This window comes from Porphyromonas sp. oral taxon 275, from assembly GCF_018127745.1.
Taxonomy (GTDB): Bacteria; Bacteroidota; Bacteroidia; order Bacteroidales; family Porphyromonadaceae; genus Porphyromonas.
On the sequence record NZ_CP072333.1, the window covers coordinates 1,210,638 to 1,266,614 of the forward strand.

Annotated in this window: 59 protein-coding genes, 1 tRNA gene and 4 pseudogenes (1 of these 64 cut by a window edge); 9 read left to right on the plus strand and 55 right to left on the minus strand. The window is 51.9% G+C overall.

Annotation, left to right across the window (positions count from 1 at the left end; all coding sequences use genetic code 11):
- Positions 1-367 precede the first annotated feature (367 nt).
- The 3 genes and pseudogenes from J4862_RS04820 to J4862_RS04825 form a co-directional block, all read left to right on the plus strand.
- Positions 368-452 (plus strand) — tRNA-Ser (locus J4862_RS04820).
- Between the two features lie 311 nt (positions 453-763).
- On the plus strand, positions 764-886 hold the full coding sequence (locus tag J4862_RS08870) for a hypothetical protein (protein WP_256438130.1): 123 nt from the start codon (positions 764-766) through the stop codon (positions 884-886).
- Positions 887-1,399, plus strand: a pseudogene (locus tag J4862_RS04825) (phage integrase SAM-like domain-containing protein); the annotation flags it as partial. It abuts the gene before it with no gap.
- A gap of 230 nt (positions 1,400-1,629) precedes the next feature.
- Here J4862_RS04825 and J4862_RS04830 read toward each other — a convergent pair.
- From J4862_RS04830 to J4862_RS04920, 21 genes and pseudogenes are all read right to left on the minus strand, one after another.
- A complete protein-coding gene (locus J4862_RS04830) occupies positions 1,630-2,157 on the minus strand; it encodes a DNA-binding protein (protein ID WP_211788004.1) in 528 nt (175 codons plus the stop codon).
- 355 nt (positions 2,158-2,512) lie between these two features.
- On the minus strand, positions 2,513-3,430 hold the full coding sequence (locus tag J4862_RS04835) for a hypothetical protein (protein WP_211788005.1): 918 nt from the start codon (positions 3,428-3,430) through the stop codon (positions 2,513-2,515).
- 435 nt (positions 3,431-3,865) lie between these two features.
- Positions 3,866-4,447, minus strand: coding sequence for an SMI1/KNR4 family protein (locus J4862_RS04840; RefSeq protein WP_211788006.1), 582 nt, complete (start codon positions 4,445-4,447; stop codon positions 3,866-3,868).
- Complete coding sequence (locus J4862_RS04845; RefSeq protein ID WP_211788007.1) at positions 4,444-4,809, minus strand: hypothetical protein; 366 nt, start codon at positions 4,807-4,809, stop codon at positions 4,444-4,446. The genes J4862_RS04840 and J4862_RS04845 overlap by 4 nt, the downstream gene beginning before the upstream one ends.
- Positions 4,810-4,854: 45 nt before the next feature.
- Entirely contained in the window at positions 4,855-5,355 is a 501-nt protein-coding gene (locus tag J4862_RS04850; RefSeq protein ID WP_211788008.1) for an Imm26 family immunity protein, read from the minus strand.
- Positions 5,356-5,493: 138 nt separating this feature from the next.
- Positions 5,494-6,087, minus strand: coding sequence for an imm11 family protein (locus J4862_RS04855; protein ID WP_249107394.1), 594 nt, complete (start codon positions 6,085-6,087; stop codon positions 5,494-5,496).
- A gap of 118 nt (positions 6,088-6,205) precedes the next feature.
- On the minus strand, positions 6,206-6,691 hold the full coding sequence (locus J4862_RS04860) for a hypothetical protein (RefSeq protein WP_211788009.1): 486 nt from the start codon (positions 6,689-6,691) through the stop codon (positions 6,206-6,208).
- Between the two features lie 31 nt (positions 6,692-6,722).
- Positions 6,723-7,211: a hypothetical protein gene (locus J4862_RS04865; protein ID WP_211788010.1), complete on the minus strand. Its 489-nt coding sequence runs from the start codon at positions 7,209-7,211 to the stop codon at positions 6,723-6,725.
- A 69-nt stretch (positions 7,212-7,280) separates the two neighbouring features.
- Positions 7,281-7,712, minus strand: a complete 432-nt coding sequence (locus J4862_RS04870; protein WP_211788011.1) for an NTF2 fold immunity protein — start codon at positions 7,710-7,712, stop codon at positions 7,281-7,283.
- Positions 7,713-8,527: 815 nt separating this feature from the next.
- Positions 8,528-9,061: an imm11 family protein gene (locus J4862_RS04875; protein ID WP_211788012.1), complete on the minus strand. Its 534-nt coding sequence runs from the start codon at positions 9,059-9,061 to the stop codon at positions 8,528-8,530.
- A gap of 38 nt (positions 9,062-9,099) precedes the next feature.
- Complete coding sequence (locus J4862_RS04880; protein ID WP_211788013.1) at positions 9,100-9,324, minus strand: hypothetical protein; 225 nt, start codon at positions 9,322-9,324, stop codon at positions 9,100-9,102.
- Positions 9,325-9,349: 25 nt separating this feature from the next.
- On the minus strand, positions 9,350-9,838 hold the full coding sequence (locus J4862_RS04885; RefSeq protein ID WP_211788014.1) for a hypothetical protein: 489 nt from the start codon (positions 9,836-9,838) through the stop codon (positions 9,350-9,352).
- Positions 9,839-9,849: 11 nt separating this feature from the next.
- Positions 9,850-10,251 (minus strand): hypothetical protein, encoded by a 402-nt coding sequence (locus tag J4862_RS04890; RefSeq protein ID WP_249107395.1) that lies wholly within the window; start codon positions 10,249-10,251, stop codon positions 9,850-9,852.
- A gap of 30 nt (positions 10,252-10,281) precedes the next feature.
- Positions 10,282-10,362, minus strand: a pseudogene (locus J4862_RS08910) (rhs family protein); the annotation flags it as partial.
- 43 nt (positions 10,363-10,405) lie between these two features.
- Positions 10,406-10,774, minus strand: coding sequence for an SMI1/KNR4 family protein (locus tag J4862_RS04895; protein WP_211788015.1), 369 nt, complete (start codon positions 10,772-10,774; stop codon positions 10,406-10,408).
- 309 nt (positions 10,775-11,083) lie between these two features.
- On the minus strand, positions 11,084-11,935 hold the full coding sequence (locus J4862_RS04900; RefSeq protein WP_211788016.1) for a hypothetical protein: 852 nt from the start codon (positions 11,933-11,935) through the stop codon (positions 11,084-11,086).
- A gap of 3 nt (positions 11,936-11,938) precedes the next feature.
- Positions 11,939-12,256, minus strand: a complete 318-nt coding sequence (locus tag J4862_RS08820; RefSeq protein WP_249107396.1) for a hypothetical protein — start codon at positions 12,254-12,256, stop codon at positions 11,939-11,941.
- 135 nt (positions 12,257-12,391) lie between these two features.
- Positions 12,392-12,571: pseudogene (locus J4862_RS08825) on the minus strand (RHS repeat-associated core domain-containing protein); the annotation flags it as partial.
- Positions 12,572-12,578: 7 nt separating this feature from the next.
- Positions 12,579-12,851 (minus strand): hypothetical protein, encoded by a 273-nt coding sequence (locus J4862_RS04910; protein ID WP_211788017.1) that lies wholly within the window; start codon positions 12,849-12,851, stop codon positions 12,579-12,581.
- 282 nt (positions 12,852-13,133) lie between these two features.
- Positions 13,134-13,460, minus strand: coding sequence for a hypothetical protein (locus J4862_RS04915; RefSeq protein WP_211788018.1), 327 nt, complete (start codon positions 13,458-13,460; stop codon positions 13,134-13,136).
- Positions 13,461-13,633: 173 nt separating this feature from the next.
- Positions 13,634-13,990, minus strand: a complete 357-nt coding sequence (locus tag J4862_RS04920) for a cyclopropane-fatty-acyl-phospholipid synthase (RefSeq protein WP_211788019.1) — start codon at positions 13,988-13,990, stop codon at positions 13,634-13,636.
- A 555-nt stretch (positions 13,991-14,545) separates the two neighbouring features.
- On the opposite strand from J4862_RS04920, the gene J4862_RS04925 reads away from it, so the two are divergent.
- Complete coding sequence (locus J4862_RS04925; protein WP_211788020.1) at positions 14,546-15,022, plus strand: histidinol phosphate phosphatase; 477 nt, start codon at positions 14,546-14,548, stop codon at positions 15,020-15,022.
- A gap of 190 nt (positions 15,023-15,212) precedes the next feature.
- On the opposite strand, the gene J4862_RS04930 is transcribed toward J4862_RS04925, so the two are convergent.
- The 20 genes and pseudogenes from J4862_RS04930 to J4862_RS05020 all read right to left on the minus strand — a co-directional run bounded on the left by J4862_RS04930 (position 15,213) and on the right by J4862_RS05020 (position 26,740).
- Complete coding sequence (locus J4862_RS04930) at positions 15,213-15,638, minus strand: hypothetical protein (RefSeq protein WP_211788021.1); 426 nt, start codon at positions 15,636-15,638, stop codon at positions 15,213-15,215.
- Between the two features lie 372 nt (positions 15,639-16,010).
- Positions 16,011-16,895 (minus strand): NADAR family protein, encoded by an 885-nt coding sequence (locus J4862_RS04935; RefSeq protein ID WP_211788022.1) that lies wholly within the window; start codon positions 16,893-16,895, stop codon positions 16,011-16,013.
- An 8-nt stretch (positions 16,896-16,903) separates the two neighbouring features.
- Positions 16,904-17,209, minus strand: a complete 306-nt coding sequence (locus J4862_RS08915; RefSeq protein ID WP_211789559.1) for an enterotoxin A family protein — start codon at positions 17,207-17,209, stop codon at positions 16,904-16,906.
- A gap of 83 nt (positions 17,210-17,292) precedes the next feature.
- Positions 17,293-18,081, minus strand: a complete 789-nt coding sequence (locus J4862_RS04945) for a hypothetical protein (protein ID WP_211788023.1) — start codon at positions 18,079-18,081, stop codon at positions 17,293-17,295.
- 355 nt (positions 18,082-18,436) lie between these two features.
- Positions 18,437-19,033: a hypothetical protein gene (locus J4862_RS04950; RefSeq protein WP_211788024.1), complete on the minus strand. Its 597-nt coding sequence runs from the start codon at positions 19,031-19,033 to the stop codon at positions 18,437-18,439.
- An 11-nt stretch (positions 19,034-19,044) separates the two neighbouring features.
- Positions 19,045-19,425: a hypothetical protein gene (locus J4862_RS04955; protein WP_211788025.1), complete on the minus strand. Its 381-nt coding sequence runs from the start codon at positions 19,423-19,425 to the stop codon at positions 19,045-19,047.
- Positions 19,426-19,547: 122 nt separating this feature from the next.
- Positions 19,548-20,561 (minus strand): hypothetical protein, encoded by a 1,014-nt coding sequence (locus J4862_RS04960; protein WP_211788026.1) that lies wholly within the window; start codon positions 20,559-20,561, stop codon positions 19,548-19,550.
- A gap of 32 nt (positions 20,562-20,593) precedes the next feature.
- A complete protein-coding gene (locus tag J4862_RS04965; protein WP_211788027.1) occupies positions 20,594-20,803 on the minus strand; it encodes a hypothetical protein in 210 nt (69 codons plus the stop codon).
- A 144-nt stretch (positions 20,804-20,947) separates the two neighbouring features.
- Complete coding sequence (locus J4862_RS08830) at positions 20,948-21,157, minus strand: hypothetical protein (RefSeq protein ID WP_249107397.1); 210 nt, start codon at positions 21,155-21,157, stop codon at positions 20,948-20,950.
- 21 nt (positions 21,158-21,178) lie between these two features.
- A pseudogene (locus tag J4862_RS08920) lies at positions 21,179-21,304 on the minus strand (RHS repeat-associated core domain-containing protein); the annotation flags it as partial.
- A gap of 96 nt (positions 21,305-21,400) precedes the next feature.
- Positions 21,401-21,679: a hypothetical protein gene (locus J4862_RS04975; protein ID WP_211788028.1), complete on the minus strand. Its 279-nt coding sequence runs from the start codon at positions 21,677-21,679 to the stop codon at positions 21,401-21,403.
- A 75-nt stretch (positions 21,680-21,754) separates the two neighbouring features.
- Positions 21,755-22,267 (minus strand): SMI1/KNR4 family protein, encoded by a 513-nt coding sequence (locus tag J4862_RS04980; RefSeq protein WP_211788029.1) that lies wholly within the window; start codon positions 22,265-22,267, stop codon positions 21,755-21,757.
- A 215-nt stretch (positions 22,268-22,482) separates the two neighbouring features.
- Positions 22,483-22,782: a hypothetical protein gene (locus tag J4862_RS04985; RefSeq protein ID WP_211788030.1), complete on the minus strand. Its 300-nt coding sequence runs from the start codon at positions 22,780-22,782 to the stop codon at positions 22,483-22,485.
- Positions 22,783-23,157: 375 nt separating this feature from the next.
- Complete coding sequence (locus J4862_RS04990) at positions 23,158-23,421, minus strand: hypothetical protein (RefSeq protein WP_211788031.1); 264 nt, start codon at positions 23,419-23,421, stop codon at positions 23,158-23,160.
- 275 nt (positions 23,422-23,696) lie between these two features.
- Entirely contained in the window at positions 23,697-23,840 is a 144-nt protein-coding gene (locus tag J4862_RS04995; RefSeq protein ID WP_211788032.1) for a hypothetical protein, read from the minus strand.
- A 254-nt stretch (positions 23,841-24,094) separates the two neighbouring features.
- Positions 24,095-24,463, minus strand: a complete 369-nt coding sequence (locus tag J4862_RS05000) for a hypothetical protein (protein ID WP_211788033.1) — start codon at positions 24,461-24,463, stop codon at positions 24,095-24,097.
- A 159-nt stretch (positions 24,464-24,622) separates the two neighbouring features.
- Positions 24,623-25,165, minus strand: a complete 543-nt coding sequence (locus tag J4862_RS05005) for a hypothetical protein (RefSeq protein WP_211788034.1) — start codon at positions 25,163-25,165, stop codon at positions 24,623-24,625.
- 23 nt (positions 25,166-25,188) lie between these two features.
- Positions 25,189-25,620, minus strand: coding sequence for a hypothetical protein (locus J4862_RS05010; protein WP_211788035.1), 432 nt, complete (start codon positions 25,618-25,620; stop codon positions 25,189-25,191).
- A 224-nt stretch (positions 25,621-25,844) separates the two neighbouring features.
- Positions 25,845-26,219: a hypothetical protein gene (locus J4862_RS05015; protein ID WP_249107398.1), complete on the minus strand. Its 375-nt coding sequence runs from the start codon at positions 26,217-26,219 to the stop codon at positions 25,845-25,847.
- A 56-nt stretch (positions 26,220-26,275) separates the two neighbouring features.
- Entirely contained in the window at positions 26,276-26,740 is a 465-nt protein-coding gene (locus J4862_RS05020; protein WP_211788036.1) for an immunity protein YezG family protein, read from the minus strand.
- A gap of 609 nt (positions 26,741-27,349) precedes the next feature.
- Here J4862_RS05020 and J4862_RS05025 point away from each other — a divergent pair.
- The 3 genes from J4862_RS05025 to J4862_RS05035 are packed head-to-tail and all read left to right on the plus strand — an operon-like array spanning position 27,350 to position 32,662.
- The gene (locus J4862_RS05025; protein WP_211788037.1) at positions 27,350-29,602 is read left to right on the plus strand and encodes a cation:proton antiporter; all 2,253 of its coding nucleotides are present in this window, start codon (positions 27,350-27,352) and stop codon (positions 29,600-29,602) included.
- A 49-nt stretch (positions 29,603-29,651) separates the two neighbouring features.
- Positions 29,652-31,670, plus strand: coding sequence for an alpha amylase C-terminal domain-containing protein (locus J4862_RS05030; protein WP_211788038.1), 2,019 nt, complete (start codon positions 29,652-29,654; stop codon positions 31,668-31,670).
- Between the two features lie 47 nt (positions 31,671-31,717).
- A complete protein-coding gene (locus J4862_RS05035; RefSeq protein WP_211788039.1) occupies positions 31,718-32,662 on the plus strand; it encodes a ribose-phosphate pyrophosphokinase in 945 nt (314 codons plus the stop codon).
- A gap of 132 nt (positions 32,663-32,794) precedes the next feature.
- Here the strand turns inward: J4862_RS05035 and J4862_RS05040 are convergent, their stop codons facing one another.
- From J4862_RS05040 to gyrA, 3 genes are all read right to left on the minus strand, one after another.
- The gene (locus J4862_RS05040; RefSeq protein WP_211788040.1) at positions 32,795-33,253 is read right to left on the minus strand and encodes a hypothetical protein; all 459 of its coding nucleotides are present in this window, start codon (positions 33,251-33,253) and stop codon (positions 32,795-32,797) included.
- A gap of 364 nt (positions 33,254-33,617) precedes the next feature.
- Complete coding sequence (locus tag J4862_RS05045) at positions 33,618-34,958, minus strand: lipopolysaccharide assembly protein LapB (protein ID WP_211788041.1); 1,341 nt, start codon at positions 34,956-34,958, stop codon at positions 33,618-33,620.
- 30 nt (positions 34,959-34,988) lie between these two features.
- A complete protein-coding gene (gyrA, locus tag J4862_RS05050) occupies positions 34,989-37,604 on the minus strand; it encodes a DNA gyrase subunit A (protein ID WP_211788042.1) in 2,616 nt (871 codons plus the stop codon).
- Between the two features lie 407 nt (positions 37,605-38,011).
- Between gyrA and uvrC the strand changes: the two genes are divergently transcribed.
- Complete coding sequence (uvrC, locus tag J4862_RS05055; RefSeq protein WP_211788043.1) at positions 38,012-39,844, plus strand: excinuclease ABC subunit UvrC; 1,833 nt, start codon at positions 38,012-38,014, stop codon at positions 39,842-39,844.
- Between the two features lie 132 nt (positions 39,845-39,976).
- On the opposite strand, the gene J4862_RS05060 is transcribed toward uvrC, so the two are convergent.
- From J4862_RS05060 to J4862_RS05090, 7 genes are all read right to left on the minus strand, one after another.
- Positions 39,977-41,464, minus strand: coding sequence for a transglycosylase SLT domain-containing protein (locus J4862_RS05060; protein WP_211788044.1), 1,488 nt, complete (start codon positions 41,462-41,464; stop codon positions 39,977-39,979).
- A gap of 85 nt (positions 41,465-41,549) precedes the next feature.
- Positions 41,550-42,992, minus strand: a complete 1,443-nt coding sequence (gene rlmD / locus J4862_RS05065; protein ID WP_211788045.1) for a 23S rRNA (uracil(1939)-C(5))-methyltransferase RlmD — start codon at positions 42,990-42,992, stop codon at positions 41,550-41,552.
- 99 nt (positions 42,993-43,091) lie between these two features.
- Positions 43,092-44,486 (minus strand): phosphoglucosamine mutase, encoded by a 1,395-nt coding sequence (glmM, locus tag J4862_RS05070; RefSeq protein WP_211788046.1) that lies wholly within the window; start codon positions 44,484-44,486, stop codon positions 43,092-43,094.
- A gap of 40 nt (positions 44,487-44,526) precedes the next feature.
- A complete protein-coding gene (locus tag J4862_RS05075; protein ID WP_211788047.1) occupies positions 44,527-45,159 on the minus strand; it encodes a DUF4827 family protein in 633 nt (210 codons plus the stop codon).
- A 35-nt stretch (positions 45,160-45,194) separates the two neighbouring features.
- Positions 45,195-46,250, minus strand: coding sequence for a bifunctional oligoribonuclease/PAP phosphatase NrnA (locus tag J4862_RS05080; protein ID WP_211788048.1), 1,056 nt, complete (start codon positions 46,248-46,250; stop codon positions 45,195-45,197).
- 48 nt (positions 46,251-46,298) lie between these two features.
- Positions 46,299-48,185 carry an ABC-F family ATP-binding cassette domain-containing protein gene (locus J4862_RS05085; protein ID WP_211788049.1) on the minus strand — a complete coding sequence of 629 codons (1,887 nt, stop codon included), beginning with the start codon at positions 48,183-48,185 and terminating at the stop codon, positions 46,299-46,301.
- Positions 48,185-48,961: a C40 family peptidase gene (locus J4862_RS05090; RefSeq protein ID WP_211788050.1), complete on the minus strand. Its 777-nt coding sequence runs from the start codon at positions 48,959-48,961 to the stop codon at positions 48,185-48,187. Before J4862_RS05090 ends, J4862_RS05085 begins: the two co-directional genes overlap by 1 nt.
- Before the next feature lie 904 nt (positions 48,962-49,865).
- Here J4862_RS05090 and J4862_RS05095 point away from each other — a divergent pair.
- On the plus strand, positions 49,866-51,416 hold the full coding sequence (locus tag J4862_RS05095; RefSeq protein WP_211788051.1) for a FadL protein: 1,551 nt from the start codon (positions 49,866-49,868) through the stop codon (positions 51,414-51,416).
- 227 nt (positions 51,417-51,643) lie between these two features.
- Here J4862_RS05095 and J4862_RS05100 read toward each other — a convergent pair whose 3' ends face one another.
- From J4862_RS05100 to J4862_RS05115, 4 genes are all read right to left on the minus strand, one after another.
- Entirely contained in the window at positions 51,644-52,057 is a 414-nt protein-coding gene (locus J4862_RS05100; RefSeq protein WP_211788052.1) for a MarR family winged helix-turn-helix transcriptional regulator, read from the minus strand.
- A gap of 23 nt (positions 52,058-52,080) precedes the next feature.
- Positions 52,081-54,558 carry an FAD-dependent oxidoreductase gene (locus J4862_RS05105; RefSeq protein WP_371742378.1) on the minus strand — a complete coding sequence of 826 codons (2,478 nt, stop codon included), beginning with the start codon at positions 54,556-54,558 and terminating at the stop codon, positions 52,081-52,083.
- A gap of 140 nt (positions 54,559-54,698) precedes the next feature.
- Positions 54,699-55,949, minus strand: coding sequence for a hemolysin family protein (locus J4862_RS05110; protein WP_211788053.1), 1,251 nt, complete (start codon positions 55,947-55,949; stop codon positions 54,699-54,701).
- Between the two features lie 18 nt (positions 55,950-55,967).
- Positions 55,968-55,977, minus strand: partial view of an LPS export ABC transporter periplasmic protein LptC gene (locus J4862_RS05115; protein ID WP_211788054.1) — the 3' portion only. It continues 806 nt past the right edge of the window; only the last 10 of its 816 coding nucleotides appear in the window; the start codon falls outside the window, past its right edge — the gene reads right to left on this strand; it ends in the stop codon at positions 55,968-55,970.

A 55,977-nucleotide genomic window follows, 5' to 3' on the forward strand; every position in this document is an offset into this window, starting at 1 on the left:
TTCATGGTATTAGATTTAAGGTTAACGAAGAGTGCGGTTTGTCGGGAGACAAGCCGCACTCACTTTATAGGGACTACCCGCCGCGCTACTCGCGCCTCAGGATCTAGGCGCCCCGAGCATTGGGAGGCAACAGCTACAGGAGCACCCCCTAGCTCCGAGGGCAGCTGCGCGAAGCCAAGACTTAGGCTGCAAGCGGAAGTAAATTGGCAGGACTGCATTATACGTCAGTCCTGCCAATTTACTTACAGTTACACTTATGGGGCGATGTTTAAATTATATGTCAGCTCCGCTGGGTTTGTGTAATTGCCCCAGCTGACGTATCTTTGCAGCACAGAGGACACGACCGCCCGTGTGGTCGTGCTCCATCGGAGAGATGGCAGAGTGGTCGATTGCGGCGGTCTTGAAAACCGTTGAGGTGAGAGCCTCCGGGGGTTCGAATCCCTCTCTCTCCGCAAAGAGGCATCAAAGTGACTGCAAAATGGTCGTCAGAGAAGCCTTAAAAACAAGAGTAAATCGTTGTAGGACATGGTCTTACAACGATTTTTCTTTGCACGCAGTCCATAGACCTGATGGCTTACCCCTAGGGTCTAATCGTCATCAATCGGTCAAATTCTGCTACAGAAACTGCTACACAAATCGAAGCGTAGCAATTAGTGTAGCAGTGACGGCTAAATGAAGGGCTAATTGAAGGCAGCAACGTACTCTCATTCAATGTGTAAGTAAGTAACTTTGTAGCACCCGCTACACTAAAGAATGATGCATTATGAGACAATCGTTCAAGGTGTCCTTCTACCTACGCTCCAACTACGAGAATAAAGAAGGGAAGTCGCCCGTCATGCTACGGATCTTCCTCGGAGGAGCGATGAGCAATCTTGGCTCCACGTAGATCTTCGTGGACAAGGCACAGTGGAATAGCAGAACCAGCCGGCAGAAGGGACGCTCCTCCGAAGCCCTCGCTGTCAATGCTAACCTAGATGCCATCTCTGCTAGCCCCCATTCCCTCTACCAGAAATATCAAGACGACCAAACGATCTCGGTGGACAAGCTTCGATCCGCCTACCTCGGGCAGATCCAGGAGTTCAGCACCTTTCTCCCTATCTTTGACAAGTTCATCGATGACATCCGTCAGCGCGTGGGGCACACCATCAGCAAGGAGAGCTTGCAGAAGTACAGCGTCTTGCGTAGACACTTCTTCGAGTTCCTAGTGCATCGGTATAAGCGTAAGGACATTGGGCTGATGGAATTCACGCCTGCCATCATCCAGGACTTCGAGCTGTACCTCACGACAGTGGCCTCATGTGCCTACAACACCGCGGTCAAGAAGATGAAAACCTTGAAGACCGTCACCATCTATGCCCTCAAGCGAGGCTATCTCCTCCAAGATCCTTTTCGTGATCACCTACCCATGCTTGATAAGGCTGAAACGTAAGCCCGAAAGCGAGTTCTCATCAGGGGATACTTGAGCATCAAGAGCCAAGATATCTGCTCCACTGCATACATCAGGGGCAAAGCCTCTCCTTACAAGCGGGCAAAGGAGAAAAGAGCCCAGGCGCAGAAAGGCAAGTCCCCCCGACCGATGCGGCTGGCATTCGGTCGGGGGGCATTCTTACTTAGGGCTGGGGGCGGAGCTTAGAGGCCAGAGTTGCTGCCTCCGCCGCTCGCACCGGGGCTAGAAGGGCTATCGCCAGGGCTAGCCGAAGCACCGCCTTCGCCCTTCGGCTTCTTGGCCTTATCCTTCGCTGTGGGCTTGGCCAGCATACGCTCGTAGCTGACTTCGTCGGGGCGCAGACGGAAGTAGGTAGAATTGGGACGGAGGTTCACGCGCGGCTCGGTGATGTGCACATTGGCGTTAAACTCGGTTCCTGTCGGCACGACCTTGCTCTTGAACGAAGGCGAAAGCGTCCCGAGACGCCCGAAGTCCACGATGTCACCGTTGGCCACCACCTCGCGCGCCATATCTGCAGCGAGATTGAGCACGCTCTGCACTTCCATGTAGTTGAGGGTCGTGTCTCGGGCTACCATCTCGCAGAAGCGCTCGAAGCTCACGCGATGACGTCCCGACGGCGTGGCTTGGATGACCACCTTGCCTTTGTTGGGGCCGACGCCCACCTTACGTTCGCCAAGGGTGTAGCCGATGGGTTTGTTTTTCTTGCTCATAATCTTTAAGGCGTCTCCAGCGGGTTGTCCTTGCGCCCGTCGGAGACTTTATACGGGGGCAAGGTAAGCTGTGTTTTTCTTCTTCCGAAAGCCTCTCCGCGTGAGAGGTAAAGCCTCCAGCCCCAAAACGTATACGTTTTGTGCCCAAGACGTATACGTTTCACGCCCGAAACGTATACGTTTTCACCGCCAAACGTATACGTCTTGCTCGCAATACGTATACATCTCACCTAGGAAGGCTATACGTCTAGCCCCTTCACCCTCAAAGGTAGCCTTTTCCAACGAACTATGTAGCACCTAACCAAGAATTACTTTGATCCCTGGTCTAAGTAGCTCTACAGGCACATAGCCACACCTATTTTAGCCATTTAGATCGCTCAAAATAAGTAATAATATTGGAGATTGACTCTTCTCCACTATTACGAAAACGATCCCGACACGAGTCAAATCGATCTATCATTAAAAATTGCTCTCTATATTTTTTGAGATCTGATTCTGAGTCCTTTTTGAGCTTGCTTAAGAGCTCGAATTCCAAGCTTTCTTTTTCTTCAGGAGAGAGTTTCCGTTTATCTTCGATTTCGTTCTTTTGGATAGCCTCACGCGTTCTCCTTCTTATAGCTTCATCAGACAATTGTGTACTTCTATACTTCTGAGCTACTTTATCAAAAAGGTCTTGTGAATTTACAAATGAATACACTTCAGGTATCTCTGGATTTGCCATATAAAGCAGCTTCAAAGACTTCGAGAGATCAAAGGAGTCCAAAAACTCATTATAGAACTCTTGATATCTTATGTAAATATCTTCAGCCTGCACGATACCAAAAGAGCCTATTATGCCCCAAAAAGGTGCAGGTTCTCTAAATAAAGTATGCGACACTACACCTAGGCCAAAACAGATCCCCATCGTTATGAACAGATTGTTCTCAGTTCCAATATTTATACTTCTCATATCTGACACAAAATCCCCCCATGGGATTAATGCTCCGTTAGCCAATATCAGACCATTACGGTCTCTACTTCCATGTAGCTCTAAATGTAGAATGGGGATTACACGGTCTTTTTTGACCTCTTCCTGAATTTGTGCGATGATACGATCCCAATCTTTTCGTGATTGTACTGATTCAAGAGCTGATTCAATATTCCTATTACTTTTAGACTTCCTATTATAGTCCTCACATCTTCGCTTGATAATATCATTATACAATTCGGTCCCTGTGAGGCTCTCTTCTTTCAGAGACTCGATAACATAAATCTTATTAAAACTAAAAGCCATAAGTTGCAGTTTTTTGTCCCCGCAAAGGTACTACTTTATAGTTAAGAAGAAGATACAAGAAACCTCCCCTTAGGATGATACATTTATAATGGGGGTATATATTGAAAGTCTGGGAAGATTAAATAGGGCAAACGCCACACGCTTCCACCTAAGTAGTCCTATCAAGAGCTTATCTAATATAATGGCAAAGGACGGGTACTCTATACATCCAGATTTATCTCCTTACTTAATGTTGCAAAGCTGCTGACTTTTATCCATCATAGCCAAGCCAACAAAACACCCTGGAGAGAACTGAATTAAGGGCAGGGCTCCTTTCCATAGCTCTTAAACTCCTCCAGATACATGACTGTAATTCGCAGGCAAGCAGTTATTGCAAAGCCCTATATCACGCCCAGCCTGGTCAGCGAGACTCCTATCCATATCGCTTTTTCTCATTCAGGGTTCTAGCTCTGGATTCCTTCCAAGGTGTACACTTATAGAAGCAGAGTCTATATCGAATGGTTGGAAGGTATTGGGTAACATTCCCTGGGCAAAAGGCAAAACCTCTTTATATCTATCTGGGCTTGTTACTTTGTCAAAGAAATCATACAAGTCGCTAGCCACTCTTAAGAATCCAGTAGCTCTAAAGTCAGTAATGTAAATATCCATCTCATCCTCTTGACTCATAATATCCCAGAATAGATAATCGCCATTTTCACTGACTCCAAAGGGAATGAGTTCTTTCAATTTGGAGTATTCTAAATCAGGGGATACATCGAACCATAATTCATCCTTATTATCTAATACATCTTGATATGTTGAAATTATCTCCTTGCTCCTAACAAACAACGAATCGGGATAATCTCCCATCGGGGTATAGATTATGAAAAGACCACAAGATAGGCCATAACCATACTGCCTAACAAAAGAGACGTAAGAGGGGGGAAACTTTCTTCCATTGGTAAAAGTGAAATTATGGAGGATAGCGTTCTCTCCACCTATAATAGTGGGAGCATACTTTCTTAAGGTAAAATTCATACTAACAACATTGAGCTTCTTATTGATGGACGGAGGGGGAGAGCAGGCGGATCGGTCAAGAAAGTATTGATGCTCGTAAAGGCTTCCCCATAATGTCGAAGACCATACAAATATTGGGAGCAGGACAAAGATCCATCATGGGGGAGCAAGGTCTTATGGAAGTCCACACCAATACCGAAGTCGCGATATTCCACAGCCGGCATAGGAGGCGTCTTCGGTAGCACGGCACTAGCAAGACCTGCTTGAAGAGTCTCCAGCGGCACCTTCTTCTCCTCAAACAAGTCACCAAAGCTCTTGCTCGGCTTGTGGATCGCCAAAGAGCCGACAGCGTCATGCTCTATTCCATCGATGCACTTGCTCATTAGTATACTATTGAGATATATCTAAATCGGGAGGATAAAATTCCGTCAGTAGTGCATTCCCTGAATTGACGCCTTAATTAATCCTTCCACTTCGGTTGGAGTAAATACTAACCATTCTCTGTAGCTCTCACAATCATAGACAGTTGTTCTTTTGCACTCTCCCCCAACCCCAAGAGTAGGCATCTCTGGGGTTCCCATAAGGAATGTAATTTCTTGATAATTAGAATCCCTTATCTTGTCATAGTTTGGGTCTTCAAATATAAATCTCCACCTTTTCTTTTTGAACCCCAAACTTACATGTAAAGGCTTACACATAAGCCCAGAATTTACTATCCCCATCGGAGAACTCGGTATTGCTCCTATATAGTTGAAAATTTCCACCAAATCTCCACCAGATTCGTCAACTTCTATCAACCGACCGAAAGCATAGCGTTCTGTTGGGGGAAAGTCAACAGAAGCATAGCTTTTGATGTTATCAGTACATTCACTAGGCAAGAACAGTGGTACAATGAATATACTCCCTACTCGTTTCTGAAAAAACTTCATCAATGAAAATTATTTGGGGCTATTTTTTTATTATGATTATCTACGATATCATCGTATTCGGCCTTAAAGGCTTTTCCAGAACCATTCGTGTTGGGGGACATTCCCCATCCCACAAGAATTTCCAGACAGCCCCACGGTTTATATTCTTTCCGAAATAGACCTTCCTTGAGGAGTTATGTCTATACTATCGCTAAACTGCAACCCCTTTAAGCCTGCGTCAAATAACGCTTTCTTAATTTTCTCATTCACAACGATGCAACGATGCATTTCTCGACAACGCACGATATCTATATCGAGCCCCTTAAAAAGATTGTCTTTTAGCCTCATGTAGTAAAACATATATTCAGGCTCTTGTGGGTTGAAATTTGTTAGGCGAAACTCGCTGCACTCTATATCAACGCAATTTATCTTATAAAGTAAATTCGCTGCATAGAACCCTTCTATTTTTTCACCTTCACAAAATAGCTCAACATCAAAAAATTGAATACTTCTTGATATTGCTTCTAAGGTCTCTTTCAAGCGTCGACTTACTAGTTCTGGCCCTGATGACTCTAAGAGTATGGCTTTTTCAACCTTTTCCCGATATGCTTTTTTTGAAACGCGATAAAAAAGAGTGGGGGGAGAGGTAATAAAATCTGCCTTGAAAAAATTCTGATAGTCTGTTGATATATCATTCTCATAAACTACCCAGCCATGCGTATTTTGGGTCGTATTCAAAATGTATCCGTTCATAACCTAGTGATTATTTAGTCTTATTCTGTTGTTTCTTAAATTATCTCCAATATTCTCCATTAAATCATTTAGATGCATTCGTTTTATGATATCATCTACATCTAAAGCCTCAATTTCATCAAGCCTGCTTAATATCATCTTGTCTTAGTGGGAGGTATGTCTCTCTGTGTGAAAACTGTTCTTGTGGGATCGATAGAACTAGTTGCTGGCAAGTGAATAATATTTTTCGATCTGGGAGCTTGTAGAGTATATCTACTTCATCGTAACGAGCGGCGGCCAAAGTACCCACGACATCATAGCCAAACTCTGCCGTGTATGTCCCAGCCGTGAGCCTGCGTAGTTTCCCAGACAAGTCCCACTCATACGAGCGATGACTCACCTCGTAGCCTGTCCCCTTCGTTACCTGATCTGTTACTCGCCCAGAGCGGTCATAGCGTGTTTGGCTCTCAACCCCGCCCAATAGGCGACGCAGGCTTTCTCTGCCCACCACATCATACTCAAGCTGGAGGCTCCAAACCACCGAAGAGCCGACGCTTGCCTGCATCTCTGAGATGTTGCAAAGTCCAAGAGCCAATAGTAGTATTCTTAGAAAGAGTGCTTGCACAATCTAGTTGTTGAATCTTATATATCTAAGTTTAAGAGAGGTCGTCTTTTGTAATTGTTCTATCACAAGAAAACCTAGAGATTCGGACATCAATATCAGGAGACAAATAGAGATTGTACTTCTTAATATGAAAGAATCTTCTCTTCATTCTAGCCATGAAGACTGATACTTTCTTGAGAAATTCTTTGTCCTTTGCTCGAGTATAAAAACGCCCTTGAAGATAATATCCCTCTGTGGCATTAACACCTGCAGGCGAGTATTCCAATACGGGGCTGTTTACTGTATCTAAAACGCTTATTATCTTACCAGTGTAATAAGCGTGTGTATAGTATACAAGATCTTCCTCCCGGCTCATTTCTACAAGATAAAAAGAACTGGAGTTGTATAAAACTGGCGGGAATGGAGCTAGTGGACCTTTGGGAGATGGGACATCTAACATTTCACCAAACACTTCTTTCAAGAGTTCTTCCAGAAACTTCTTATATGCCTCTGTGGCATAGAAATTAATCTGCTTACTCATTAATGCATATTTTACCTTGAGTACCCACGACATCGTAGTCACACTCTGCCATGTATTTTCCTCAAATACTTAAAGAGATACAGGAGACCAAATATCTTTACTCTCCACATATCGCTTCTTGCTTTCAATCAACCAGTGCCCCTCCGAAAAAGATACAGTGTATAGAAATCTCTCATTGAGTGGTCTTTCTCTTAAGGTATATACCAAAAACTTTCCCTCACGAGGTTTACTTCCCTCTACTGTTACGATAACTTCCTCATGAGGGTCATACTCATAGGTTCCCTCAAAGCCATAAGAGATTGTATTTGGCCTTCCACTTTTTCTTTTGCTTTTCTTGCAGTATAGATTAAATATATGCAAGAGTCTCTCCTTTTGTAAGGTATACTGTTCATCATATGATAAAGACTTATCTTGCGCTACAAGATTGCAAAATCTTTCCCATTCATTCATCTCACTTATGAAGTGAAACACAGTACTACTAGCGTTATTCTCTAATTCCATAATTTAATGACTGTTGTTAAGTGATTTTCCTATTCTGTCTCCATTGGGCGCTATGGCTGCATGCTGAATTCTAGTAGGTCTAGCACCACCATTACCATAATTCAATTGATACTTTTATACTAGCAGACCCATGTTTGCCTACTAGGTCAGCAACTCAAGTTTCAAACGGAGCAAACTCGCCTCGGTTAACATATATGGCCTATGCTCTCGCTCATAAATGCAACTCTGCTATGATTTACTCTATTAGAGAAGGTACGGGGTATTCTCGGGAGTAGTTACCATTCACTTTTTTGTACAGGGAGAACCTTGAGGATAAAAGATCTATACTCTTTATTGGAGAATTCTATTCTTTGCATAATATAAGTAGGTAATTGATAGTGTTGGCAGAAATATATATTCACATCCGTATCCAGAAAAAAGACTCGATGCTCATCGTCCCCATACTCTCTGTAATGTATGCCACATAGTCTTAAGATTGCAGATACGTTCTTTTTCTCTACGCCAAGACGTCTTATTGCTCTCTTCTTTTTTAGCAGCAATTGCTGAGAATACCTCAAGTAAATAGCTGTAGTTTGATGGTTCTTGGGATCAATCGTTCGTTCTAGGACGAGATGTTCACACAGCTTCACGAACTCAACTATGCACTCTCCTTCTGGAATAGATTTCCACTTCATCCTTTCTATGAGTAGAGGATTTCTTTCGTATTCCTCAATGTAACGGATAATATTAGTGAACGTCCAATGCTTTTGCGACATCTTGTAATCCTTATTTACGTGACAAATCAGACCCAGTATGCTATCAAAATTATTACATTCTCAGATTAATGGAACTAGATCTAAAGACAAACCACACATTTCTTTTTGCAACCTGGAAGACACAACAAATAATGAAGGGTAGTAGCAATCTCTTGCGAGCGTGAACTCTAAATCTTGCGAGGTAAACTTATAAGGATATGTGGGAATTTTTCTTCCATTGGATAAGGTGCGAAATGGACTATTCTCCACATCTAATATTGGAAGCTTTCGAAAGATCTTAGCCAGGTAAAATTGCAATAACTCTCCTTTAAGATTTATTTTACAAGGATAGAAGACAACATCTTCTCCTACAATTTTTTCAATTCTCATTTTTGCTCGTTCTGAGAAAATCGGAGCAGGCAAAAAACTTTCGAGATAGTCCAACTTTTGGATGGACTCCAATGTCAATCTATTATCGGCGATCAGAACTGGAGAATACTGGAGAAGTCCTTCCTTATCACCTACCAAAAATTCATATAACTCTTCTTGCCTTTGGCGATTCCTGATGTGACATGGCACAAAATCCATATCACTTTGTTGCTGAAGTCTATACATTTCTATCAGTGCGTTTTATATTTTCCAGAATCCAATCCTTATCTGACTTCGGTTTGTAAACCTACAACTTCCTTTTGAATTCTTCGTTGATCCCACCCTTCAATTTTGGGAACATCACAAAGCTCATCCTTTCGTTGTCTCATCATTTGATTATATTCTTTATGCACATCATTCCACCCTAAATGAATAGCCTTATTAGGATTAGGATCTATTCCTTCTGCAATAGGAAAGTGCTTCATAGAAGCCACCATCAATCGTTTCATTTATCAGTGAGAGAGGTCATTCCCTCTATAAATACTGAGATGGTAAAGGAAATATGTCTTGATTGTCTGGATAATTTTCTATACTACTAGACAGCCAGAGTTCAAAGATTTTGTAATCGTCAAAGAAACCATATATATATCCCCTTTTTAGTAAGTCTATGTAATCTTTTTGAGGCACTACCAAAGGATTTCCATTTCTCATCACTCTTGATTGTCTAATAAAAAGTTCTTTATTGTATGATAAGAAGATCGCTAAATCTGGATATATTATATTTCCTTTCTCTAAATCAACTTGCCCTATCAGTTTCCAAATCTTCTTTCTTATAGCTGTTTCTGTACAGGATTTATAAGTCTTAAACCCAACAGAAAGAAGCTCATCCATATTGGCTGTCCTTTCCGAGAGATAATCAAAAATACCAAACTCGTATTGCCTTACCCTACATATATAAGTAAACTTCCCATTGGGGAGTGAGATTTCATAGATCCCGCCGTATTTTTTTACACTCTTATCCATATTGATTGTTTTCAATGTATTTTTTTCAACAAATCACCATCAAGTAGTCCCGTTTTGTTGTTTTCGGGATTAACAAAGGTCACTTCGTATCCATTCTTATTAGCCTTCCTCGGGAAAATACCATTAATTCGATCTACCGCATTACCTGATTTCCGCGCTTCTTCAATGTAATATTGCTCTCCACCTCTTACGGCTTTATAGCTATCCGTTTCATAAACAGGAGTCAAAGGTCCTATGTTTTTTCGGTGATGCCCTCTTTTCCTTTTAGATAAAATTTGACGCACTGACATCTCATCAGCCCCACTCGTTCTACCAGTGTAGATTTTTCCTGTAGGATTCCCAGTTGCATCGAGTTCTGGTGCTTGATAAACAATATATTTAATCAACCCCCAAGGGTCCACCCATGCATTCACATCGTGTACGTATGTGTAGAGGTTAGATAGTCCTGCTTCGAGACGAATGAGGTCTTGACCGATGTATGCTCTGGTTCCTGGGGAGTAGTAGCGGAAGCGATTGTAGACCAGCCCCGTCTCTCAGTCAAGGTACTACAGCTATATATTAAAATAGCTACCTCATTTCACCTTTGATGTTTTCACAAAAAAGAAGAAATGACGGGGCAACTTCCGTCACACACTCTTCCTCTTCGTGGTGGATATAAAAAACTTTTCCACTGCCCTCTTCTATACAGTAGATATTTCCACTAGAATCGTTCGCAAATGAAAGCAAATATGCTTCTTTATCTCTACTGCTTTTTGTCAACGAGATAAGGCGAGAGGGAATCTCCAACTCAGAAACTCTGAAAAACAGCCAATGTCCAGCATGTTGTAGTCGTTTTTTTAACATTAAAAAAGGAGTCTCTATATAAAAATGCTCCATCCGGGAATACTCCTCCATCAAAAGATTTATAGAATAAGAGAACTGCATTCTTTCCTTCAAATTCTATTGATAAGAGATTTTCCACCTCTTTAGATGCTTTCTTTTGCTCATTGGGAAGAAAGCGAACCCCATTTTCCTTAAAGATATTTACCATTGCTACATTAGTTAATGATATGACTTTGCTACTTTTCCAGCCTCCTCGGCACTTACTCATAGATAATGAAATCCGAGATTTAGTCTATCAAAAAAGAAGGCATCTAAATCGAGAAATTACCAAACCGTATCATAATTTCCAGGAATAGTACTTCATAGACATCTCCATATCTTTTCTCATAGGTCTTCAGTGATGGTTTCCATCGAGTTATAGTCCTACTCCAGACCATCGATAATCTTTTGAATATGTGGAGAAACCTTATACTCTGCCTGCTGCAGGTATGGAGCATAATGTGCTAGCATGGCGTCTGAGAATTGTAGATTAGCAATGTCAAGTTTCCGTTTGATGAGCCAATATCTGTAGAGAGCAAATGCCTCCACAGGGAATAAGCTCCATGTGGGATCTGTGAAAGGGTTGGCTATGAAAGAATCATTATGATAAGTCTTTAGGTGATATGTCATCAGGTCGTCTAGTAAACCCTCCACCTCTTCTGCAGAGCAGGTAGCAGCATTCGCTAGCACCTTGTCATAGGGTGCTATGGGTACGTCTTCCTTCTTCCCCCAGATGACGCCTTTCCTTGTGAGAATATCTTGATAAAGAAATGTCGCAAGGGGAAGGGTGGTAACGTGTAGCTTAAACTGGTTGCGCGTTTTATAGTTCAAAGCCTCTGTGGTAACGTCTACGATCCGTTCTTTAAGCATGTCATCTGCAAACATCGCCATAGCAAGTAGAAAGCCCGGTAAAGTAGTAAGTTCCGATGATAACGTGAGTTTCTTTTCTGCTCTCAGCTCTTCATTCTTTTTCCACATAGACCAATATGCAATGTACTGGATATGGAGAGCATCTACCATTCTTTGGAAAAGCTCAGGACTAGGATTGTGCCAAAATTGCAGTTGACACATTTCAGACTCCGTGTGGGCAACAGTATTTAACTGGATAAAATTCCATTTCTCCAAAGATGGATTTGCTAAACGCTCCAAATACTCCGCCTCGTGAGTGTAGCCCTTCCAGTTTGAGAAGACTTTGTCAATGCGTTTTGTGTACTCTGCTCTCGTTCGCTTTTTCATATGCTAATGCCATTTATGTTCTGTATAGGAGGCTGCATACAGCCGTCCTTTTGCTCCTCGTTGTATCGTTACGTGCATTACCTTGAAATCTCCAAGATTTGCAAGAATATCCTCCAATTGCTTTGATGTGATTTTTCCATGTCGTTTAGCAAGACGAAGACGATCCTTAATAAAGTTCTCAGTATCCTGCTGAGGGGGGGGGGATAGTCTGAACATGCCTACAGTTGATGATTTAACTTCAAAAACATCATATTTCCCCGTTGTCGGATTCTTTGCAAGAATATCTATACCATTGTTGGAACCATATTTTACATCTACCAAATCAACCCCCTGCTTCTTTAGCAGATCCTGCGCATACTTTTCGCCAATATCTCCTACTGCTTGGGTAAATGACCTTAATCCCCAAGGGTCTACCCAAGCGTTTACATCGTGGACATATGCGTATAGGTTTGTTAGTCCCGCCTCGAGACGAATGAGGTCTTGACTGATGTACGCTCCTGTCTCGGGCGAGTAGTAGCGGAAGCGATTATAAGCTAAGCCCGTCTCTCGGTCAAGGTACTGCCCTTGGTAGAGGAGAGAGCATGCTTTTAAATTTCGGTTTAAGTGGCTTGATTCTATAATTCGAGCTTCAACAATAGCCCCCTTACATAGAAAAGTCTAAACAGATCGTAGTCAAATCCTTCAGCATATTTTCCCAGCTTTGATATTCTCGTTTTATCAGTGGAGACTCCCAGTTATAATCACACACAACAAAAATAGTTAATACAGAATTATAATACCCCACATCAATTAATATATTGCCATTTTTCAATTGTAGAATATCCTCTATCTGAAATTCTTTGGAAGGCTCTAAGAATGGATGTGCTGAAGATGAGTTTGTAAGAGAGAACTTGTACAGGTTGATTACTTCCTCCATGTCCTAATGTACTTTAGTGAGTTTTCTATATTCGACTTCTGTTATTGGGTGTCCATGTATAACATTAGCACTCATCTCTACCCTGACGAAACGAGTCGGAGTACCTTCTGATACACCTATAATTTCATAAAATTCCATAACTTTCTATGGCTTTTTGTTAGTAGCAAGCTTACCATTCTCCTCAAACAACTCGCCAAAACTCTTGCTCGGCTGATGAGTCGCCAAGCCGACTGCCTCATGGGCTATGCCGCCTATGCACTTGCTCATGATAGATTATACCCGCTAACTTGTTGTAAAAGTAGAAATATCATCCAATGAATCCTTAATTCTTCCCTTTAAATTAGGGCGTGTTTCTGCTATATGTTGAAAGACCTTATGTACACGCGACAAATCAATATTCTGATGTATTCTAGCAATATGACCAATACATGTAATAGAAAGTCCTGCTATACTATCATTGTGATCTAAAGCATACTTCAGATACAACTCCTGTAACCATCTCCAATCCTCTATATCACTCAAGGCGGATAATAATACTCTACATTTTCCCATATAGCTTATAGTACTACTATCCATAATCAAGAGTATTTCTTCTTTTATATGATTCATTTTAATGAAACTCTTTGATTCCCCCCTTTTTATCAACTAACCCTGCATCTTGGAGTGCTGTCTTCTGATCTGGATGCAGTCTTCTCAGGCACGAACATGACCATGATAAACTTCTATCCTTTCAGGAGTAATAAGACTGATGTATGCTCCTGTTTCGGGCGAGTAGTATGTTGTTAGCCACCATGGCTTTCTCGAAATTCCTTGAGTTTTCTCTCTATGAAAGAGAAATCTCCAATCGCTTTGTCTTTGTCTTTAGCTCGGTCATACTTAGCAATCCATTTAAGAATGCCAAAAGCATAAAACTTGAAGCCTTGTTCGGTTAAATCTCCAATTGTTATCTGTGATTCGTCGGTAGCTTTTTCTCCTTTTCTTAGGATCTCCCTTGTGGTAAACCCGTTGTCTTGCAAAAAGTGAACATAATTTTCAAAGAAACGATATATTCGTTCTTTATATTCCTGAGTTACGGGCTGTGGTGCTAATTTAGATTGAGTTATCCAGCTCAACTTCTCCAGTACTTTGTTTTCATCCATTGGTTTTTCGTTTTAATGAGAGCTAACTTTATGTGACTCTAAATCAATATCTAATCTTTGAGTATCAACCTCTGAAATGTCGTATAACATCCCATTTCTTCCAGCAGCTTTAATATGAGCCCCCCCCCTTAATGCTATCGACACATCGCCCTCGGGGTTCCACCCTGCCTTGCCTATATGCTGCCCTTTGTCTCCTGTTACTTTATACTCCTTCTTCCTTGAGTAGCTGTTGCTTTGTCGTCCATCTTCTTGGCTCAAAGCTACAGGTTTTTCGCGACAGAATGATCGCCGCTCTGGGGGTGAGGCTTAGGGACTTGGCAAGCGGTCTAAATAAGCCCTTCGGGCAAGGTCTCTAAGCCGGCTTCGGAAAGTACCTTATGAATCAAGAAAAAGTGGCTAATCTTTTCGGAAAAAGTGGCTAAACTTTTGCGCAAAAGATTAGCCACTTTTTCTGGGAAGATTAGTAACTTTGTCCTCGAAGCATCTAATACCTCATCGCAAAGTCCCTCCTCCTTCCTTGAGGTTCACCTGAGGGAACTAAATCTAAATCATGTCATGGCCAACAAACCATTGCAATTCGTAGTCGTCGAGCGCAAGCTCAATGTCGGCAAAAACGCAGGAAAACTCGTCCAGATCGCCAAGCCTACGGGCCGCCATCGCATCGACTTCCGCAACTTCTGCGAGCGTGTCGCCAAGTCCACCACCTTCAACCGCCAGGAGGTCGAGGCCGTCCTGAACTACGCCACCGAGATCGCCAAGGACATCGTCGCCAATGGCGATATCGTCGAATTCGGAGATCTCGGCACGCTGATGCCTTCGTTCAAGAGCAAAGCTGTCGAGCAGGGCACCAAGTTCAACGCCAACGTCCACATCGAGAAGCCCGTCGTGCTGCTCCAGCCCTCCAAGAAGTACTTCACGCTCACGGGTGTCAGCTACGAGCAGACCGAGGCAAAGCCCTCCAAAGCGGCCAAGCCCAAAGCAAGCGAACCCGCGCCTAAGCCCAAGGATGAGTCCCACAACAGCGGGCTATAAGGGCTTCGTCCTCCCCTAAATGCACTTCGCCCCGAGCTGCCACAGACGGCAGCTCGGGGCGAAGTCTTTTGCATAGACGCCTTGAAATACACGCCACTTTACAAGATTGGCTTTTTCTCGTCAAACAAAGCTACGGGCAGGCTATACTGAATCTCCATATTCATTGTATAGATTTTTCAGGCTTCTTCTCTTATGAGAACTGCCAAAAGCCAGCAGTTAGCTCAGAGAAGCAATCTGATTTGAATAAGGCATAAGCATAGAAACAACCAAAATTAAAGGGGTAATTTCCATTTACTAGCTCCTCAGGATATCCATTTTCATCCACTTGGAACATAAAAGTAAAGCCATCCTGTTCTAATGCTCGATAGTAGCGCTCTTTATCTTGGATTAAAATAGGAAATCCTCCCAGTTTAATTAGATAGGGAGTATCTACCTCTTCGGAAGTGCAAACCCGAGACATCTCAATGTAACATTTGTTCAAAGATGGGCTACTAAGATCCTGTAATATCCCAGCTTCTGTCGTTGGATGTTCCAACACCTTAATTGGGAGATCAGGATACCGGTCATCTTCTGCATAGCAGTCGTAATCCTTGGGTAGGAATACTGAGATAGACATTCTTGGATTCAGTGGATTTTGGAAAGTGAGATAGAAAGTATAATGCTCTAAACTATTGAGTTTTGGGGAGTATCAAAGAACATTGGCGCTATTCCTCCAATCCACCCAACAGCTGAGCCTCCCTCAAACGTCGTAGCCGTATATAGAATACACACACTCCGTTCTATAAACAAGGAACTATACGTAATCATAGACATTCAATAGGCAAAATATATCCATACTTTGTTGCATGAGCAATTGCTTGCATACGTAATACACCCTCTTTGTGATATCGCAGGTTGTGCTCGGCTTATGCGTCACCAAAGAGCCAACTGCATTATGTGTACACATCCTGATATGCCCCAATCGTTCCCGAGATTTCATCAAACTTTTTCACACCTCTCTTTTGTTCAGTATATCCTCTCTCAATTGAGTTAAGATGAACCCAAGGAGATTTTCGCCCTTCCATTTAGACGGGATATACAATTCTGGGGTATCTAACTCCATCCCAACTCCCCAAATCGTATCAGTAGGACTTGCTTCTACAAGTAGCGTACCTTGAGTAGCAAGCAGAGTTTCAAGCAATTCAGCATTCTGGGTAAACTTTAGATAGTTCCCTTTGTATACAATGCTCTTCTTCTCTTCATCCCAAGTGCTTTGGTTAAACCCCTGTATCTCTCGACCCAGTTGTTTCTGCTTCCTTGGATTTGAAGTTTTGAGTATCTGCATCGCTGTTTGATTGTCTCCAAATAGAATTGCTTTTTGGAACATCATATATTGCTCTGCTGAACTAAATCTGTGTTTTCCATCGAAAAAGGAGACTTTATGCCATTGAGAGAAGGGGTGAGCTGTATGATAAAAGGGTGTGAGTTTGTGGAAGCGCACTTGCTCCCCCCAAACATTATAAAAGGCTTCTTGTGCCTTACTATCTACGAATGATCTAACATCATAAAAATCAAATAAGCAAACGACATCCTCCATTTTTGCTTGATAAAAGGGTGTAAGCATATAAACCTTATCACAAGCACTCATCATTGGGGATGCATGAGCATTGACAGCCGCGCCATAGCATAGTAGCCCCCAGCCATCTTGAAGTAACTGGTCCCTTAGAATTTTAAAGACCTCAAAGAGATGCTCTCCAGAAGCTGTAAGGCTACAGAATGAGCTTTCGACCTTTAGGCAACTTGCATCCACCTCTTCATCATCCCATACGGAAAAAGTAACAGGTAGACTTTCACACGTAAATAGGTTTACTGCTGTAACATTATATACTTCCATATCATACCTCAATGTAAGTTAGGAATAAACTCATCTATCATTTTACCCTTGTGCATGCGATAGGCACCAACAATATCTTGAGATGGTACTCCATCTAGAATGGAGAACTCAAACTGCTCTGGGAATTTGTACTTATCACCTAGCATATCTGATACATCTAAACCTTGGTCTCTATCTACAACATAAATATATCCATTCTTTTCTACAAATTCCTTAGCTATTTCAATTTTAGCTGACGAAGAGACAAATCTTCCTGCTGTTGTATTGCTAGACGTATGCTTGAATAAGTTTGTATGAGTTCCTTTAGGCTTTATTCCATCATTAAATACGTTCTCTGGCTTAACTGAGGATAGTAGGAGTCATATCGCTGTCAAAGTCGGATTTGACACTCCTATTATTACCAGCTGGTAATTGGGCGATGGATATTCTCCCAGTAAACCGCTATCCTTTTATCAAATCCTACAATTTGTTCAATATCTCTATCTATAGATATTCCCAACTTGGGGAAGACATAGAAGAAACCTCGCTCTATAACCTGCTCTGAGTTTCGTAAAAATTGCACTATATCCCTTGCTTGTAGCAAAGTGCCTCTAATCTTAATTTCTGTATCGTGACGCAATTTGATATTCACTTGACCCAATGTACCATCATAAAATGACAGTAAAGCGGAATCAGTCTTGATTATATTCTTGCGAATATAATTCTCCACCAAGAGACCTGTTCTTTCCTGAAATGCATATTCTGTATCCCCAAAAACAAAGCCGTTAATAGATTCATAGGGAACTACACATATTGTATTGTTTGCTTCAATCTTACGAATACAAGGATCTACACACTCCCTTTCGTAATCATCTTTTAGATAATCTGCATATAGTAACACCTCGGAGAATTCTTCTTGATCTTGGGATACCGTAAGAACCAAGTTAACAGATGGAAATATAAATCCATCTACTACTTGATAGCCATTATGTGCTTTTGCAAATTCATCTATGCATTTAGGTGAAATGAGTGTTCCTAAAAGTTCTATTTGGTCTACTGCCTGGGTAGAGATTGTCGCAACTCGATTGTTCTCTCGCTCAATATAGTATGTGCGTCCATCGAGATCTTTCTTTGAGCAGGAGTGGACACGGCCCTTCCCTTCCTGTACTAAATCTCGAGCATCTTCCTCCAGGAAGAGTTCATCCATAGATATCGACTGAATCTTAATCATAATCAATGAAAATATTTTCTTGTCAGACGTTTAGCCTCCTTATTTGTAATAAGAGCCTCTCTCCTTGCAGACTCTATCATTTCAAGCATTGCATCATTGTACTTACCTCCAAATTTGCGCTGTACATCCCTTATATCCATCTAAATCAGTAGCTGTATGTAAATGAGGTGGTCGTCCAAACTTGTCGTCAGCATGTAGGATAATGTATTTCCCTTTGTGTTCACCTGTAAAGGTTCAAACAGTTTTATTCTCTGAAGAAGAATCGAATACTTTAGTAGCTATAGGGGCACTTACCTTCTTACTGAATATTAATACTTATAACTAGTCCTTTTTATCTCTTAAACATACCACTATAATCAATCTCAGATAAGTCTCTCACATAAGAAGATGGTATCTCTCTAACTGGAGTTAGGTGAAGGAAGAAGCCATACCTCCCTACATAACGACTTTGATCTAGACTTTTTGCTCCAATTATCTTGAGAGCATAAAGTCCTCTCTCAAGGTTAAGACGAATACCTTTACTAGATTCGACCAATTGGCCATCCAGAAAATAAGATGATGGCAATGTGTCTTGATTTGCATACAAAGAGTAATTCCATTCTTGCATGGCTTCAAAGCTCAATACCCAAACATCGCCTTTCAAAACATCTATGTAGAATTCTCCCCATTCTCCTAGAATCTCCCAATCGGCTAAACACTCTTCGTTCCCATCCATGAGAATATCAATGATATAATCAGACATATAAATATGTGGGATTGGAATAAAAAAGCCCTTTTGAGTGAACTCATAAAATATCGTTGGATTCTTATCAAAGAATGAGAGCATCTTCTTGTTTCTTATTTTGAAAGATTTTCTCATTTCTTCAAACCCTGATACAGAGACAATCGCCAATCCATAGCCTAGCGATTCAACGTGTGTGATATTCATTTTCTGTGACATTAGTGCGTAATATTTAATTGCTTCTTTACTTCTTTCATGGCTTCAGCAGGAGTGAGATTTAACAATCTCACTCCTGCTATTAGGAGGAAGCCATTATGCTCAAGCTTATTAAACTGAGAATATGCTTTTTCCATTGAGCCTAAAGCATTATCAAGCGTGCCTGAATAATTCATACGGTTAAGTTGTAGAGGAATTCCATTATCTGCTAAAGCCCTATGCATATCTCTATGTAGAATGCTTGTCCCTTTAGGTTTATTCAGGTTCCATCTTATACCCTCGATTTTATCCCGAATCCCTAGCTTCAGTCCTAGTACTCTAGGGAAGAAAAGATGTCTAATACCAGAATGAAATAAATCTGAGTATAGCTCTAGTCGGGCCATCCGCCCGTTAGTATCAAGACCTTGGGAAAAGCTTCGCATTCATTACAGATTCCCCCCAACTCATATAAACCCCGGGCTATCTGAAACGACTCTTCCCTCACTCATACATACGACAACTAGTACTAAGGCATGCCGAGTGCTTCCCAAGAAGCAATGCTTTTATCAAGCTCTCCTATTGTAATGCCTCCATACTCATCGAATGAAGCACCGACCTCTTTGACGAATTCTTCTCGCGTTAGATTGTACTTCTTCTTATTTGGAAACCAGACATACTTCGTAGAACCACATTGAAGCAGAGGGCGTATATCACAGTCAAAGACGTCTTCTAAGTAGACGAACTCCAACTTAGGTAGTTCAGGCAAAAAGGAGATACTTTGCACCTGATCCAAAGTAATGCGAGCAATCTCCGTTGCTCCCTCCAGAGTCGCTATATCGGCAATGTACTTGCACTTCTCAATACAGAGCTTGCGGAGCTTTGGGCAGGTACTTAGAGCTTGCACCTGGGTAAGATGTCTATTGGATAAGAGGTATAAGCGCTCCAATGATGGATGTTGCGCCAGAGGAGATAAGTCTGTCAGGCCCTTGATCCGAAAGAGATCCATATCCTTTAATCTTGTACACCGTTCAATGCCAGCTAAACTCGGCACATGACTATCCCAAAGAACAAGCGTATGCAGGAGGGACATATGAGACAGAGCCTCTAAGTTTGTCGCCTTATAAGCAGAAAGTCTTAACACCTCCAGCTCTATCAATGACTCTAAACCTTGATAATGGCTGAACCAAGCACCACTGAATTCCTTCAGCCGAAACTTGGAAAAGTCAATCAAATAGCCCCTACCCTCACAGATATTCACACTCAGACTATGGAGATTGGGGAGTTCGGATAGGATGGTCAAGTCAATAGCTTGAGCAAACTTCGTAGCATAGCCAGCGATCATGATACCCTCAAGAGCTGGATAACGGAGTAAGGACTTCAGTGCTTTGGTAATGTCGTCATAGTTTTGACGAGTCACGTCAAGCACTATCGACTTACAAGGAATGCCTGCTTCCTTAATCTCTTCCTCCATGAGTTTGAGGTCTTGGATTCTGATTACTTCATCCTTAGAGGCTCTCATAGCTTTGGGATTTCCTTTCATTACTTTATGCCTACTTATGTTTTTGTGTTCTTTTACTTAATAACTCTTTTATGTATATCTTCCGAAAGTTCAGAATCCAATAATCTTGGGATTAGATCGTAATAGAAATACTGAATCTCAGGATATACTTCTATCGCAAAGCTCATCACCTCCTCTTTCTTCTCAAAATTTAATGGTTGATGAAAGAAGTCATTCATCCTTTCCATCAAATGTTTCAATCTCTCAATATCTACCTTATTCATAATGGGCTAAAAATAGGTTTTCTATTATCAAGCAAAACATCTCCAGAAAATATATGCTGTGTCGCACCAGTAACGGGATTTGTAACTATAGTTACTTCGCTGGATGAAGCATCAAACACAACAAGATGCTTTCCTCCCCCCTCCTTAATGGCTAGTCTTTTTTTCGATATCTATAGAACTACCTTTTGTCATTCTCCCTTTTGCCTTTCCAGTAAAAACAGAACCTTTATCCTTTGCTTTAATTTTTCGTTCCTTTTGAATGCCTGTAATTCCTGCTTTGTTTGAATAGTCGCGAACTCTATATATCCTAGTAGAAAGACCCAGCACATCTATCCAGCTATTGCTGTCTTCCACATAGCTCTGTAGTGTTAGTGTTCCACTAGCAAAGCGTATCGGATCCTCCGAAATGTATCTACCCAGTTCGGGGTAGTAGTAGCGGCATCGATTGTACGCCAGTCCCGTCTCGTAGTTGTAGTACTGCCCTTGAAAGAAGAAGGAGATGAAGTCTACAGATGTTTACCTGATAGAGATCTTCAACCTAGCTAATGTTTATCAAAATCTACCATCATGCAAAAAACGAAATTACTCTATTAAGAATCAGTCAATCAGTAGGCACATCCCAATTTGGGTAGCACCATCCCAAAAAGGAAAAGTATCTCCCTCTTTCAACTCGACTGGAGCATCGGTAATTAGCAAATGACAAACGCCAACAGACAAGAATCCTTGCTCCTTGGGAGAAGTTTCAAAATCAATAACAAGAGTCCAAACCTCACCATTCGCATACAACTGAGTGTGTAGTCGAGTTGTATCTGGTAATTCTTTTGACTCTCTAATGAAATATTCTTTCCTCCATTCTATCAGAACTGCTTTTTTCATTAGTGAGAATCTATTTTTACTCGTTGACTATTGATAGAAGTCACGACGATATCATCATAGCCATTCGCAAACCATTTACTTTCCATTCTTAAAATACGCAAATGGATATAGGGAGTATAAGTTTGGAGCTATAGAATTGACAGTATCAATAAACACTTTAATAACATTGTCATTCAATACTTCCTGCTTCTCTATACTCTTTTCTAATGCTTGATATAAAAAAGCTAGTTGTAGAAATTGAAAGAATGAAATCTTTAGATTAACAAAGCAATCGTTACTAGAGTGTTCTCCCTGATTGTGATCAAAGAATAGAACACAATTACTTTCTCTATCGATGAACCACTCATCACCTTGTCCTGTCCGCCCAATCAACCAGACGCTTGTGCAGGTACTATTCAAGAGCCTATTTTCAATTAAAGACTGTTCATACCCCAAAATATCAATATCTGGGGTTATTTCTATCCCTTCATACGTGGAAATAAACGATAAATAAAACACATCAGAGATTGGTATCTTACATAGATTCTTAATCTTTTCTCTTCTCTTGGATAATCTTACCAAGATTTCTTGCTCAATCATTACTTTCATTAATACTGGGTGCTAGTGGTGCTTATTAGAGTTTCTTGCAGATTGGGAATTATACTTGCCCATACGCTCCTTACGTGCAAGTTCTCTTGGTTTTGCTTCTAAGAAATCGATGCTCTCGGTCTTGGAGACGCGCTGCCTCAAAAATCCCTCCCCATGAAAGTGGTAAGTCCATTACTTATCCTCCTTGCCTCGGCCTCCCCTTACTACCTATAGCCTTATTCTATCAGTAAGCGAATATACCAACCATCTCCCAGTGACTTCATTTTTGCATCTGAATTGCGATCCTTATAATATTCCTCTCTCAGGGTACATGACTGAGGGATTGTGTCACCATAAGCTTCCTGAAATGGGTGCATATAAACATATTCTAAATCTGTACTGGAAAGCATCGTTCCCCGAGAAAAATAAGTAATGAAGACCATCCCATCATATACTGCGATCGACTTGCAACCAGCTTCTTTAAGCAGTTCTTGAATCATTCGATCAGATTCATACTCTGAGGTAACTAGTGCCAAGTCTTTGATTCGATCAAACAACCCTTTGTGTTGCTTAAAGTGCTCTATAGTCTCCTGATCACTTGGCTGATCCTTGCTGGTTACCCCCCCCCCAGCAAGAAGTAAAAAAGAGAAGAAAGAGTAGTACTAATAATTGTCGCATTTCTTTACTGATATAGGTAATCCTTGCTTAATATAGCCCGTTCATAGCTCAGCAGTGCTCCAAGGCTACTATGAAGCGCTGTTGAGTCCGTGCTTGTCGTAGCTACCTTCGATGAGATATTCATCACAGCATTCCTCCACAGGCAAGCCCATGCCATCATAACGTAAGCTTACACGTGCGTGTTTGTTTACCGCTTCACATTAGAGGAGGTTCTTACGTTTTTGGCCCCTTAATTAGTACAAATGAGTGCTTATAACTAAATCCACATCCTCCTTATTTGTTTTCATCCAGTCTTTTAGGTGAGTAACACTTACTGGTTCATCAGGATTTATCTCTTCTCCCTGCTCTCTGATCTCTAATGCGATTTCTTGGTGTCCGGAACGAACGATCTTGAGAAACTCGATTAGTCTATCTAGCTCCGTTTTCGATAAACGTAGCGTAACCTCCCTCAGCGATATCAGTTTTCGTCCTTTGTTACTATATCCAAATGCTTCCATTATATCAGTTCATCAATAGGGTTGGAACTCCGTTTCTTTTATCATGAATTGTTCTATCAATATTCATCGATGTACCATCACTAAAATGGACGTGGGGGGCGCCATATTAAGGCTGATGAGCGGGATCAAATCTCTTACCTTGTCTCGTACTTTACATTCCTTCTTCCTTGAGTAGCTGTTGCTTCGTCGTCCAGCTTCTTGGCTCAAAGCTACAGGTTTTTCGCGACAGAATGATCGCCGCTCTGGGGGTGAGGCTTAGGGACTTGGCAAGCGGTCTAAATAAGCCCTTCGGGCAAGGTCTCTAAGCCGGCTTCGGAAAGTACCTTATGAATCAAGAAAAAGTGGCTAATCTTTTCGGAAAAAGTGGCTAAACTTTTGCGCAAAAGATTAGCCACTTTTTCTGGGAAGATTAGTAACATTGTTCTTAGAGTACCTAAACCTCCGTCGGGAGGGCCTTCTAACTCCTCTGTCTTCGCCTATAAGAGCGAAGTAAAACCTTTATGTGAAGGCTTCGAACGCTCAATAACAGCCTTAGCTTCTAGCTGCGCTTCGTGTAGCTTCATCAGCACAAGGGGTACTAGCGTGACTAGGGCTTCCTCCCATCTTCGAGGCAAAACTAGAGCATGACAACTAGCCTCTCCATTCGCGTTCAATGCAAACGAGATCAAAGCCTTCAGAAGACCGCGTCGCGTGGATAGCTGAACTTCCCGAGCACCTTCAGTGAATCCCGGAGGGGCAGATACCAGACCGTCAGCAGGCTGTCCTTATTCAAGCTCCAGGTGAACTCTAGGATCTGCGTCCGATGCGCCCTGCGCTCTTCGTCCGAAAACAGATCTTCTATCGGCGCCCTAAACTCATCGTGCCCTTCGGAGAGGATGAAGCTGTCCCGTCTCAAGGGGCTGTAGAGCTGATCTAGCTCGTCGATGGAGTAGGTGCTGGGGGACTTGGAGCGAAGAGTTCCCTCCTGCCCTGATCCCTTCTGAGAGGAGCACGATAGCCCTAGCGATAGAAGGATGCTGGCATACAGTAGGCTTATCCGCATAGGCTAGCAGGTATAGCTATAGACCATGGTCTGATTGGATGAATAGGAAAGCTAGTTGTAGACGTCCGAATACCTTAGTCTCGTGAAGCACTAGAAGAGGAAGACATCCCACACACGGTCAAGTGACTGCTTCGTTGGGAAGAATTCGACCCGCTGTAACTAGATAAAATCAAGCAATCTGATGGATTCTTCTTGAGATGTGAGCGTCAAGGCAAAAGAGTCTAATAGCTCTTCAAAACTTTCAGCTTCAACACTAAACTCCTCAAACATAGGCTCGCGCCCATAGATGATCTTCCCCTTATTTGCTCCAAATATACCAATCGCAAGGTAGGCGTATCCGTTCCTAAGGGAATAGGCAAAGGGAAGATAACTATCCCAGAACTCTGTCAGAAACGCCTTCTCGTCATCATCCCCATCTTCTTCTGCGGCTTGAATACTCAGCTTCTCGTATTCATCCCAAGAGAAGCCTGCATCATTGCTCTCAAGATAGTCTGAATAGGATAGGAACCACGAGTCCTCGCCACTACTCGACAGCTCTTGAAAGCTATGGATGAAAGCCTGAAAGCCCTGTGGCGTTGCTTTGATTAGATTGAGGGCTCGATTAGACGCTGAAGAAAGATCATCTCCTTGCTTTTCGGTCAAAGGTCTAAAAGACCATCCTTTTTGAAGGAGGAGTTCGATAAACCAACTATAGCTATTCATTGCTTCTGATACGTCTTTAGTTCTTATAGCATCTGATCATTTGATAGGTATGGCGAGATGAGCTCGTCTATCACAAGCATCTCTCCATACCTATTAAGAATCGGCTTGACGTTTGTATTGGTCTTCTTGACTACTACATACATGATATAATCGTAACCAAAATGAATCTCTAGACCATCATTGACCAGCTTAGCCCAACACTCATCTCTAAGGATAGCTTGTGTTACAAAAGAAAGACTTTCTAGACCGACGCTTTGCCCTTCTCTTAGAGCAAAGGTATCATAGTTTTCAAGTTCCTTTATGGTAAAGAAGTTAATGCCCATCTCCCGGGCAAGCTCTAACAACAAATCTATATATAGACTTTCCACATGGAGATACTCCTCTTCGGATACCAGCTTCCCAATATCGAAGAAGCTATTCCATACAGCTCCATTTCGAATACGTACTGAATACATCACTAATCTCTTATACTGTTCAAGTTTCTACCGTCTATCCCTGGCCTAGTTCATTTAGGACTCGATAGTTGGAAGCACCTCTGACTTTAGCTTCTCGTAGTAGGGGAACCAGTTCTTATATCTGTCTTCTGAGAAAACGAGATCACATTCCTATAGCTCTTCTCTTATTAAATAAATATTAGTCTTCTGTTGAGTCCAGTGAGAAGCCTCACAATTACTCGTCTTCATTCGATTAGTAACCCCCGATAGACGACATCAGCTTCCGCAACGACTCGACAAGAGATCTTCTTAGCCAAGATACACTTAGCCCTTTGGAGATCTTCAAGTTCTCCTGCCAAAACAACAGCGTTATAAGATCCCGTGGATAGGATGAATTCGGATACATGCAGATAGTATTCATCAAGAATATCCTCTAGAGGATATTGCAGACATTCTCCTTCCTCTAGTTTGAAACTTATAGGCATCCTAAAGCATGTATCCCCTTCATCCTCTAGATCACGATAAATACCCTCTTCGATAGACCGATAACATGACGGTATGGTATAGGCTTCACCATCTAATAGTGCTATTCCTTCATTACGATGTTCTATTATCGTCATAGGTAGTACGCCCAGTTGATAGCTTATTTCAAAGCCAAATGGACATAAGCAACTCGCTATATCATTTGCCAAGGTTCTAATACTCCCCCTTCCTCTGCGAACCAACGGAAGTACCTGGTAAGTGAATCTTCATCATCTAAGAGTTTATCATAACTCATCGTAGAGTTGAGCTTGCCTGCCTTAGGTTCATAGGTTATCCTTAGACTAGAGGGAAGCTCTCGTCCATCATCTTGAAAGCTTGCTCGTATTTTCTGAGCGATCGCATTACCATTTGAATTCAACCTCTTCTGATTCTCATCAGAGACATCAATTTGTTTTGTGGTAGCATATTCATTAAGCTTATGTTTAAGCGATAGGCACTCGTTAATCTTGAAAAACACCAAGTATTGGACTGATCGTTCAAGAGAGATGTAGATGTAGATACAGTCCATGTCCGAACTATACCCCGTATACTCCAATGCGTTGTGTAGTGCATCTTCTATGAGATGCGTAAAATTCTTATCAAAGTCCGTTGTTGCCATATTATTTATTAGGGATGATTACTGTCTCCTTCAATTTAGTAATCTGGCTTGAAACCACTAGTCCCAAACTTCCGCACTCCTGGTAATACAATCATAGTTTCTGGGCCTCTTGATAGAGCTGATAAGCACCCAGGCTTACCGATAGCGCATCAGGAGTTGAGAACTATAGCCTTGGTCATGTAGCCAGCTTGAGAAGAAGAGCCCCCCTTTGGCTCAGCTGAAGTAGCTAGTTTATCTTTGCCTATCTATGTATACCCATAGTTTATTACTATCCCTTTTAATCAACCACAAAGATAGGCACTTGAAGAATGCTAGAGGATTACTATGCCTTTAAGGACTGGACTGGGATCAAAAGCGCCTATCAGCTTACCCGTAAGCGCTGTGACTAGCGCTCGGGCAAGGAGACAATAGAAGTCTCCTATTACATCAGTTCGATGGAGGATAACAAACATGTCTTCCGAGCCATCCACAATCACTGAACCACCTACACTACATGCTGGATATTGCTTGTTCTTCACGCCGTGACGCCAAGAATGCGTATCTTTGAAGCTAGTAAGAGACGCCTAGCACGGACTGAGCGTTAGGACGGAACAAGAAAGAAGGAGATATATGCCCAAGCAAAGAGGTCTCTGGCCTTTTGTATTCTACATCATCGTACTGCTAGCCTCGGTAGCAGCCCTTTGGGGCACGCTACAGCTAGGCGGAGGACTGGCCGAGAGCAGCACCCCGCAGCTAGCAGCAGCGAGCGGAGCAAGGGCCTTCGAAGACTTCACAGCTAGCGTCCAGCACCACTTGCAGTCTACCATCGGGCTACTGCTGCTCCAGATCCTCGTGATCCTTATGGCAGCGCGTATGATGGGCTGGATCTTCCGCAAGCTACGCCAGCCCGCTGTCATCGGGGAGATCGTAGCTGGGATTCTCTTAGGCCCCTCCCTCTTCGGCCGCCTAGCCCCCGAGGCCTTCACCACAATCTTCCCCACAGAGAGTCTGCCGAATGTACAGCTGCTCAGCAACTTCGGCCTGATCCTCTTCATGTTCGTCGTCGGGATGGAGCTCCGCCTAAGCGACATCCGTCGCCAGCTCAAGGGCAGCCTCATCATCAGCCACAGCGGCATCTTCCTCCCCTTCGTCCTTTCCCTCCCCCTTAGCTATACCATCTATACCGAGTACGCCGCGAGCTATACGGGCTTCGTCCCCTTCGCGCTCTTCATCGGTATCGCCATGAGCATCACGGCCTTCCCCGTGCTGGCACGCATCATCCAGGAGAACAATCTACTGCGCACCCACCTCGGCAAGCTCTCGCTCTCGACAGCCGCCGCGGGCGACATCACGGCCTGGCTGATGCTGGCGGCGATCATCGCCATATCGGGCAGCGGCAGTCTGCTCTCCACGGGCTACAACCTCCTCTTCCTCATCGTATATCTACTGCTGATGTTTGGGCTGATCCGCCCGCTCTTCCGTGCTGCAGGCAAGGTCTACAACAACACGGAGGTCATTAGTCATGGCATGGTCGGGGTGATCTTCATCCTCCTGCTCCTCTCCTCCTTCATCACCGAGCTGCTGAGCATGCACGCCCTCTTCGGCGCCTTCATGCTGGGGCTCGTCATGCCTGAGGACCTATCCTTCCGCAAGATCATTACGGACAAGGTCGAGGAGGTAGCACTGCTACTCTTCCTCCCGCTCTTCTTTGTCTCCAGCGGTCTGCAGACCGAACTGGGCCTCATCGACAGCCCCGAGAAGTGGATTCTCCTAGGACTCTTCACGCTGGTGGCTGTGGTGGGGAAGGTCGGAGGCACCTACATCGCGGCACGTGCCTGTGGCGAGTCGCCGAAGGATAGCATCTACCTCGGTGCCTTCATGAATACTCGTGGGCTGATGGAGCTCGTCGTCCTGGGTATCGGCTACGAGATGCGTATCCTGCCTCCTGCCATCTACGCCGTCCTAGTGCTGATGACGGTGATCACGACCGTGATGACGATGCCGATGGTGCACTTCATCAACTGGGTCAACAAGCTGCTGGAGCGTCGCAGCGACCGCATCGAACAGCTGGATAGGGCCTCCGGGCTCAAGGTACTGCTCTCCTTCGGGCGTCCAAGCTCGGGCGTCACACTGCTACGCCTGACGGACCAGCTGCTGCGTCGTGGTGAGGTACATCCCCACGTCACGGCCCTGCACATCACGACCGACCAGGACATCAACTCTATAGACGCGGACAAGTACTTCGCCGATAGCTTCGCCCCCATCCTAGCCGAAGCGGAGCAGCTTGCCCAGCCCATCGAGACCTCCTATCAGATTTCGGACAAGGTAGAGAGCACCATCCTCACCAAGCTCGTGCAGGAGCGCTACAACCTGCTCATCGTCGGGGCAGGCGTACGCTTCTCCTCCGAGGCAGACGACCAGGAGGCCGTCTCGATGCGTGAGGAGATGCGCCGACGCGTCGGAGCCTTCTCCGTGCACACGACCGAGGCTCTGCTGTCCATCCACAGCATGCTGCGCGACAAGATGCAGTTCTTCATCGATCGCGCGCCCTGCTCGGTGGGGATCCTGGTGAGCCGCTCCTTCGAGACGCCTAGAGAGATCGTCCTCTACCTGGCACAGCAGGAAGATCTACGGATGCTGCCCTATGCCCGCACCATGGCGCAGAACAACGGCACCCAGCTGCAGCTCGTGGTCTCCGAGCAGCTGCAGCGTGCGGGCTTCACGCTCCACGAGGGGGAGCGCATCGTCAGCCAGCAGCTACAGACCCTCCCCGAGGGCTGCGAGCTGGCAATCATCAGCGGCGAGCTGTGGCAGGATACCTTCGAGCACAACAAGGCCCTCCTGGCTAGTCTCCCCTCGACACTCATACTGAACCTCAAGTAACGACTATACTCACTCACTGAAGTCCCTCTGGTGGGACACACGAAAGCCTATGACAAAGATCGCAAGCAATGACCCCTGGCTCAAGCCCTACGAAGAGCGCATCCGTCGCCGTATGGAGTTCACCCATGCTCGTGAGCGCTCGTTGACCCAGGGCGGAGATATATCGCTAGAGCAGTTCGCCGATGGCTACCTCTACTATGGACTACATCATGACGAACGAGGCTGCTGGATCCTACGCGAGTTCCTCCCCGGGGCTCAGAGCGTCTACCTCATCGGCTCCTTCAATGACTGGCAGGTGATGTCAGTCTGGAAGCTCAAGCGCATCGACGACTACGGCAGCTGGGAGATCAAGGTAGCCGAGCAGGCCCTCAAGCATGGCGACCACTACCGCCTCTTCGTACACTGGGGCCATGGCTGTGGGGAGCGTATCCCCGCCTGGGCTACCCGCGTAGTACAAGACGAGCAGACTGGCATCTTCAGCGCACAGGTATGGGATCCCAAGGAGGCCTACACCTTCCGCTACGCCCGCCCCAGCCGCAGCGAGGAGCCACTGCTGATCTACGAATGTCATATCGGGATGTCCTCCGAGGAGGGTAAGGTAAATAGCTACGAAGCCTTCCGCACGGACGTGCTGCCCCGCATCGCAGAGCTAGGCTACAATGCCATCCAGATCATGGCCGTGCAGGAGCACCCTTATTACGGTTCCTTCGGCTACCATGTATCGAACTTCTTTGCTCCCAGCAGCCGCTTCGGCACACCAGACGAACTGAAGGCACTCATTGACGAGGCACACCGCCTGGGGCTACGTGTCATCATGGACCTCGTCCATAGCCATGCGGTGAAGAACGAGGTCGAGGGTCTGGCCAAATACGACGGCTCGCGTACGCTCTTCTTCCACGAAGGGCCCCGCGGAGAGCACCCCGCCTGGGACTCGCTCTGCTTCGACTACGGGCGCAACAACGTCGTCCACTTCCTCCTCTCCAACTGCAAGTACTGGCTTGAGGTCTTCAACTTCGACGGCTTCCGCTTCGACGGCGTCTCCTCTATGCTCTACTACAACCATGGGCTCGGGGAGAACTTCACCTCCTACGCCGACTACTTCAACGGGCATCAGGATGCCGAGGCTATGGCCTACCTGACGCTGGCCAATAAGCTCATCCACCAGATCTACCCCGAGGCCATCACCATCGCTGAGGAGGTCAGCGGCATGCCAGGACTGGCGGCCCCCATCGAGGACGGCGGCTTTGGCTTCGACTACCGCCTGGCGATGAATATCCCCGACTTCTGGACGCAGCTCATCAAGGAGCGCCCCGACGAAGCCTGGACCCCTGGAGCCATCTGGCACGAGCTGACCAACCGCCGCGAGGATGAGCAGACCATCAGCTACGCTGAGAGCCATGACCAGGCCCTCGTAGGGGACAAGACCCTCATCTTCCGCCTAGCGGATGCCGACATGTACTGGCACATGAGCCGTCTGTCGCGCAGCATCACCACCGACCGTGCCGTCGCCCTGCACAAGCTCATCCGTCTGGCCACTGCCTCGACGATGAACGGCGGCTACCTCAACTTCATGGGCAACGAGTTCGGTCACCCCGAGTGGATCGACTTTCCCCGTGAGGGCAATGGCTGGTCCTACCACTACGCTCGCCGTCAGTGGAGCCTAGCCGATAATAAGGATCTACTCTACCACGACCTGCAGAGCTTCGACCACGCGATGCTCGAGCTCCTCAAGTCGCACCAGGACTTCGCTAAGCTCAAGCTCACGCAGTACTGGTCCCAGGATGAGGATCAGGTGCTAGCCTTCGGTCGCGGCGACCTCCTCTTTGTCTTTAATTTCCATCCCACGCAGTCACACACCGACTACCGCCTCCCCGTACCTGCAGGCAGCTATCACATTGTCCTCGATAGCGATGCTGCGGCCTTCGGGGGCTACGAGCTTGTCGATGACCAGCTGGAGCACCTGACACAGCCCCTCCCCGAGGAGCAGCAGGCAGAGCTCCCCAGCGGCCTCGAGGAGCTCTCCCTCTACCTCCCCTCCCGTGTCGCACTCGTACTACGACGCAAGTAACCCTTATAGGCACGCCCTATCCCTTACCGCTATAACCTATACACATCATGAGTATTGATACTAAGAACGTAGCCATCTTTGCTGGCTCGGCATCGCTTGACCTCGCGGCTAAGATCGCCGAGGGGCTCGGCATTAACCTCGGCGACATGCAGGTAGAGCACTTCGCCGACGGAGAGTTCTCTGTCTACTACAAGGACAGCATCCGTGGCAAGGATGTCTTCCTCGTGCAGTCGACCTACCCCTCCTCCGACAATCTGATGGAGCTGCTGCTGATGATCGACGCTGCTAAGCGCGCCTCGGCACACTACATCGCTGCCGTCATCCCCTACTTTGGCTGGGCCCGTCAGGATCGTAAGGACAAGCCTCGTGTATCGATCGGTGCTAAGCTCATCGCTGACATGCTCAGCGTGGCTGGGGTGACGCGCCTCATCACGATGGACCTGCATGCCGATCAGATCCAGGGCTTCTTCAACGTGCCCGTCGACCACCTCTATGCCTCTACGGTCTTCGTCGACTATCTACGTAAGAGCTCGGACCTGGAGAATACAGTCATCGCTACGCCTGACGTCGGTGGTGCCAAGCGTGCCAACTCCTACGCGAAGTTCCTCGGGGTACCCATGGTGATCTGTCACAAGAGCCGAGCCAAGGCCAACGAAGTCGCCGAGATGACCATCATCGGTGAGGTCGAGGGCAAGGATGTGATCCTCGTAGACGACATCGTCGACACGGCTGGGACGATCTGTAAGGCTGCTGACCTGATGATCAAGAACGGTGCTCGCAGCGTCCGCGCTATCGCCAGCCATGCCGTACTGAGCGATCCCGCTACGGAGCGTATCGATGCCTCTGCCCTGAAGGAGATCATCTTCACCGACTCCATCCCCTTACGCAAGCACTCGGATAAGATCCGCATCGTCTCTACGGCGAGCGTCTTCGCTGAGGCCATCAAGCGCGTGATCAACCACGAGTCGATCAGCATCCTCTACTCGCTCTAGGTTCATTCCTGAGCGGCTAAGCCTGCCCTCTTGGTAAGGGCTAAGGGTAAAAAGGGCGAGCCCCGAGGCATCCACTAGGATGCTTCGGGGCTCGCTTCTTATAATACAGGGTAATGTGCGGAGCGCTCGTACTTACTTCTTATCGCACTTCTTGCCTGCCTTGTTGCACTGCTGAGCATTCTGCTTATCGCACTTCTGCCCTTCCTTGCAGCACTGCTGCCCGTTCTGCTTGTCGCACTTTTGGCCATCCTTGCTGCACTGCTGGCCGTTCTGCTTGTCGCACTTCTGACCTTCCTTGCAGCACTTCTGGCCGTTCTGCTTGTCGCACTTCTGGCCATCCTTGCTGCACTGCCCTTCCTTCTTGCAGCTAGCGTCCTGAGTCTTGGCAGCGTCCTGAGCACAGGTGCAGGTCTTACCTTCCTTAGCGCAGGTGCAAGCCTTAGCGCCCTCGGTGTGGCACGCGCAGCCCTTGTCCTTCTTGGCGTGGCAGCTCGCTTCCTTCTTGGTGGGCTCAGCCTTAGTGGGGCTCTGTGCATAGGCGCCGAGGCTGATGGTGAGGACGGCAGCGAGTGCCAATAGATACTTCTTCATCTCTGTAGGTGATGTTTATGAGGTTAGATATTGTATTACTTTGGGCGCTCGCAGGACCCAGGCCAAGCCTTAGCCTTGCTGAGCGTCCGTATAAGATAACGCTCTAGGCGGGCATTTAGTTTACTCCTACCTCTATTTCCCCTAATCCTATCGCAAACCTTGCGAAGTGCTGCTAAGCGCTCGGCCTAGATCTAGCTCAAATCTAGGCCTGAGCTAAGGTGGGCAGTCTCGCCCGCACCTCCATAGTCTCACGCGGAGCAGGGAGAAAGAGAAAGCCACGCCTCGGGAGAGACGTGGCTTCCACCCCTGAGGGGCAGAGCTCGACCCTGTTCTGCGCCGAGTCGAGCCCGCTCAGATCAGGTGTTTACTTGCGCTTAGCGGCCTTCTTAGCGGGGGCAGCCTTCTTGACGGGCTGTGCTGGAGCTTCAGCGGCCTTAGCCTCAGCTGCAGGCTTGGAGAAGTCGATGGACTCGATGAGCGCCGTGAGGTCACCCAGCTTGGGCTCACCTACCTCGAGCGTACCGTTGTCGATCGCAGCCTTCTTGTCCTCCTGCTTCTGCTGGTAGTAGACGCTACCGAGGAGCCCCTTGACATTGTCGGGCATCGTCTTGTAGGCGATCTCCAGAGCAGGGATAGCTGCCTTGAGGAGGTCATCGGCTACCTTAGCCTCAGCCTGGGTGATGTTGGGGTTCTCGTACATCTTAGCCGCAGCGTTGTAGAGAGCCTGACCGAGGTAGAGGTTCGCATTGCCGTCAGTGGGGTTAGCCAGGGCGCTCTTGTAGTACCAGCCGAGGGCCTTCTTCAGGTCGGTGCGCTCGTAGTAGTTACCCATCATGAGCAGCGCCATAGCGTCCTTGGGGTTGGTAGCCAGCTTGCTCTCGAGGTACTTCATAGCCTCCTCGCCCTTGTTCTGATTCTGATAGATGGTAACGATGTTGGCGACGAAGAAGGGGATCTCGGGTGCGAGCTTGTCCCCCTCGATCAGCACGGGGATGGCGCCGAGGCTGTCCTTAGCGTTGAGGTAGGAGGCAGCTACCATCTGCAGGAGCTCCTTCTTGTTGGTCGCGATGTCGCCGTGCTTCTTGTACAGCTCGACGGTCGTGGGGTGCTCTCCTGCGGTGTAGGCCGAGGCGATAGCGTAGTAGGCGATATTCATCGCATTGGAGTCAATGACCGCTACATCCTTATCGTCAGCGAAGAGGGGCGAGCGCTTAACCTCGAGGAACTTGCCGAAGGCGTCCGCAGCGTGTGCATAGTCCTTCTTCTCGAAGTAGTAGGAGCCAGCGTTGATGAGCTGCTGGTAGTCGGTGTGGAGGGCTTCCTTAGCCTTCTTGGCATACTTCAGCGACACCTTACCCTTATCGTCGGGCTGGCTCTCGAGCTGGTAGAGCTGCATCCACGCGGGGACGACAGCGACCAGGGCGGTGAACATAGGTGCCTGGTCGGCCTCCTTGTTCAGCAGCGTCTTCTTCTGCTCAGCGGTGAAGTGCTCACGCTCGATGAGACCAGCGACGTACCAGGTATAGGGGTCGTTCTTCGTCTCATCGTTAGCCAGAGCCTCCTTGATGAGGCGGCGTGCTTCGGCGAAGTCCGCCTTATCACCCGCACCTGCGATCTTCTCCGCGGCCTTGACATTGGCCACCTGAGCATAGGCTCCTGCTGCGCTCATCAGACCGAGAGCTACAGCGCATAGTAGTTTCTTCATTGTGGTTTCTCTTTAATGATAGTGTGATGTTTACTTATTGAGATCTTCGTCCATAGCTCTGTCGAGCAGCTCCTGGGGGAGCTGGTCCTGAGTGGCTGTGCCCTCAGCGAGCTCGGGGGCTACGGACGTAGCTGTTGGGTCTAGCTCCTCAGAGAGCTCGGGCTCGTCCTCCTCGGTCAGCACACGGCAGACAGAGGCGATCTCGTCGCCACGCTTCTTGAGGTCGATGATGCGTACCCCCTGGGTAGCACGTCCCTGCACGCTGATGTCGCGAGCATGGACACGGATGGTAATGCCGCTGCGGTTGATGATCATCAGGTCATGCTCATCGGTGATCGCGCTGAAGGCCACCAGCTCACCTGTCTTGTCGGTGATGTTGAGCGTCTTGACGCCCTTGGTGCCGCGGTTGGTCTTGCGGTAGTCCTCGACGAGGGAGCGCTTGCCATAGCCCTGCTCACTGACTACGAGGATCGTCTCCTCGGTGTCGGCCTCGACGGCGAGCATCCCGACGACCTCGTCGCGGCCGTCCTCATCGAGCGTCATACCACGTACCCCCATAGCATTACGCCCAGTGGCACGTACGGCATCCTCGGCGAAGCGCACCGCGCGACCGTTGCGGTTGGCGATGAGCACCTCCTTGCGCCCGTTGGTCAGCGCGACATCCACCAGCTGGTCGCCCTCGGCGAGGTTGATGGCGATGATCCCGTTGGCACGGGGGCGGGAGTAAGCCTCCAGCAGGGTCTTCTTGATGACCCCGCGCTTGGTGCAGAAGAGCAGGTAGTGCGAGCTGACGAAGTCCTGATCCTTCGTCAGGTTCTTGACGCGAATGAAGGCATTGACGCGGTCGCCAGGCTCGAAGTTGAGGAGGTTCTGCAGGGCACGGCCCTTGGTGTTCTTCGCCCCCTCGGGGATCTCGTAGACCTTGAGCCAGTAGCAGCGCCCCATCTGGGTGAAGAGCAGCATCGTGGCGTGCATCGAGGCCGAGTAGATGTACTCGATGAAGTCCTCGTCGCGCGTGTCGCTGCCCTTGGCACCAACACCGCCGCGCGCCTGGGAGCGGAACTCGCTCAGCGGCGTACGCTTGATATAGCCGTGGTGCGAGATGGTGATGATCATCTCGTCATCGGCGTAGAAGTCCTCGGGATTGAATTCCTCGGCTGCGTAGATGATCTCGCTGCGACGCTCGTCGGCGTACTTCTCCTTGATCTCCAGCAGCTCCTCACGGATGAGGGCGGCGCGCAGCTCCTTGTCGGCCAAGAGGGCCTTGAGGTGCGCGATCTCCTTGACCAAGGCCTCGTACTCGGCACGCAGCTTGTCACGCTCGAGGCCGGTGAGGGCACGCAGACGCATATCTACGATGGCACGTGCCTGCAGGAGCGAGAGGTTGAAGCGCACCATCAGCTGCTCGATGGCCTCCTGGGGCTCGCTCGCAGCGCGGATGATGCGGATGACCTCGTCGATATTGTCTACGGCGATGATCAGCCCCTCGAGGATGTGGACGCGCTCCTCGGCCTTGCGCAGGTCGTACTGCGTGCGGCGGTAGACGACGTCGTGGCGGTGCTCGATGAAGTGATGGATCAGGTCGCGCAGGTTCAGCAGCTGGGGGCGACCCTGTCTGTCCTCGGGGCGCTGCTTGACCAGCGCGATATTGTTGACACTGAAGGAGCTCTGCAGCGCCGTCATCTTATAGAGCTTGTTGAGGACGACGCCCGAGTTGGCATCGCGCTTGACATCGATGACGATGCGTATCCCCTTACGGTTCGACTCGTCGGCGATACCCGAGATGCCGTCCAGCTTCTTGTCATTGATCAGGTCGGCGATACTCTTGACGAGCTCGGACTTATTGACCTGGTAGGGGATCTCGGTGACGATGATGCGCTCGTGATTATTGTGCACCTCGATCTCGCAGCGGCTGCGGATGATGATGCGGCCACGGCCGGTCTCGAAGGCCTCACGGACTCCAGCATAGCCGTAGATGAAGCCTCCCGTCGGGAAGTCGGGGGCCTTGATGTAGCTCATCAGGCCAGCCACGTCGATATCGCCCTTGCTGTCAATGTAGGCGACACAGGCGTCGATGGACTCCCCGAGGTTGTGCGGAGCCATATTGGTGGCCATACCTACGGCGATCCCTGCCGAGCCATTGACCAGGAGGTTGGGGAAGCGCGCGGGCAGTACCGTGGGCTCCGTCGTGGAGTCGTCGAAGTTGTTCTGGAAGTCTACCGTATCCTTCTCGATGTCGCGCAGCATCTCGCTGGCGAGCTTATTCAGGCGCGACTCGGTGTAACGCATAGCAGCGGGCGAGTCCCCGTCGATGGAGCCGAAGTTACCCTGTCCCTGGACGAGGGGGTAGCGGAGGTTCCACGGCTGAGCCAGGCGTACCAGCGTCCCATAGATGGAGGAGTCCCCGTGGGGGTGATAGTACTTCATCACCTGCCCGACGGCGCTGGCGCACTTACGCGTAGGCTTGTCGTAGGTATTCCCGTCTTCATTCATTGCATAGAGCACACGACGATGTACGGGCTTGAAGCCGTCACGTACATCAGGCAGAGCACGGGAGACGATGACCGACATAGAGTAGTCTATGTAGGCCGACTTCATCTCGTCCTCGATCGTGATATCTATGATCCTATCTTCGCGATCCTGCATGCTTAATCTTAATACCTTATTATAATAGCTATCAGTGCAAAGCCCTCTGAGGCCCTACACTATCAAGGCTCTAAATTACGAAAAAAGCCGCAGCCCCCCAAATCCTCCGTCCCGAGGCTCTCCGCCCCGCTCCCCCTCCCCTGAGGGCGCTCCCGAGGGATAGCCCTCAGCCCCGCTGACTGATATCCATCACCCCCACTGACTGATATCCCTCAGCGGCCCGACTGACGTCCCTCGAGGAGCTGACGGATATCCCTCGCCGCGCCCCCAGGCTAGGCAGGAGCTTCCGCTGGGCGCGGGAGGTCGTCAACCCAGCCCAGCCCGCCGCAAGGCTCGGAAGCAGGAGGGAAGAATTCGTACCTTTGCAGTAGTATCCCTACACCTCCACGCTCTAGGACGCTACCCACATGACGCTCGACGAACTACGTAAGATCCTCCCCACCCTCCCCGAATCCCCCGGCTGCTATCTATACAGAGGTAGCGAGGGGCAGATCATCTATGTGGGCAAGGCGAAGAACCTACGCCGACGCGTCAGCAGCTACTTCCAGCGTGAGGTGCAGAGCGCCAAGACACGCCTCCTAGTGCGTCAGATACGCAGCGTAGAGTACGTCGTCGTAGGTAGCGAGGCCGAGGCCCTCATCCTCGAGAACTCGCTGATCAAGGAGCACCAGCCCCGCTACAACATCCTCCTCAAGGACGACAAGACCTACCCCGAGGTCGTCATCCACAACGAGCCCTTCCCCCGCATCCGCGTCGAGCGACGCCCCGCACGGGACGGCTCCCAGCGCTTCGGCCCCTACCCCGATGTAGGCATGGCACACGCTACCGTGGATATGGTACGCGACCTCTACCCCATACGCACCTGCGACCTCGACCTAAGCCCCGCCAAGATCGCCCAGGGCAAGTACAAGGAATGCTTGCAGTACCACATCAAGAAGTGCAAGGCCCCCTGCATCGGCCTACAGAGCCTCGAGGAGTACGAGCACAACGTCCGCGAGATCGCCTCACTGCTGCGCGGCGACCTCAAGACCGTCATCCAGCTCTACCGCGACGAGATGCAGCAGCTGGCCTCAGCCCTGCGCTTCGAGGAGGCACAGATCTACAAGGAGCGCCTGCAGTACCTCGAGAACTATCAGGTCAAGCACACCGTGGCGCCACACCACATACACAACGTGGACGTCTTCAGCTGCATCGAGGACGAGGACGGCTCGATCTGCGTCAACTTCATGCACATCACTCAGGGTATGGTCACCAAGGTCTACACCCTCGAGTACCACAGCCAGCTGGAGGGCGAGACGCGTGAGGAGCTCTTCGCCAGTGCCATCACCGAGCTGCGCCAGCGCTTCGCCTCGCGTGCTCGGGAGCTGATCCTGCCCTTCGACCCAGGCTGGGAGGCAGGCCCAGGCATCACCATCACCATCCCCCAGCGCGGGGACAAGAAGCGCCTGCTGGAGCTGAGCGAGCGCAACGTGCGGCAGTACAAGGTCGACAAGTACAAGCGTGCCGAGCGGCTCAACCCCGACCAGCGCCTCATGCAGATCCTCACCGAGCTGCGCCAGGCGCTCGGCCTCGACAAGCCCCCCATGCATATCGAGTGCTTCGACAACTCCAACGTGCAGGGCTCGGATGCCGTGGCTGCCTGCGTCGTCTTCAAGCGCGGCCGCCCATCCAAGAAGGACTACCGCAAGTTCACCATCCGCTCGGTCGAGGGGCCCGACGACTACGCCTCCATGCGTGAGGTCGTGGAGCGCCGCTACCGCAAGCTCCTCAGCGAGGAGGAGCCCCTACCCGACCTCATCCTCGCCGACGGGGGCAAGGGGCAGATCGGGGCGATACGTGACGCGCTGGCCGTCCTCGAGCTCGACATTCCCGTGGCGGGCCTCGTCAAGGATGAGCGCCATCGCACCTCCGCCCTCCTCTATGGCAAGGAGCAGCTCCACGAGATCCCCGTGAAGCACCACAGCGCGACCTTCCGCCTGCTGGAGCAGATCCAGGCCGAGGTGCACCGCTTCGCCATCACCTTCCACCGCGACAAGCGCAGCAAGAGCCAGCTCTCCTCGCGCCTGGACTACATCAAGGGGATAGGCCCCAAGACCAAGGACGAACTGCTGCGCCACTTCCACAGCGTGCAGGCCATCTCGACGGCCTCCCTCGAGGAGCTCGCCAAGCCCATAGGCCCTGCCAAGGGGCGCATCGTCTACGAGCACTTCCACTCCGAGCAGCCCAGCACGGAGGGCTAAGGCTGCTTGCCCCTAGGCTCAGGCTCACACTCCCTACTCCGCTCTCGATCAAGCACCAAGGCACAGCGCCACTCCCTAGACTGGTAGGGAGCGGCGCTGTGCCTTGGGTATCGGGGTGTAGGCTAAGGGGGCTTAGTCGAGGCCGTGCCGCTTGCCCTCCTCGGGGATCTTCGTCCCCTTGCTCTTGTAGAGCTGGTAGCGGCTCATCACCTGATCGACGTAGCGCGCTACGCCCTTGCCGCGAAGGTAGCCCGCACGGCAGACGAGATCGTTGTAGTACTTCGCCTCGCTCTTGAGGTGCAGCAGCGGCTCGATGTCCTCGACCCAGTCGTGGCCGCCCTTGCGGTACTTGGCCGAGAGGCGCAGGACGTCCTCCAGATGCGCTGGGCCCGCATTGTAGGCCGCCAGCGTGATGCGTAGGCGGTTGTCCCCCGCGGGGATGGACTTGAAGATACGCTCCGTCGCCAGGAGGCAGTCCACCGCCACGCGCACCGAGACCTGTGGGTCGAGGAGCTGCTCGGGGCTAGCTCCATAGATGCGCCCCGTGCGCGGCATGATGCCCATGAGCCCGCGCGCGCCCGACCAACCGACGATGTGCGGCTTGAAGTTGGACTCCTGATAGGCGATGGAGGCCAGCAGCTGCCACGGCCAGCCGATGCGCTTTGCCTCGTGCTGGAAGATGTGGTCGAAGGGCGAGATCCCGCCCTCATGGATGTGCGCTAGCTCTCCGCGCCAGCGGTAGCGCTTGTTGTCCGTCAGCGTCTTGGGTAGCTGGTGGGGCTCCTCCTCGGGGAGTTCGCTTTTGTTGAGCTCGAAGTAGCGGCGGTAGATCTCACTGGCCTCATCCTGCCGCGGCAGCTGCGCCGCCCAGCGGTCGAGTGCCTCCGCCAGTCCTCTACGCTCGGGGGAGGTGAACCAGCGCAGGCGCTGCTTGAAGCCCACTTCCAGCGAGACATCGATATTCGGGTAGTAGGTCTTGGCCAGCCGCGCCAGCTCCTGATCGATGATGGTATAGTCGATCTTGTGGGTCGCCACCTGATCGATCAGGTCCTCGCTATTGGTCGTATCGGAGTCGATGAGGGCTAGCTTGATGGGCCCACCCAGCTGGGCCTCCAGATGACGGATACGGTCGGCCGCACGCGTGCCGCGCAGCACTGTGACGGGACGCCCCAGCAGCTCGGAGACATTGCGTATGTAGTGCGTGCTGTCCGTCCCTGCGGCACGGCGTCGCTGCACGAGTACGAGCCCCGAGAGCTCCTCAGGCCCCGCGAAGCGCAGCTCATCCTTGCTGCTGCGGGTGACGGCATGCGGCGTGATGCAGAGGTCGGCCTTACCCGAGCGCACCAGCGCTACCGCCTCATCCATGTGATGGGCGACGAAGAGCTCCATAGGCAGCCCCTGCTCCTCAGCGAAGAGGCGCACGAGCTCGTACTGGTAGCCCATGGGCTCATCCTTGTAGGTGAAGAAGGTCGTTGCCCCCGAGAGGGTGACGACGCGCAGCGTATCGGGGAGGCGTAGCTCGGCCTCCAGACGCCGCTGCTCGGCCGTACGCTGGAGCTTGCGCTGCAGCATGAGGCTAGTAAACAAAGCGACGAAGAGCCCAGCGATGCCAAGGAGCATTGCTGGACTCTTCCTATATCGCTGCCATAGTCTTCTCATAGCACATGAGGCTTGGGGGGTGATGGCTGCTGAGGCCGTCGGCCGGCTAGTCCTGACGCACTAGCTGCACGACGTTCTCGATATGATGCGTGTGGGGGAACATGTCCACCGCTCGGGACTTGGTGACGACATAGCGTCCCGAGGCAGTGAGCAGCTGCAGGTCACGAGCCTGCGTGGCGGGGTTGCAGCTGACGTAGACGATACGGCGGGGCGCGGCGCCGAGGATGGTTGTGATGACGTCCTCATGCATCCCGGCACGTGGTGGGTCGGTGATGATCACGTCGGGCTCACCATGCTGGGCGATGAACTCAGGCGTCAGGATGTCCTTCATATCCCCAGCGTAGAAAAGCGTGTTGTCGATGCCGTTGACGCGACTATTGACCTTGGCGTCCTCGATGGCCTCGGGCACGTATTCGATCCCGACGACAGAGGCACAGCTCCGCGCCACGAAGTTGGCGATCGTCCCCGTCCCCGTATAGAGGTCGTAGACATGGTCGCCTGGCTGTAGCTCGGCGAACTCACGGGCTACCTTGTAGAGCTCATAGGCCTGCTCGCTATTGGTCTGGTAGAAGGACTTCGGCCCGATGCGGAAGCGCAGCCCCTCCATCTCTTCCTCGATGTAGTCACGCCCGTAGAAGCAGTGGATCTCTTGGTCGGAGATGGTATCGTTGGCCTTGGCATTGATGACGTAGAGGAGCGCCGTGATCTCAGGGAAGCGCTCCGCGATCGCCCCCAGCAGCGCTTGGCGCGCCTCTTCATCCTCTCGGAAGAAGACGACGACCACCATCAGCTCGCCCGTCGAGGTCGTGCGCATCATCAGCGTACGCATCAGCCCCTCCTGACGCCTTAGGTCGAAGTAAGGGTAGCGCTCGGGCTGGCTGAGGCAATAGTCCCGTACAAAGAGGCGTATATCGTCGAGGATCCCCGCTCCGAGGTGGCAGCGGTCGATGTCCAGCACCTTGTCGAACATCCCTGGTAGGTGGAAGCCCAGTCCCGAGAGCTGCGGCGTGCCGCCCGCCTCCTCGGCGCGCTTCACCTCATCGAGCTCCCCAGGGAAGAGCCAGCGGCGATTGCTGAAGGTGAACTCCAGCTTGTTGCGGTAGCGCTCGCGCCTCTCCGACCCGAGGATGGAATAGTAGGTGCCGACCTCGATCTTACCTATACGCTCTAGGGCATCACGCACGACCTGATCCTTGGTCTCTAGCTGCAGGTCGTAGGGGATGTGCTGCCACTTACAGCCGCCACAGACGGTGAAGTGCGAGCAAAAGGGCTCGGTGCGGCGTGGCGAGGGGCTCGTCAGCTGCTCAATTCGCCCCTCCAGATAGTTGCGCTTGCGTCGGGTGAGCTGGATATCACAGACGTCTCCAGGGGCGCCGAAGGGGACGAAGAGCACCTGCCCCTCGACATGGCTCAGTGCCTTGCCCTCGCCTGCTAGAGCCTCGATCTGTACGCCCCTCAGCAGGGGCAGTTCTTTCTTCTTGCGTGCCAATGTATCGTATAAACCGTGTGAAAAGGATAAGCCCCATAGCCGCGCCTCGCTCCTCGTACTCGAGGGATGAGGCTAGACTATGGGGCCTAGATAGGTGGGTTAAGCGAGGTAGGAGCTGATGAGCACCTTGGACGAATCGGCCAGGGCATCAGCGGCTGCCTGCGTCGGAGCCTCTGTATAGATGCGGATGATGGGCTCCGTATTGCTTCGGCGCACGTTCACCCACTGATCGGGGTAGTCGATCTTGATACCGTCGATGCGGCTGATCTCACCCTCGCCTGCCTGGTCAGCGGCAAAGCGCTCCAGCAGCTCCTGGGCCTCGACGCCTGCAGGGAGCTCCACGCGCTGCTTGCTCATGAAGTAGCTGGGATAGCTCTTGCGTAGCTCACTGACCGAGATCCCACGCCTAGCGAGCAGCGAGAGGAAGAGTGCGATCCCTACGAGGGCATCGCGGCCGTAGTGCAGCTCGGGGTAGATGACGCCGCCATTGCCCTCGCCGCCGATCAGCGCGCCCGTCTCCTTCATCTTCGTCACGACGTTGACCTCGCCGACGGCGCTTGCCTCGTAGCTACCGCCGTGGCGCAGCGTGATATCACGTACAGCACGGGTGGAGCTGAGGTTGGAGACGGTGTTGCCCCCGCCCTTGAGCTCGAGGAGGTAGTCGGCGATCGAGACCAGCGTGTATTCCTCACCGAAGAAGCCTCCCTGCTCGTCGACGATCGCCAGGCGGTCTACATCGGGATCCACAGCGAAGCCCACGTGAGCCCCCTGACGGCGCACCTCCTCTGTAAGCTCAATGAGATGATCGGGCAGCGGCTCGGGGTCGTGGGCAAAGTCCCCCGTAGGCTCATCATTGATACCCGTGATCTGCTGGACGCCCAGCGCCTCTAGGAGGGCGGGCACGGCAATGCCTCCAACAGAGTTGACGCTGTCGAAGACCACACGGAAGCCCGCTCTGCGTATGGCCTCCACATCGACCCCAGGGAGCTCAAGTACCGCCGCGACATGCTCGGCGAGGTAGCTCTGCTGCTCGACGACACGCCCCAGCTCGCCGACCTGGACGAACTGGAGATCCTGGCTCTCGGCAATACGGAGGATCGCCTTGCCCTCTACATCGCTGAGGAACTCGCCACGCGCATTCAGGAGCTTGAGGGCATTCCAATGCTTAGGATTGTGGCTAGCCGTGAGGATGAGCCCCCCATCGGCGCCCTTACCGACGACAGCCACCTCCGTGGTGGGCGTCGTCGCTAGATCGATATCGATGACGTCACAGCCCATACCGACGAGGGCTCCAAGGACAATCTGCTTGACCATGAAGCCCGAGAGGCGTGCGTCGCGTCCCACGACGATGAGCGGACGAGCCTTGCCGCTCTGCTGGCGAATGAACTGTGCGTAGGCTGCTGCGAACTGTGCTGTGCTTACCGGATTGAGCCCATCAGAGATCGAGCCCCCTATGGTGCCTCGGATCCCTGAGATGGATTTGATGAGTGTCATGACTGGATCGTCTGGTTAGATGTAGTGTGCGTGGATGCGACTATAGGTACTTGTAGATAATCTTGCTAAGGTAGATGCTACGCCCCTGCACGTAGGACTCCGAGGGTCCCAGCTCGAAGGGGATGATCAGCTCGAGCTCGGCACCGTCTCCGATATAGCTCACGGGATAGGCGATACCCTCGCACATGAAGCGGTCGAGCGAGCTGGCGAAGGGCACCTGCCCCAGCAGCGTGTAGTGCGTCTCGATACCCCCGCTGTAGTTGGTCATATAGCGGAAGCGCGTAGGCTGATAGGCGGGGTTGGTGATAGAGCTGAAGCTCAGGAGCTCGGGTTCGTCCTCGCGGAAGAGGCGCCCCGTCATCTCGATACTGACGGTCGTCTCCCCGAGTCGAGCGCGACGCGTCATATCACCGCGGTTCTTGACGCGGACGTAGAGGCCGTTGGCGAGCTTGTAGAAGTAGCGGCTATCGGTCTCGGCGGGTAAGGCCTCCTGATTGATATTCTGGATCAGTCCGCCGAAGTGCTCCTTATTTATAAGCTGCTCGATGGCGCGGGTCTGCTCCTTCTTGAGCTGAGAGAGGGGCTTGAAGTCACTCTTCTTCTTGCAGCTGCCCAGCAGCAGAGGGAGGGCAAGGAGGAGCGCGAGTATGCGATAGCTAGTGAGCTTTTTCATTATGCGTAGAGCTTCTAGAGATATGTCCGACGATGCTAGTCATGAGGCTGCGCTGCACGGCTGCTAGCGACGAACCTCTGTAGGTGGCAAAGATAGATATTTTTGGCCTCTTCGATGCTCCCCTGGTACTCCGCTCCCGCAGCATTGCGGTGACCACCGCCGCCAAAAGCCTCCTGCGCCAGCTCATTGACGGGGAAGTCTCCCGTGGAGCGCAGCGAGAGCTTGATCTGCGAGCGGTCTTCGCGGATGAAGCAGGAGCAGTCGATGCCCTCGATGCTGAGCGGCAGGTTGACGAGGCCCTCCGTATCGCCCTTGCTGGCGCCATACTGCTGGAGCTCCTGCTGGCTGAGGGTCAGCACAGCCGCGCGTAGCTCGGGGTAGAGCTCCAGCTTGCGGTCGAGCACATAGCCCTGTAGGCGCAGCTGCTGCTCGGGATTGTGATAGTTAAGTCGGTCGATGATCTGAGCGTAGTCTGCCCCAAGGGCAAGGAGCCCTGAGGCCGTCTCGAAGAGCTCGGGACAGAGGTGGCTGTACATGAAGCGCCCCGTATCGGTGATAATCCCCGTCAGCAGCAGCGTCGCCGCCTCGAGGCTGATCGCCTCGTGGTAGCCAAGGCTAAGGCAGAGCTGGTAGATGAGCTCACAGGTAGCGGAGGCATTAGGGAGGCTGATGCAGTAGTCGAAGTCTGGATCAGGGTCCAGGTGATGGTCGATGAGCAGGCGGCGTGCCCCACTGGCGCGCACCGCCTCGATGAGCGGCGCATGTCGGAGGCGCGTAATGGTATTGTGGTCGAGGTGACAGATGAGGTCGGCCTCCGCAAGGCGCTCCAGACAGCGCTCGGGCTCATCGGCGAAGCAGAGGAGCTCCTCCAGGTGCGGCATCCAGCGGAGGTAGTCCTCGATGCGGTCGGGGCTGATCGCCGTGACCTCAGCCTCGGGGCAGGCGTGCTCTAGGATGAGCTTCCAGCCCAGGATAGAGCCTACGGCGTCCCCATCGGGCGCGGTGTGCGGCAGGATGACGATACGCTTGCTCTCGGCCAGTGCCTCGTGGAGGCTAGCGACGAGGTCGGAGGACCACTGATATTTGCTCATTGATTAGGATGTGGGTGTGCTTGGGATAGGATGTACGGTGGATGGGGGCTAGCCCTGACGCTCCTCGAGCTCGAGCTGTCGGAGCGTCAACTCGTCCTGCAGCTCGATGATGGCCCCGATACGCTCCGAGGCCTTCATGAGCGCCTGATGCTCCAGCGTGCCCGTGGCGAGCTCAGCCTCGAGGCTGGCGCGCTCCTCGTCCAGCGAGCTAAGCTGCTGCTCGATCTGCTCCAGCTCCTTGCGCTCAGCGTAGCTGAGGCGTGCTGCTCGAGGGCTCGCGCTCCGACTGGCAGGAGCTGCGGCTGCGGCCTTCTGCGCCTCGGCCTGAGCCTGCTCGGCAGCCCGGCGCTCCTCGGCAGCCTTGAAGGCGCGGTACTGGGTATAGTTCCCTGGGAAGTCACGCACCTTGCCCGCCCCCTCGAAGCAGAGCAGGTGCTCGGTGACCTTGTCCATGAAGAAGCGGTCGTGCGATACGATGAGCACGCAGCCCGCGAAGTCCTGCAGGTACTCCTCCAGAGCCTGCAGGGTGAGGATGTCAAGGTCGTTGGTCGGCTCGTCGAGGATGAGGAAGTTGGGGCAGGTGACGAGGATGGTACAGAGGTAGAGACGACGCAGCTCGCCCCCGCTGAGCTTCTCGACAGGGGTGTACTGACGCTCGGGAGGGAAGAGGAAGCGCGTCAGGATCTGTGAGGCACTGAGGCGCTCTACCCCACTGCCTGCAGGCAGGGTGAAGTTCTCCGCTAGGTCCTGCACGATGTCGATGACGCGTCGCTCGGGGGCGAAGGCAGGTGGCTGCTGGCTGTAGTAGCCGAAGCGCACCGTCTCGCCGATGTCGAAGGCACCCGTGTCGGGCTCCAGCTCGCCCAGCAGCATACGGAGGAAGCTGGTCTTCCCAACGCCGTTCTCCCCCACGATACCGACCTTGTCATAGCGGCTGAAGATGTAGTTGAAGTCCTCGAGGATGACCTTATCCCCGAAGCGCTTGGACACATGCTGCGCCTCGAAGATCTTCTTGCCGATATAGCCCGAGGCCGATTCCCCGAGGGCGATAGCCCCCTCGGAGCGAGGCGTACGGGTCTGCTGCTCGAGGGCGTGGAAGGCGTCTATCCTATACTGCGCCTTGGTGCCGCGCGCCTGAGGCTGGCGGCGCATCCACTCCAGTTCGCGGCGATAGAGGTTGAGGGCACGCTGACGCAGCGCCTCGGCCTGCTCGTGGCGCTCCTGACGCTTGGCGAGGTAGTAGTCATAGTTCCCCTTATAGCGGTAGAGCGTCCCAGCATCGAGCTCGATGATCTGATTGCAGACGCGGTCGAGGAAGTAGCGGTCATGGGTGATCAGCAGCAGCCCCATCGTGGAGCGGCTGAGGTAGTCCTCCAGCCACTCGATGCTGGCCAGGTCTAGGTGGTTGGTCGGCTCGTCGAGCAGCAGCAGGTCAGGCTGACTGATCAAGGCTCCCGCCAGGGCTACGCGCTTGGCCTCGCCGCCCGAGAGCTTGGTGATAGGCTTGGTGAGCTCGTGCAGCCCCAGCGCCCCGAGGATTTCCTTGGCGCGCTGCTCGTAGTCCCAGGCGCCCTGGGCCTCCATCTCGGGCAGGAGCTCCTCCATACGACGGCTATCCCCCTCGGCGACGGCACGCTTCCAGCTCAGTGTCAGCTGTGCCACGGGATCGTAGGGGCTGAAGCAGGCCTCGAGGATCGTCCCCTGCTGTGTCAGCTCGGGGAGCTGCGGGAGGTAGGCACGCCGTAGGTCGCGCTCGTAGACTACTGTCCCCGCGTCCTGAGGCTCGAGTCCCAGGAGGATGCGCATCAGCGTGGACTTCCCCGTACCGTTCGGGGCAATGAGCCCGACCTTCTGCCCGCGCTCTATAGAGAAACTAAGCTCGGAGAAGAGGACACGATCCCCGAAGCTCTTGGTGAGCTGATCGACCTGCAGCATTAGGGCATCGCGATGGAGTCAGGCAGCTGACGCCAGTGGCCAGCCAGCTGCGGGAGGCGCCCAGCACCCATATAGCGAGAGGAGTAGTAGGCGCTACCCGTAATACTCTCGATGACGATCCCCTTGCTGGAGCTGCTATGGATCATCTTGATGTCCCCAGCCTCATTGCTCACGACCATACCGACGTGCCCGATGCGGCTACTACCCCTATTGCTCCCGCGGAAGAAGACGAGGTCCCCAGGCTTCGGGTCGCTGAGCCTACTGGTATAGACGGAGAGGGCTGCCGAGGAATGCGGGATCTTGATCCCCTCGAGGGAGAAGATATACTTGACGAAGCCCGAGCAGTCAAGTGGCCAAGGGGCAATGCCCGAGGAGCGGTAGCGGTGCCCGAGAAGCTCATGGCCGTGCTCCATGACCGAGCGGATGAGCTCAGGCGTATGGCTCGCGATCTCTACAGGCTCGTAGCTGTAGCCGAGGCCCGAGCCGCGACGACGCGAGCGGAAGCGCTTATCCTTCTTATGCTTCTTACTGTTCTTCGCCAGGGCCTTAGACTTGGCCTGGGCGCTCTTGGTATTAGCCTTGGCCTTCCGCTTGTTCTTCGCCTTGGGCTGTGAGGCCTTGGCGGGTGCGGACTCGAGGTAGAGCTCAGCAGCGGTGCTGGTCTGCTCTAGGATGGTGAGGGGGGATTGCAGCTGAGCTGCCTGGGTAGTAGGACTCGTAAAGGGGAGAAGGAGCACTACGGCGAGCGTAGTGAGGGACTGCTTATATCGAGACATCTTGTAGTATTTAGGTGAGGGGGCTACCGCTCCGTGTGAGCAGCGCCCGCCGTGCCTCGAGGCCCTACTCCGCACGGCTGGGGAGCAAGGGCGAGCGCCACGAGGCCTATAGTGTAGCGATCATTGAAAGCCTCGTACCCGCGCACGGCACGCACATATAACGGTCACAAAGATACGATTATTCTAGCAGCTAGCCCTCCTCCACATCCGCCATGCCGGGGCTGACGCATCGTGCGCACTGGGATAGGAGGAGTTCCCCTTGAGATCGACCGAGAGGCATCAGCAGGGGATGAGCAGGCCTCGGCAGCCCCTTCGCCCTTGTCTTGTGCCGACGTATAGGCTGCGGCTTTCTGTACGCCTCAGCCCTATCCACCTCGCTCCCTATTATCCGAGCTTCCACAGACATAGCCTAGCCTAGGACAAGGGGATATGATAGATCTGTCTCGTGGACTAAGGAAGAGCCATCGGGAGGGATATCAGTCGGGAGGCTAAGGGGCGGCAGTCACGACGCTGAGGGATAGCTGTCAGCGAGCTGAGGGACGTCAGTCACGGCGCTGAGGGGTAGCAGTCAGCGAGCTGAGGGACGTCAGTCACGGCGCTGAGGGATATCAGTCGGGAGGCTGAGGGACGGCAGTCAGCGAGCTGAGGGGCGGCAGTCACGACGCTGAGGGATAGCAGTCAGTGAGCCGGGAGCTAAGAGGGGGTGGCGCTGAGGGCAGGACAAGCGGAGCAAGGGAGGCCGATTCGCAAGCACGACTTGCTAATCTAGAGGAGCATCGGCCCTCATACGGCACACTCTCCCGAATAGTGTGCAGCATTTAGCTTATCTTTGCAGCGCCTCGGGGGATTGGCCTCCAGGCGCTAGCCTCCGCTAGCTCTAGTATGATATACGACAAGAATCTCGATGAAACGAACCCTAGCGCTGGGACTGCTGTCCCTGCTTAGCCTCTCCTCGGCCGAGGCAGGAGGTCTACTGAACAACACCAGCCTGCACGCACGCTACCTCCGTAGCCTCGCACGCAACGCCTCCACTGCTATCGATGCTACCTACTATAACCCCGCAGGGCTGGTCTTCACGCCCGACGGCTGGCGCTTCAGCCTCAACAGCCAGACCGTGCTCCAGCAGCGCGACATCGAGGCAACCTTCGCCCCCTTCGCCTACAACGGCGGGCAGCAGACCAAGCACTTCGAGGGCAAGGCTACCGCCCCCATCCTCCCCACCCTCATGGGAGCCTACAAGAAGGGCAACTGGGCCTTCTCAGCCGTAGTCGGCGTCTTCGGTGGCGGCGGTAAGGCGAGCTTCGGCCAGGGCCTCCCCGTCTTCGAGGGGCAGGTAGCGGCTATCCCCGCTACGACGCAGGCACTGACGGGCTTGCTCTCCAACCCCGCTCTGGCGCAGCTCATCCCCGCGGCAGTGCGCCAGCAGCTCCCCACGATGCTCGCCCCCCTTACGGGCGTCAATCAGTACCGCCTCGATAGCCAGCTGGAGGGCCTGCAGTACACCCTCGGGCTGCAGCTCGGGGCGAGCTACAAGCTCACCGACTACCTCTCCGCCCACCTCGGTGTCCGCATCAGCTACGCCTACAATACCTACTCGGGGCACATCGGCAGCATCCAGGTCAATAAGCCCGGTTCGGCTGGCGAGTACGTCCCCGCTCCTGCCTACTTCGCCCTCGTAGATCAGGGTCTGCAGTCGCGCCTACCTGCGCTACAGCCGCTCCTCGGGAGTCTACCCGCAGCCGCCCAGGCCTCAGTACAGACGGTACTCGGGCTGCCCAAGCGCTTCGCCGAAGGGACGAAAGACAAGCAGATCGAGGTCAAGCAAACAGGCCTAGGTATCGCGCCCATCATCGGCCTTCACTTCCAGAAGGACGGCTGGGACATCGGGGCGCGCTATGAGTTCCGCACGGCGCTGACGGTGCGCAACAAGACGAAGCACAACGGCTCGGGCATGGCACAGTTCGACGACGGCATCGAGACGCCCAACGACCTGCCCGCAGCGCTTGCCCTCGGGGTCTCCTACCGCATCCTGCCCAGCCTGACGGCCTCGGTCGGCTTCAACCACTTCTTCGAGAAGCAGGCTCGTATGGCAGGCGGCAAGGAGACGCTGCTGAAGCACAACACCAGCGAATACCTCTTCGGCCTAGAGTGGCGCGCCAAGGACTGGCTGGAGCTCAGCGCCGGCCTTCAGCTGACGCGCAAGGGCGTGACGGACGACTATCAGAGCAACCTGCACTTCGACATGAGCTCCAACTCCTACGGCCTCGGGGCGGGGATCCAGCTGACGAAGGAGCTGCAGCTCAACCTCGCCTACATGTTCACCGACTACCGCGATCACCAGAAGGAGGCCCTCTACATCGCCAAGAGCGCCCTCACCCCGCAGGGCGTCAGCGCCAAGGAGCGCTACACGCGTAAGAACCAGATCTTCTCCATCGGTATCGACTACACGCTCTAGGGTAGCGAGCTCCCGACAGCAAGCAAGCGGGCTCCCCGAGGCATAGACCTCAGGGAGCCCGCTTCATCTATCTACCCCTACGCCACGCCGTGCTCCCAAGGGCAGGCAAGCAAAGGGCTAAGCACGTCCGTACCCAAGGGGGTAAAAGCGCGCAGCCCCACAGCGGCAGGTCCTCCCGAGGGAGGGCTTGCCGCTGTGGGGCTGCACTACTTGGATAGCGCTCGGGGCTACTCCTCGGCTGGGCTCGGAGTGGGCTCTGCCCGCTCGGGGCAGACAGGCTCCGTCTCCTCGAAGCAGCTACGCAGTAGCTCGGGGATGTCGAACTGATGGGTCTTCAGCCCCTCGAGCAGCTCCCGCCCCTGAGGGGTCAGCGAGAAGAACATCTGACGCCTATCCTCCTTGCCGAGGCGGCGCACGAGGTACTTCTTACGCTCCAGCGAACTGGTAACCTTAGAGGTATTGGAGGGCGATAGACCCGTCTGCTGACAGATGAAGGAAGGGGTCACGCGCTCGTAGCCCGTGACACAGAGCACCATGGCCTCGTTGAGCGAAAGGCCGTGTGCCGTGGCGAGGGAATCCTCTAGGGCGGCCAGCGCCCGGACTAAGTCCCTCATCACACAGATGGATCGTACGTACTCCATAGATCGTTATTGCTAGTTCGTCATTAAATAAACAGGTTCACTCCCGCCTGCTCGGCGCGCTCCATGTAGGAGGCGACACCGCCGACGGTGACCTCGTCCAGCAGCTCCTCGCACGCTATGCCCATGACGTCCATAGACATCTGGCAGGCGATGAACTCCACGCCTGCGGCGAGCGCCTGCTGGCGTAGGGATTCGATGGAGTCCACGCCCTTCTGCTTCATCAGGTAGCGCATCATCCGCGGGCCGATGCCGAGGAAGTTCATCTTCGACAGCGGGAGCTTGGTCGAGTCTGAGGGGAGCATCCAGCCGAACATACGGCCGAAGAAGTCCTTCGCCACGCGTGGCTTGTGCTCGCGCTTCAGGACGTTGAGCCCCCAGAAGGTAAAGAAGATGCTGACCCGTCCCCCCGTAGCGGCTGCGCCGTTGGCAAGGACGAAGGTCGCCAGCGCCTTGTCCAGATCGTCATCGAAGAGGATGAAGGTCTTGTTGCGCTGCCCAGCACTAACGGGTCGGCTCGCCTCCTGAGCGCAGACGCTGGCCTTCTCCAGCTGGACGATATAGACGCCGCCTTCGCTGCGGGAGCCGACGAAGCGATGTCCCGTACTGCGGCACCAGGCCTCGGCATCGCGGGGGAAGCCCACATCCGTAGCACGTACCTCGAGGCGCCCCCCCACTGGGAGCTCGTCCATAGCGCGGCGCAGCTGGAGGATGGGGCCTGGGCACTGGAGGCCGCAGGCATCGAGCACGCGGAGCTCAGGCGCCGCGGCGGGCTGCTCAGCAGCTGCCTTTGCGCTAGCCGCTCCCGCGTGGGGATCGCTGGGTCGCTGAATCACAGTCGTAGCCGCGCGGTAGGTCTTGATGCCCCCGACGAGGTTGCGCACCTCTCTGTAGCCCTGGCCTCGGAGGATGTTGGAGGCAAGGTAGCCGCGCACCCCCACGCCGCAGAAGAGCCATAGGGCACGGTCACGGGGCAGCTCCGCGAGGCGCTCGCGCAGCTCATCCAGCGGCACATTGACCGCGCCTGGGATGGTGCCGAGGGCGTACTCCTCGGGGGTGCGCACGTCGATGAGGGCTACCTTAGATAGGTCGGCCTCGCACAGCTCGCGCCAGTAGAGCGGCTGCATGCGCCCGCTGCGTATATTCTCCGCCACATAGGCCGAGATCGCTACGGGATCCTTGGCCGAGGAAAAGGGCGGGGCGTAGGCCTGCTCGAGCTCAGTGAGCTCAGCGACCGTCATGCCGCGCTTGAGGGCCAGTGCGTACTGGTCGATGCGGGTGTCTACCCCATCGTAGCCGACGATCTGCGCGCCGTAGATGCGCCCGTCGCTGGGGGCGAAGGTGACCTTGATGGCCATCTGCCGAGCCCATGGATAGTAGCCAGCATGCGAGGCGGCGTGGATCGTCGCCGAGAGGTAAGGGATACCGAGCTGCTTGAGGCGCTTGGCGGGGAGGCCCGTGGTGGCGACCGTGAGGTCAAAGACCTTAGCGATGGCTGTACCTACCGAGCCCTCGTAGCGCTGCTGGGCGCCGAGCACCATATTATCCGCTACGATACGTGCCTGACGGTTGGCAGGACCAGCGAGATAGTTCAGCCAAGGCTGTCCCGTCACGGGGTGCGGATACTCGATGGCATCCCCCACGGCCCAGATATGCGCCTTGGAGGTCTGCAGATACTCGTCTACCCAGATGCCCTTGGTCTCCCCGAGCTTGAGGCCAGCCTCCTGGGCGAGCTTTGTCTCGGGGCGTACCCCGATGGAGAGGAGGACGAGGTCAGCCGCAAGCGTCGCCCCCGACTGGAAGCGCAGCTGGAGGCCTTCGCCTACCTGCTCGAAGGCTGCTACAGCCTCCTCGAGGTAGAGCGCGACGCCCTTGCTCTGGAGCTCCTCGTGTACGAAGGCCGCCATCGAGTAGTCCATCGGAGCCATCACCTGCGGCGCCATCTCCACGAGCGAGACCTCGAGGCCCAACTGGTGGAGGTTCTCCGCCATCTCCAGCCCGATGAAGCCCCCGCCGACGATGACGGCACGCTTGGCCTGATGTCCCTCTAGATAGGCCTTGATCCTATCCGTGTCGGCGACATTACGCAGGGTGAAGATTCCCTCGAGGTCGATCCCAGGGAGAGGTGGACGCAGCGGTGCTGCCCCAGGGGAGAGCAGCAGCTCGTCATAGCGCTCGGTATAGCTGCGGCCATCGACCGTACGTATGCTGACCTCCTGCCGATCGGGATCTATAGACATGGCCTCACTCTGGGTGCGCACGTCGATATTGAACCTACGGGCAAAGGCAGCGGGTGTCTGGACAAAGAGGCGATCGCGCTGCTGGATCACGCCCCCGATATAATAAGGAAGGCCACAGTTGGCATAGGAGATATGCTCTCCCCGCTCGAGGAGGATGATCTCGGCCTGCTCACTGAGGCGTCGGATACGAGCGGCAGCCGTGGCTCCGCCTGCGACCCCACCGATGATGAGGTACTTCTTCTTTGACTCTGCTTCGTGCATCATTAGCTCTATACTATGGTGTGATGCCTAGCGGAAGGAGCAGCCCCCTTGCTCTAGGCTTCGTCAAAGATAGCCAAATATTGACTCGCAATAAAGTTTCCCAAGGGAACAACATAACCCAAGGGTGCATCGCAGGTCTACTGTTAGCGCAGGCGCATCTTCACCAGGACAATCTTAGTCGAGGTCGAGCGCAGGATCTCGAAGCTGAAGCCCTCGATCTCGAGGACCTCTCCAGGAGTGGGAATACTGGGATGGTGATGGAGGATGAAGCCCGCTACCGTCTGGTAGTCTTCGTCCTCGGGGAGCGTGAGATCGAACTGCTCGTTGATGTCATCGATCTCCATGCGTCCGCTGAAGAGGTAGGTCGACTCGTCCAGCTGCTTGGCGATACGCTTCTGACGGTCGTGCTCGTCCTCGATGTCACCGAAGATCTCCTCTACGACATCCTCCAGCGTGATAAGCCCTGCGGTACCGCCCAGCTCGTCGATGACGATGGCGATGCTCTTCTTGCGCTGCATCAGGAGCTTCATCAGCGTGCTGGTCTGCATGCTCTCTGGGACGAAGACCGCAGGGACGATACGCTCCTGCCAAGGCCCTGGGCGGAACATCTCGCTGGAGTGGATGTAGCCGACGACGTCGTCGATATTATCGCGGTAGATGATGAGCTTGGAGAGGCCGGTGGAGATGAAGAGCCGCTCGAGATGCTCGCGGGTGGTATTGAGCTCGGCACCGACGATCTCGTTGCGTGGCAGCAGACAGTCGCGCACCTGCAGCTCCGCAAAGCCAATAGCGTTCTGAATGATCTTGACCTCCGTCTCTATGCCCGAGGCCTGCCCGTCATCCGAGCTGTGCGTCAGGTAGTACTCGAGGTCCAGTGAGGAGAGCGCGGGACGAATGGCTACACTCGTGCTGCGCTGACCCGCGAGGAAGAGGACAAGGCGCGTGATCCAGCCGATGACGTAGACGAAGGGATAGAGCAGGACATAGACCAGGAGCAGGAGCGAGGAGAAGAAGCGCATCGTGCGGTTGGGGTTCGCCCTGAAGGTCACCTTGGGGAGGAACTCCCCGACGAAGAGGATGAGCAGCGTGCTGAGCACCGACTGCAGTAGCAGGATCAGCCCGTCGCTATCGCCCACGAGACGCTCCAGCCAGGGCTCCATCAGCTCTGCCATCAGCAGCCCATAGATGACCAGCGCCACATTATTGCCCAGCAGCATCGTCGTGATGAAGCGGTCGGGGCGGGCAAAGAAGAGGCCCAGCACCTTGGCCGAGAGCCCGCCCTTAGTACGGTCGAGCTCCAGGCGCAGCTTGTCCGAGGAGAGGAAGGCTATCTCCATCCCAGAGAAGAAAGCCGAGGCCAGGAGGCTGAGGAAGATATAGAGGTAGATCGTCATCGGTCTAGGGAATAGCAGCTAGGAGACA

What these genes read in the sequence shown, in the direction of transcription:
- J4862_RS08870 (WP_256438130.1), top strand. Translation starts at nt 764, where the DNA reads ATGAGACAATCGTTCAAGGTGTCCTTCTACCTACGCTCCAACTACGAG.
- J4862_RS04830 (WP_211788004.1), bottom strand. Translation starts at nt 2,157, where the DNA reads ATGAGCAAGAAAAACAAACCCATCGGCTACACCCTTGGCGAACGTAAG.
- J4862_RS04835 (WP_211788005.1), bottom strand. Translation starts at nt 3,430, where the DNA reads ATGGCTTTTAGTTTTAATAAGATTTATGTTATCGAGTCTCTGAAAGAA.
- J4862_RS04840 (WP_211788006.1), bottom strand. Translation starts at nt 4,447, where the DNA reads ATGAATTTTACCTTAAGAAAGTATGCTCCCACTATTATAGGTGGAGAG.
- J4862_RS04845 (WP_211788007.1), bottom strand. Translation starts at nt 4,809, where the DNA reads ATGAGCAAGTGCATCGATGGAATAGAGCATGACGCTGTCGGCTCTTTG.
- J4862_RS04850 (WP_211788008.1), bottom strand. Translation starts at nt 5,355, where the DNA reads ATGAAGTTTTTTCAGAAACGAGTAGGGAGTATATTCATTGTACCACTG.
- J4862_RS04855 (WP_249107394.1), bottom strand. Translation starts at nt 6,087, where the DNA reads ATGAACGGATACATTTTGAATACGACCCAAAATACGCATGGCTGGGTA.
- J4862_RS04865 (WP_211788010.1), bottom strand. Translation starts at nt 7,211, where the DNA reads ATGAGTAAGCAGATTAATTTCTATGCCACAGAGGCATATAAGAAGTTT.
- J4862_RS04870 (WP_211788011.1), bottom strand. Translation starts at nt 7,712, where the DNA reads ATGGAATTAGAGAATAACGCTAGTAGTACTGTGTTTCACTTCATAAGT.
- J4862_RS04875 (WP_211788012.1), bottom strand. Translation starts at nt 9,061, where the DNA reads ATGTATAGACTTCAGCAACAAAGTGATATGGATTTTGTGCCATGTCAC.
- J4862_RS04880 (WP_211788013.1), bottom strand. Translation starts at nt 9,324, where the DNA reads ATGAAACGATTGATGGTGGCTTCTATGAAGCACTTTCCTATTGCAGAA.
- J4862_RS04885 (WP_211788014.1), bottom strand. Translation starts at nt 9,838, where the DNA reads ATGGATAAGAGTGTAAAAAAATACGGCGGGATCTATGAAATCTCACTC.
- J4862_RS04900 (WP_211788016.1), bottom strand. Translation starts at nt 11,935, where the DNA reads ATGAAAAAGCGAACGAGAGCAGAGTACACAAAACGCATTGACAAAGTC.
- J4862_RS04910 (WP_211788017.1), bottom strand. Translation starts at nt 12,851, where the DNA reads ATGGAGGAAGTAATCAACCTGTACAAGTTCTCTCTTACAAACTCATCT.
- J4862_RS04915 (WP_211788018.1), bottom strand. Translation starts at nt 13,460, where the DNA reads ATGAATCATATAAAAGAAGAAATACTCTTGATTATGGATAGTAGTACT.
- J4862_RS04920 (WP_211788019.1), bottom strand. Translation starts at nt 13,990, where the DNA reads ATGGATGAAAACAAAGTACTGGAGAAGTTGAGCTGGATAACTCAATCT.
- J4862_RS04925 (WP_211788020.1), top strand. Translation starts at nt 14,546, where the DNA reads ATGGCCAACAAACCATTGCAATTCGTAGTCGTCGAGCGCAAGCTCAAT.
- J4862_RS04930 (WP_211788021.1), bottom strand. Translation starts at nt 15,638, where the DNA reads ATGTCTATCTCAGTATTCCTACCCAAGGATTACGACTGCTATGCAGAA.
- J4862_RS04935 (WP_211788022.1), bottom strand. Translation starts at nt 16,895, where the DNA reads ATGGAAGTATATAATGTTACAGCAGTAAACCTATTTACGTGTGAAAGT.
- J4862_RS04945 (WP_211788023.1), bottom strand. Translation starts at nt 18,081, where the DNA reads ATGGATGAACTCTTCCTGGAGGAAGATGCTCGAGATTTAGTACAGGAA.
- J4862_RS04950 (WP_211788024.1), bottom strand. Translation starts at nt 19,033, where the DNA reads ATGAATATCACACACGTTGAATCGCTAGGCTATGGATTGGCGATTGTC.
- J4862_RS04955 (WP_211788025.1), bottom strand. Translation starts at nt 19,425, where the DNA reads ATGGCCCGACTAGAGCTATACTCAGATTTATTTCATTCTGGTATTAGA.
- J4862_RS04960 (WP_211788026.1), bottom strand. Translation starts at nt 20,561, where the DNA reads ATGAAAGGAAATCCCAAAGCTATGAGAGCCTCTAAGGATGAAGTAATC.
- J4862_RS04965 (WP_211788027.1), bottom strand. Translation starts at nt 20,803, where the DNA reads ATGAATAAGGTAGATATTGAGAGATTGAAACATTTGATGGAAAGGATG.
- J4862_RS04975 (WP_211788028.1), bottom strand. Translation starts at nt 21,679, where the DNA reads ATGAAAAAAGCAGTTCTGATAGAATGGAGGAAAGAATATTTCATTAGA.
- J4862_RS04980 (WP_211788029.1), bottom strand. Translation starts at nt 22,267, where the DNA reads ATGAAAGTAATGATTGAGCAAGAAATCTTGGTAAGATTATCCAAGAGA.
- J4862_RS04990 (WP_211788031.1), bottom strand. Translation starts at nt 23,421, where the DNA reads ATGGAAGCATTTGGATATAGTAACAAAGGACGAAAACTGATATCGCTG.
- J4862_RS04995 (WP_211788032.1), bottom strand. Translation starts at nt 23,840, where the DNA reads ATGTTACTAATCTTCCCAGAAAAAGTGGCTAATCTTTTGCGCAAAAGT.
- J4862_RS05000 (WP_211788033.1), bottom strand. Translation starts at nt 24,463, where the DNA reads ATGCGGATAAGCCTACTGTATGCCAGCATCCTTCTATCGCTAGGGCTA.
- J4862_RS05005 (WP_211788034.1), bottom strand. Translation starts at nt 25,165, where the DNA reads ATGAATAGCTATAGTTGGTTTATCGAACTCCTCCTTCAAAAAGGATGG.
- J4862_RS05010 (WP_211788035.1), bottom strand. Translation starts at nt 25,620, where the DNA reads ATGTATTCAGTACGTATTCGAAATGGAGCTGTATGGAATAGCTTCTTC.
- J4862_RS05015 (WP_249107398.1), bottom strand. Translation starts at nt 26,219, where the DNA reads ATGACGATAATAGAACATCGTAATGAAGGAATAGCACTATTAGATGGT.
- J4862_RS05020 (WP_211788036.1), bottom strand. Translation starts at nt 26,740, where the DNA reads ATGGCAACAACGGACTTTGATAAGAATTTTACGCATCTCATAGAAGAT.
- J4862_RS05025 (WP_211788037.1), top strand. Translation starts at nt 27,350, where the DNA reads ATGCCCAAGCAAAGAGGTCTCTGGCCTTTTGTATTCTACATCATCGTA.
- J4862_RS05030 (WP_211788038.1), top strand. Translation starts at nt 29,652, where the DNA reads ATGACAAAGATCGCAAGCAATGACCCCTGGCTCAAGCCCTACGAAGAG.
- J4862_RS05035 (WP_211788039.1), top strand. Translation starts at nt 31,718, where the DNA reads ATGAGTATTGATACTAAGAACGTAGCCATCTTTGCTGGCTCGGCATCG.
- J4862_RS05040 (WP_211788040.1), bottom strand. Translation starts at nt 33,253, where the DNA reads ATGAAGAAGTATCTATTGGCACTCGCTGCCGTCCTCACCATCAGCCTC.
- J4862_RS05045 (WP_211788041.1), bottom strand. Translation starts at nt 34,958, where the DNA reads ATGAAGAAACTACTATGCGCTGTAGCTCTCGGTCTGATGAGCGCAGCA.
- gyrA (WP_211788042.1), bottom strand. Translation starts at nt 37,604, where the DNA reads ATGCAGGATCGCGAAGATAGGATCATAGATATCACGATCGAGGACGAG.
- uvrC (WP_211788043.1), top strand. Translation starts at nt 38,012, where the DNA reads ATGACGCTCGACGAACTACGTAAGATCCTCCCCACCCTCCCCGAATCC.
- J4862_RS05060 (WP_211788044.1), bottom strand. Translation starts at nt 41,464, where the DNA reads ATGCTCCTTGGCATCGCTGGGCTCTTCGTCGCTTTGTTTACTAGCCTC.
- glmM (WP_211788046.1), bottom strand. Translation starts at nt 44,486, where the DNA reads ATGACACTCATCAAATCCATCTCAGGGATCCGAGGCACCATAGGGGGC.
- J4862_RS05075 (WP_211788047.1), bottom strand. Translation starts at nt 45,159, where the DNA reads ATGAAAAAGCTCACTAGCTATCGCATACTCGCGCTCCTCCTTGCCCTC.
- J4862_RS05080 (WP_211788048.1), bottom strand. Translation starts at nt 46,250, where the DNA reads ATGAGCAAATATCAGTGGTCCTCCGACCTCGTCGCTAGCCTCCACGAG.
- J4862_RS05085 (WP_211788049.1), bottom strand. Translation starts at nt 48,185, where the DNA reads ATGCTGCAGGTCGATCAGCTCACCAAGAGCTTCGGGGATCGTGTCCTC.
- J4862_RS05090 (WP_211788050.1), bottom strand. Translation starts at nt 48,961, where the DNA reads ATGTCTCGATATAAGCAGTCCCTCACTACGCTCGCCGTAGTGCTCCTT.
- J4862_RS05095 (WP_211788051.1), top strand. Translation starts at nt 49,866, where the DNA reads ATGAAACGAACCCTAGCGCTGGGACTGCTGTCCCTGCTTAGCCTCTCC.
- J4862_RS05100 (WP_211788052.1), bottom strand. Translation starts at nt 52,057, where the DNA reads ATGGAGTACGTACGATCCATCTGTGTGATGAGGGACTTAGTCCGGGCG.
- J4862_RS05105 (WP_371742378.1), bottom strand. Translation starts at nt 54,558, where the DNA reads ATGATGCACGAAGCAGAGTCAAAGAAGAAGTACCTCATCATCGGTGGG.
- J4862_RS05110 (WP_211788053.1), bottom strand. Translation starts at nt 55,949, where the DNA reads ATGACGATCTACCTCTATATCTTCCTCAGCCTCCTGGCCTCGGCTTTC.